This is a genomic window from Methylocystis rosea SV97, assembly GCF_000372845.1.
GTDB classification, from domain to species: Bacteria; Pseudomonadota; Alphaproteobacteria; order Rhizobiales; family Beijerinckiaceae; genus Methylocystis; species Methylocystis rosea.
Genome location: NZ_KB889963.1, coordinates 501497 through 555178, shown reverse-complemented (window position 1 = coordinate 555178; position 53682 = coordinate 501497). Strand labels below are relative to the sequence as shown.

62 protein-coding genes (2 of these 62 only partly in view) are annotated in these 53682 nt (G+C 63.6%); 37 read left to right on the top strand and 25 right to left on the bottom strand.

What is annotated here, in order from left to right; translation table 11 throughout:
- Nucleotides 1-399, bottom strand: the beginning of a protein-coding gene (locus A3OO_RS0103030; RefSeq protein WP_018406356.1) for an efflux RND transporter periplasmic adaptor subunit. Its footprint begins 579 nt before the window's first position; the window shows 399 of its 978 coding nt (coding positions 1-399); the start codon lies at nt 397-399; its stop codon lies off the left edge, out of view.
- 107 nt (nt 400-506) lie between these two features.
- Nucleotides 507-743, bottom strand: coding sequence for a high-potential iron-sulfur protein (locus A3OO_RS0103025; RefSeq protein WP_018406355.1), 237 nt, complete (start codon nt 741-743; stop codon nt 507-509).
- 160 nt (nt 744-903) lie between these two features.
- Between A3OO_RS0103025 and A3OO_RS0103020 the strand changes: the two genes are divergently transcribed.
- The 12 genes from A3OO_RS0103020 to xth all read left to right on the top strand — a co-directional run bounded on the left by A3OO_RS0103020 (nt 904) and on the right by xth (nt 10243).
- The gene (locus tag A3OO_RS0103020; protein ID WP_018406354.1) at nt 904-1263 is read left to right on the top strand and encodes an ArsR/SmtB family transcription factor; all 360 of its coding nucleotides are present in this window, start codon (nt 904-906) and stop codon (nt 1261-1263) included.
- Nucleotides 1260-1460: a YgaP family membrane protein gene (locus A3OO_RS0103015; RefSeq protein WP_018406353.1), complete on the top strand. Its 201-nt coding sequence runs from the start codon at nt 1260-1262 to the stop codon at nt 1458-1460. The genes A3OO_RS0103020 and A3OO_RS0103015 overlap by 4 nt, the downstream gene beginning before the upstream one ends.
- Nucleotides 1461-1547: 87 nt before the next feature.
- Nucleotides 1548-2216, top strand: a complete 669-nt coding sequence (locus A3OO_RS0103010; RefSeq protein ID WP_040573584.1) for a Crp/Fnr family transcriptional regulator — start codon at nt 1548-1550, stop codon at nt 2214-2216.
- Between the two features lie 98 nt (nt 2217-2314).
- The gene (locus A3OO_RS0103005; protein ID WP_026222645.1) at nt 2315-3598 is read left to right on the top strand and encodes an NAD(P)/FAD-dependent oxidoreductase; all 1284 of its coding nucleotides are present in this window, start codon (nt 2315-2317) and stop codon (nt 3596-3598) included.
- 38 nt (nt 3599-3636) lie between these two features.
- Nucleotides 3637-3795, top strand: coding sequence for a cytochrome oxidase putative small subunit CydP (gene cydP / locus A3OO_RS0103000; RefSeq protein WP_026222644.1), 159 nt, complete (start codon nt 3637-3639; stop codon nt 3793-3795).
- A gap of 19 nt (nt 3796-3814) precedes the next feature.
- Nucleotides 3815-5389: a cytochrome ubiquinol oxidase subunit I gene (locus A3OO_RS0102995; RefSeq protein WP_018406349.1), complete on the top strand. Its 1575-nt coding sequence runs from the start codon at nt 3815-3817 to the stop codon at nt 5387-5389.
- Nucleotides 5390-5403: 14 nt separating this feature from the next.
- Nucleotides 5404-6543, top strand: a complete 1140-nt coding sequence (gene cydB / locus A3OO_RS0102990) for a cytochrome d ubiquinol oxidase subunit II (RefSeq protein ID WP_018406348.1) — start codon at nt 5404-5406, stop codon at nt 6541-6543.
- A gap of 17 nt (nt 6544-6560) precedes the next feature.
- A complete protein-coding gene (gene cydX / locus A3OO_RS22820) occupies nt 6561-6662 on the top strand; it encodes a cytochrome bd-I oxidase subunit CydX (protein ID WP_018406347.1) in 102 nt (33 codons plus the stop codon).
- Between the two features lie 93 nt (nt 6663-6755).
- Complete coding sequence (locus A3OO_RS0102980; protein WP_018406346.1) at nt 6756-6941, top strand: YgaP family membrane protein; 186 nt, start codon at nt 6756-6758, stop codon at nt 6939-6941.
- A gap of 140 nt (nt 6942-7081) precedes the next feature.
- On the top strand, nt 7082-8698 hold the full coding sequence (locus A3OO_RS0102975) for an urease accessory protein UreH domain-containing protein (protein WP_018406345.1): 1617 nt from the start codon (nt 7082-7084) through the stop codon (nt 8696-8698).
- Between the two features lie 70 nt (nt 8699-8768).
- The gene (locus A3OO_RS22500) at nt 8769-9317 is read left to right on the top strand and encodes a cytochrome c (protein WP_018406344.1); all 549 of its coding nucleotides are present in this window, start codon (nt 8769-8771) and stop codon (nt 9315-9317) included.
- 140 nt (nt 9318-9457) lie between these two features.
- On the top strand, nt 9458-10243 hold the full coding sequence (xth, locus tag A3OO_RS0102965) for an exodeoxyribonuclease III (RefSeq protein WP_026222643.1): 786 nt from the start codon (nt 9458-9460) through the stop codon (nt 10241-10243).
- Here xth and A3OO_RS0102960 read toward each other — a convergent pair.
- A complete protein-coding gene (locus A3OO_RS0102960; protein ID WP_018406342.1) occupies nt 10222-11037 on the bottom strand; it encodes a sulfite exporter TauE/SafE family protein in 816 nt (271 codons plus the stop codon). The two genes, xth and A3OO_RS0102960, sit on opposite strands and share 22 nt — an antisense overlap.
- 131 nt (nt 11038-11168) lie before the next feature.
- Between A3OO_RS0102960 and A3OO_RS0102955 the strand changes: the two genes are divergently transcribed.
- A complete protein-coding gene (locus tag A3OO_RS0102955) occupies nt 11169-12056 on the top strand; it encodes an MBL fold metallo-hydrolase (RefSeq protein WP_026222642.1) in 888 nt (295 codons plus the stop codon).
- Nucleotides 12057-12066: 10 nt separating this feature from the next.
- Here the strand turns inward: A3OO_RS0102955 and A3OO_RS0102950 are convergent, their stop codons facing one another.
- Complete coding sequence (locus tag A3OO_RS0102950; protein ID WP_018406340.1) at nt 12067-12954, bottom strand: tetratricopeptide repeat protein; 888 nt, start codon at nt 12952-12954, stop codon at nt 12067-12069.
- 394 nt (nt 12955-13348) lie between these two features.
- Here A3OO_RS0102950 and A3OO_RS0102945 point away from each other — a divergent pair, with 394 nt between their 5' ends.
- The 10 genes from A3OO_RS0102945 (at nt 13349) to A3OO_RS0102890 (ending at nt 26159) form a co-directional block, all read left to right on the top strand.
- Nucleotides 13349-13726, top strand: coding sequence for a c-type cytochrome (locus tag A3OO_RS0102945; protein WP_040573579.1), 378 nt, complete (start codon nt 13349-13351; stop codon nt 13724-13726).
- A 47-nt stretch (nt 13727-13773) separates the two neighbouring features.
- Nucleotides 13774-14406, top strand: coding sequence for a 7-carboxy-7-deazaguanine synthase (gene queE / locus A3OO_RS0102940; protein WP_018406338.1), 633 nt, complete (start codon nt 13774-13776; stop codon nt 14404-14406).
- A gap of 2 nt (nt 14407-14408) precedes the next feature.
- Nucleotides 14409-14783, top strand: a complete 375-nt coding sequence (locus A3OO_RS0102935) for a 6-pyruvoyl trahydropterin synthase family protein (protein WP_026222641.1) — start codon at nt 14409-14411, stop codon at nt 14781-14783.
- A gap of 291 nt (nt 14784-15074) precedes the next feature.
- Entirely contained in the window at nt 15075-17036 is a 1962-nt protein-coding gene (locus tag A3OO_RS0102925) for an acyl CoA:acetate/3-ketoacid CoA transferase (protein WP_018406336.1), read from the top strand.
- Nucleotides 17037-17609: 573 nt separating this feature from the next.
- Nucleotides 17610-18620, top strand: coding sequence for an ArsR/SmtB family transcription factor (locus A3OO_RS0102920; protein ID WP_018406335.1), 1011 nt, complete (start codon nt 17610-17612; stop codon nt 18618-18620).
- Nucleotides 18620-19519 carry a methylenetetrahydrofolate reductase [NAD(P)H] gene (gene metF / locus A3OO_RS0102915; RefSeq protein WP_018406334.1) on the top strand — a complete coding sequence of 300 codons (900 nt, stop codon included), beginning with the start codon at nt 18620-18622 and terminating at the stop codon, nt 19517-19519. Before A3OO_RS0102920 ends, metF begins: the two co-directional genes overlap by 1 nt.
- Nucleotides 19516-23238 (top strand): methionine synthase, encoded by a 3723-nt coding sequence (gene metH / locus A3OO_RS0102910; RefSeq protein WP_018406333.1) that lies wholly within the window; start codon nt 19516-19518, stop codon nt 23236-23238. Before metF ends, metH begins: the two co-directional genes overlap by 4 nt.
- Nucleotides 23239-23392: 154 nt before the next feature.
- A complete protein-coding gene (locus A3OO_RS0102900) occupies nt 23393-23824 on the top strand; it encodes a DUF1810 domain-containing protein (RefSeq protein ID WP_040573577.1) in 432 nt (143 codons plus the stop codon).
- A gap of 48 nt (nt 23825-23872) precedes the next feature.
- The gene (locus tag A3OO_RS0102895; RefSeq protein WP_018406330.1) at nt 23873-25966 is read left to right on the top strand and encodes a carbon starvation CstA family protein; all 2094 of its coding nucleotides are present in this window, start codon (nt 23873-23875) and stop codon (nt 25964-25966) included.
- Nucleotides 25932-26159 (top strand): YbdD/YjiX family protein, encoded by a 228-nt coding sequence (locus A3OO_RS0102890; protein WP_018406329.1) that lies wholly within the window; start codon nt 25932-25934, stop codon nt 26157-26159. Before A3OO_RS0102895 ends, A3OO_RS0102890 begins: the two co-directional genes overlap by 35 nt.
- 11 nt (nt 26160-26170) lie before the next feature.
- On the opposite strand, the gene A3OO_RS0102885 is transcribed toward A3OO_RS0102890, so the two are convergent.
- A complete protein-coding gene (locus tag A3OO_RS0102885; protein ID WP_156824735.1) occupies nt 26171-26896 on the bottom strand; it encodes a hypothetical protein in 726 nt (241 codons plus the stop codon).
- A gap of 159 nt (nt 26897-27055) precedes the next feature.
- On the opposite strand from A3OO_RS0102885, the gene A3OO_RS0102880 reads away from it, so the two are divergent.
- Nucleotides 27056-27889, top strand: a complete 834-nt coding sequence (locus A3OO_RS0102880) for a uracil-DNA glycosylase (RefSeq protein WP_018406327.1) — start codon at nt 27056-27058, stop codon at nt 27887-27889.
- Between the two features lie 143 nt (nt 27890-28032).
- Here A3OO_RS0102880 and ispG read toward each other — a convergent pair whose 3' ends face one another.
- The 7 genes from ispG to A3OO_RS0102845 form a co-directional block, all read right to left on the bottom strand.
- On the bottom strand, nt 28033-29331 hold the full coding sequence (gene ispG / locus A3OO_RS0102875) for a flavodoxin-dependent (E)-4-hydroxy-3-methylbut-2-enyl-diphosphate synthase (RefSeq protein ID WP_018406326.1): 1299 nt from the start codon (nt 29329-29331) through the stop codon (nt 28033-28035).
- A gap of 156 nt (nt 29332-29487) precedes the next feature.
- Nucleotides 29488-29898, bottom strand: coding sequence for a VOC family protein (locus A3OO_RS0102870; protein WP_018406325.1), 411 nt, complete (start codon nt 29896-29898; stop codon nt 29488-29490).
- A 47-nt stretch (nt 29899-29945) separates the two neighbouring features.
- Nucleotides 29946-30797, bottom strand: coding sequence for an SDR family oxidoreductase (locus tag A3OO_RS0102865; protein WP_018406324.1), 852 nt, complete (start codon nt 30795-30797; stop codon nt 29946-29948).
- A complete protein-coding gene (locus A3OO_RS24665) occupies nt 30794-32164 on the bottom strand; it encodes a thiamine phosphate synthase (protein ID WP_018406323.1) in 1371 nt (456 codons plus the stop codon). Before A3OO_RS24665 ends, A3OO_RS0102865 begins: the two co-directional genes overlap by 4 nt.
- 3 nt (nt 32165-32167) lie before the next feature.
- The gene (locus tag A3OO_RS0102855; protein WP_018406322.1) at nt 32168-32959 is read right to left on the bottom strand and encodes a thiazole synthase; all 792 of its coding nucleotides are present in this window, start codon (nt 32957-32959) and stop codon (nt 32168-32170) included.
- A 9-nt stretch (nt 32960-32968) separates the two neighbouring features.
- Nucleotides 32969-33112 (bottom strand): sulfur carrier protein ThiS, encoded by a 144-nt coding sequence (gene thiS / locus A3OO_RS0102850; protein ID WP_018406321.1) that lies wholly within the window; start codon nt 33110-33112, stop codon nt 32969-32971.
- Nucleotides 33087-34145 (bottom strand): FAD-dependent oxidoreductase, encoded by a 1059-nt coding sequence (locus tag A3OO_RS0102845; RefSeq protein ID WP_018406320.1) that lies wholly within the window; start codon nt 34143-34145, stop codon nt 33087-33089. Before A3OO_RS0102845 ends, thiS begins: the two co-directional genes overlap by 26 nt.
- Before the next feature lie 312 nt (nt 34146-34457).
- Between A3OO_RS0102845 and A3OO_RS0102840 the strand changes: the two genes are divergently transcribed.
- Nucleotides 34458-35054: a hypothetical protein gene (locus tag A3OO_RS0102840; protein ID WP_018406319.1), complete on the top strand. Its 597-nt coding sequence runs from the start codon at nt 34458-34460 to the stop codon at nt 35052-35054.
- Between the two features lie 150 nt (nt 35055-35204).
- Nucleotides 35205-35792 carry a glutathione S-transferase family protein gene (locus A3OO_RS0102835; RefSeq protein WP_018406318.1) on the top strand — a complete coding sequence of 196 codons (588 nt, stop codon included), beginning with the start codon at nt 35205-35207 and terminating at the stop codon, nt 35790-35792.
- On the opposite strand, the gene A3OO_RS0102830 is transcribed toward A3OO_RS0102835, so the two are convergent.
- Together A3OO_RS0102830 and A3OO_RS21005 are read right to left on the bottom strand one after the other, a co-directional pair.
- Nucleotides 35789-36172, bottom strand: coding sequence for a cell division protein ZapA (locus A3OO_RS0102830; RefSeq protein ID WP_018406317.1), 384 nt, complete (start codon nt 36170-36172; stop codon nt 35789-35791). The two genes, A3OO_RS0102835 and A3OO_RS0102830, sit on opposite strands and share 4 nt — an antisense overlap.
- A 1-nt stretch (nt 36173) precedes the next feature.
- Nucleotides 36174-36497: a DUF4164 family protein gene (locus A3OO_RS21005; protein WP_040573574.1), complete on the bottom strand. Its 324-nt coding sequence runs from the start codon at nt 36495-36497 to the stop codon at nt 36174-36176.
- A gap of 225 nt (nt 36498-36722) precedes the next feature.
- On the opposite strand from A3OO_RS21005, the gene gap reads away from it, so the two are divergent.
- A complete protein-coding gene (gap, locus tag A3OO_RS0102820; protein WP_026222636.1) occupies nt 36723-37730 on the top strand; it encodes a type I glyceraldehyde-3-phosphate dehydrogenase in 1008 nt (335 codons plus the stop codon).
- Nucleotides 37731-37804: 74 nt separating this feature from the next.
- Entirely contained in the window at nt 37805-39010 is a 1206-nt protein-coding gene (locus A3OO_RS0102815) for a phosphoglycerate kinase (protein ID WP_026222635.1), read from the top strand.
- 40 nt (nt 39011-39050) lie between these two features.
- Here the strand turns inward: A3OO_RS0102815 and A3OO_RS0102810 are convergent, their stop codons facing one another.
- On the bottom strand, nt 39051-39536 hold the full coding sequence (locus A3OO_RS0102810; protein WP_018406313.1) for a peroxiredoxin: 486 nt from the start codon (nt 39534-39536) through the stop codon (nt 39051-39053).
- Between the two features lie 383 nt (nt 39537-39919).
- Between A3OO_RS0102810 and A3OO_RS0102805 the strand changes: the two genes are divergently transcribed.
- The gene (locus A3OO_RS0102805) at nt 39920-40219 is read left to right on the top strand and encodes a hypothetical protein (protein ID WP_018406312.1); all 300 of its coding nucleotides are present in this window, start codon (nt 39920-39922) and stop codon (nt 40217-40219) included.
- A 119-nt stretch (nt 40220-40338) separates the two neighbouring features.
- Here the strand turns inward: A3OO_RS0102805 and A3OO_RS0102800 are convergent, their stop codons facing one another.
- Nucleotides 40339-40773 (bottom strand): GlcG/HbpS family heme-binding protein, encoded by a 435-nt coding sequence (locus A3OO_RS0102800; protein WP_018406311.1) that lies wholly within the window; start codon nt 40771-40773, stop codon nt 40339-40341.
- Between the two features lie 91 nt (nt 40774-40864).
- Nucleotides 40865-41593: a thiol:disulfide interchange protein TlpA gene (gene tlpA, locus A3OO_RS0102795; RefSeq protein WP_026222634.1), complete on the bottom strand. Its 729-nt coding sequence runs from the start codon at nt 41591-41593 to the stop codon at nt 40865-40867.
- A 24-nt stretch (nt 41594-41617) separates the two neighbouring features.
- On the opposite strand from tlpA, the gene argH reads away from it, so the two are divergent.
- The 4 genes from argH to A3OO_RS0102775 all read left to right on the top strand — a co-directional run bounded on the left by argH (nt 41618) and on the right by A3OO_RS0102775 (nt 45496).
- A complete protein-coding gene (gene argH / locus A3OO_RS0102790; protein WP_018406309.1) occupies nt 41618-43003 on the top strand; it encodes an argininosuccinate lyase in 1386 nt (461 codons plus the stop codon).
- Nucleotides 43000-43611 (top strand): thiamine phosphate synthase, encoded by a 612-nt coding sequence (locus A3OO_RS0102785; RefSeq protein WP_018406308.1) that lies wholly within the window; start codon nt 43000-43002, stop codon nt 43609-43611. The genes argH and A3OO_RS0102785 overlap by 4 nt, the downstream gene beginning before the upstream one ends.
- 134 nt (nt 43612-43745) lie before the next feature.
- The gene (locus A3OO_RS0102780; RefSeq protein WP_245257089.1) at nt 43746-44600 is read left to right on the top strand and encodes a tetratricopeptide repeat protein; all 855 of its coding nucleotides are present in this window, start codon (nt 43746-43748) and stop codon (nt 44598-44600) included.
- Nucleotides 44597-45496, top strand: coding sequence for an alpha/beta hydrolase (locus A3OO_RS0102775; protein WP_018406306.1), 900 nt, complete (start codon nt 44597-44599; stop codon nt 45494-45496). Before A3OO_RS0102780 ends, A3OO_RS0102775 begins: the two co-directional genes overlap by 4 nt.
- Nucleotides 45497-45521: 25 nt before the next feature.
- On the opposite strand, the gene A3OO_RS0102770 is transcribed toward A3OO_RS0102775, so the two are convergent.
- The 4 genes from A3OO_RS0102770 to A3OO_RS0102755 all read right to left on the bottom strand — a co-directional run bounded on the left by A3OO_RS0102770 (nt 45522) and on the right by A3OO_RS0102755 (nt 48611).
- Nucleotides 45522-45956 carry a DUF2023 family protein gene (locus tag A3OO_RS0102770; protein WP_245257088.1) on the bottom strand — a complete coding sequence of 145 codons (435 nt, stop codon included), beginning with the start codon at nt 45954-45956 and terminating at the stop codon, nt 45522-45524.
- On the bottom strand, nt 45935-46417 hold the full coding sequence (gene fldA / locus A3OO_RS0102765; RefSeq protein WP_018406304.1) for a flavodoxin FldA: 483 nt from the start codon (nt 46415-46417) through the stop codon (nt 45935-45937). Before fldA ends, A3OO_RS0102770 begins: the two co-directional genes overlap by 22 nt.
- A 372-nt stretch (nt 46418-46789) precedes the next feature.
- Complete coding sequence (locus A3OO_RS0102760; RefSeq protein WP_018406303.1) at nt 46790-47908, bottom strand: M48 family metallopeptidase; 1119 nt, start codon at nt 47906-47908, stop codon at nt 46790-46792.
- Nucleotides 47909-48050: 142 nt separating this feature from the next.
- Entirely contained in the window at nt 48051-48611 is a 561-nt protein-coding gene (locus A3OO_RS0102755; protein WP_026222632.1) for a LemA family protein, read from the bottom strand.
- A gap of 164 nt (nt 48612-48775) precedes the next feature.
- On the opposite strand from A3OO_RS0102755, the gene def reads away from it, so the two are divergent.
- From def to truA, 3 genes are all read left to right on the top strand, one after another.
- The gene (gene def, locus A3OO_RS0102750; RefSeq protein WP_018406301.1) at nt 48776-49342 is read left to right on the top strand and encodes a peptide deformylase; all 567 of its coding nucleotides are present in this window, start codon (nt 48776-48778) and stop codon (nt 49340-49342) included.
- 15 nt (nt 49343-49357) lie between these two features.
- Nucleotides 49358-50284, top strand: coding sequence for a methionyl-tRNA formyltransferase (gene fmt, locus A3OO_RS0102745; protein WP_018406300.1), 927 nt, complete (start codon nt 49358-49360; stop codon nt 50282-50284).
- 178 nt (nt 50285-50462) lie between these two features.
- Entirely contained in the window at nt 50463-51203 is a 741-nt protein-coding gene (gene truA / locus A3OO_RS0102740; protein ID WP_018406299.1) for a tRNA pseudouridine(38-40) synthase TruA, read from the top strand.
- A gap of 21 nt (nt 51204-51224) precedes the next feature.
- On the opposite strand, the gene A3OO_RS0102735 is transcribed toward truA, so the two are convergent.
- The 4 genes from A3OO_RS0102735 to A3OO_RS0102720 all read right to left on the bottom strand — a co-directional run bounded on the left by A3OO_RS0102735 (nt 51225) and on the right by A3OO_RS0102720 (nt 53364).
- Nucleotides 51225-51440, bottom strand: coding sequence for a hypothetical protein (locus A3OO_RS0102735; protein WP_018406298.1), 216 nt, complete (start codon nt 51438-51440; stop codon nt 51225-51227).
- A 267-nt stretch (nt 51441-51707) separates the two neighbouring features.
- Nucleotides 51708-51896 (bottom strand): hypothetical protein, encoded by a 189-nt coding sequence (locus A3OO_RS0102730; RefSeq protein WP_018406297.1) that lies wholly within the window; start codon nt 51894-51896, stop codon nt 51708-51710.
- A 113-nt stretch (nt 51897-52009) separates the two neighbouring features.
- On the bottom strand, nt 52010-52750 hold the full coding sequence (locus A3OO_RS0102725) for a molybdopterin-dependent oxidoreductase (RefSeq protein ID WP_018406296.1): 741 nt from the start codon (nt 52748-52750) through the stop codon (nt 52010-52012).
- Nucleotides 52747-53364: a cytochrome b/b6 domain-containing protein gene (locus tag A3OO_RS0102720; RefSeq protein WP_018406295.1), complete on the bottom strand. Its 618-nt coding sequence runs from the start codon at nt 53362-53364 to the stop codon at nt 52747-52749. The genes A3OO_RS0102725 and A3OO_RS0102720 overlap by 4 nt, the downstream gene beginning before the upstream one ends.
- Before the next feature lie 130 nt (nt 53365-53494).
- On the opposite strand from A3OO_RS0102720, the gene A3OO_RS0102715 reads away from it, so the two are divergent.
- On the top strand, nt 53495-53682 hold the beginning of the coding sequence (locus tag A3OO_RS0102715; protein WP_018406294.1) for an NAD-dependent epimerase/dehydratase family protein. 823 nt of this gene lie beyond the right edge of the window; the window shows 188 of its 1011 coding nt (coding positions 1-188); it begins with the start codon at nt 53495-53497; its stop codon lies off the right edge, out of view.

The following is a 53682-nucleotide window of genomic DNA, read 5'->3' as shown; positions in this document are numbered from 1 at the left end:
GAGCGCCGTCTTCGCCTGATCAAACAGCGCCTTGGTATAGACGCCGCGCCGAAACAGTTCCTGCGCGCGATCGAAATCGCCCTGCGCCTTCTCGCGCTGCGCCTGCTGAGAGCGGATGCGCTGATCGAGCGCCTGCATTTGCAGAAAAAGTTTCTGATCGACGACCGAAGCGATCTCCGCGCCGCCGGCGACGTCATCGCCCTCTTTGATCTTGAGCGCGCTCACGGTGCCGCCGATGCGCGCCCGCGCCGTCAATTGATGCGCCGGCTCGACGGACGCCACGACGGCTTTAAGGTCCTCGACCGGGGCGACCCGAACCGTGACCTCTCCGGCCTTGACGCCCGAGGACAAGGCAAGCGCGGCGAGGAGCGCCGTCGGCGCAAAATGGAAGCGGCACATTGGTTTCATGCAGCCCAGTTATATGCGCAAAACTTAAATTAGCAATAGCGAATTTAAGCTCGCGGAAGAAGAGGGCGGCGCGCGGCCGCCGAATTCGCGCGGTCGCGTCAGCCCCAAAGATTGCACCAGCCACGTGCGCTGACGGGCCCGCTCACCACGCCGCAGCCCGATGGGGCGTTGAACCAGGAGCAGTTGGCGCAACTTTGCCGGCCGTTCGGCGCGCCGCGATAGGCGGCCGCCGATTTGCTCGACTTCGCTTGCGCGCTCGTTGTGCTCAGTCCAGCCGCAGCCGCGCCCAACAGCAACATCAAGGAGCGGCGCGTCGGCGCGAGAGATTCAGCCATTTCATTCTCCCTTCGCAATTTGTCCGTTCTCGGACGATTCCGGTAAATTAGAATTACGTAATATACCGGGTTATTGTCGGCTTGAATGCGACATAAACGCTCTTCAGGGGCGCCTCTGGCGCGCTTGACAATTATATTCGATAATCGTAATTTAGATATCATGAATGTAAATCTGCTCGCGCTCGCGCCGAAGGCTGCGGAGGCCGAAAGCTTTCTCAAAGCGCTCGCCAATCGCCATCGGTTGATGGTGCTCTGCCAGCTGCATGGGGGAGAACTCTCCGTAACGAAGCTGCAGGAGGCGATCGGGCTCAGCCAATCGTCGCTCTCGCAGCATCTTGCGCGGCTGCGCGAGGACAAGCTCGTCAAGACCCGCCGCGAATCGCAGACGATTTACTATTCACTGGCCGATGGAAACGTCTCGCGGATCATCGGACTGCTCTATGAAATGTTCTGCGCCGAGCAGTGCGGAAAGCCGGCCAAACCGCGCGCGCGCGCCAAATCGAAGGAACTCACCCGATGAGCATTGATCGCATCATCATGGCCTTCGCCGGGACCATGATCCTCCTGAGCCTGCTTTTGGCGCAGTTGTTCAGTCCGTGGTGGCTCTTGCTCACCGCTTTCGTCGGCGTCAACCTGTTGCAGGCGGCCTTCACGGGCCTCTGCCCATTAGCGATGGCGCTGAAGCGGTACGGCGCCAAATCGGGCGCCGCCTTCTAAACGTCATCGACGTTCAGCATGGGTGCGTTAATCGTTCGCAGCGCGCCTGAGTGAAGACTTTGGATCGTGAGCGAAGAAGGGCAGACGATGCCGTCTGATTGGATCGACGAAACGCCCTCCTTGCGCAGCCTCGACGCGGCGACGAAGACGCTTCTGCGGGACTCCGCCATGCGCAAGCAAATTCCGCGCGGCGCTGTGCTGTTCCGACCCGGCGATTATTGCGCGCATTTTCCGCTGATCGTGTCGGGCTCGGTGCGGGTGCAGCGGGTGACTGAATCGGGTCGTGAAATCGTGCTTTACCGGGTCGGCGCGAACGAAACCTGCGTTCTCACCACTGCCTCGCTGCTCTCGGATGACGCCTATGCGGCCGAGGGCGTCGCCGAAACCGACGTCACCGCCTATGTCGTGCCCGCCGAACGCTTCAACGCGCTGATGAACGCGTCGGAAGGTTTCCGCGCGCTGGTGTTCGACGGCTACGGCAAGCGACTTGCCTCGCTGATGTCGCGCATCGAGGAAATCGTCTGCACACGCATCAATGTTCGCTTGGCGGAACGTCTTCTCGCGCTGCGCGGCGCCGGCGACAAGATCGCGGCGACGCAGCAGGCGCTCGCCGCGGATCTCGGCACCGCGCGTGAAGTCGTCGGCCGTACGCTGAAAGCATTCGAGCGTTCGGGCTGGGTGAAATTGTCGCGCGGCGGCGCCGAGATCGTCAATCTGGCGGCGTTGCGTTCGCTCTGCGACGCGCAGCGTGACTAAGTCGCGGACATGCGCGCGACAAGCGCGCATGTCGTCTCAGACGTGCGCAACCGTCAGCGCGAAACTTAATGCGCGCAAAGCGCAAAGGGGAGACTGAAATGGCTCATATCGTCGTCATGGGCGCCGGGATCGGCGGCGTCGCCGCGGCGCTGGAAGTCCGCGAGGGACTTGCAAAGCAACATCAGGTTACGGTCGTTTCGGAACTCGAGAATTTTCAGTTCACGCCGTCCAACCCGTGGCTCGCCGTGCAATGGCGCAAGCCGGAAGAACTCAAGGTGCCGCTCGCGCCGGTCTTCAAGAAGAAGAAGATTAATTTCATTCCCGTGGGCGCGAAGCGCGTTCTGCCTGACGAAAACCGTCTCGAACTGCAGAATGGCGAGAGCATCGCGTACGACTATCTCGTCATTGCGACGGGTCCCAAGCTCGCCTTCGAGGAAGTGCCGGGACTTGGACCGCATGGCGGACATACGCATTCGGTCTGCACGTTGCAGCATGCCGAGACGGCGTCGAAGGCCTATGAGGACTTCTGCAAGAATCCTGGTCCGATCATCGTCGGCGCCGCGCCCGGCGTCTCATGTTTTGGTCCGGCGTATGAATACGCCATGATCCTTTCCACCGATCTGCGTCGGCGCGGCATCCGCGACAAGGTGCCGATGACGTATATCACGTCCGAGCCCTATGTCGGCCATCTGGGTTTGGGCGGCGTCGGCGATACGAAGGGAATGCTCGAATCGGCGTTCCGCGATCGCGACATCAAATGGATCGTCAACGCCAAGACGACCGCCATAGAGCCCGGCCTTCTCAAATGCGCCGAGCTTGACGATCAGGGGCAGGTCAAGAAAGAGCACGAAGTTCCGTTCAAATTCGCCATGGTGATGCCGGCCTTCAAAGGCGTCGACGCGCTGATGGGCGTCGAGGGACTGGTCAATCCGCGCGGCTTCGTCATCATCGACAAGAATCAGCGCAATCCCAAATACCGAAATGTCTTTGGCGTCGGCGTCTGCGTTGCGATCCCGCCTGTCGAGGCGACGCCGGTGCCGACGGGCACGCCAAAGACCGGCTACATGATCGAGTCGATGGTGACGGCGGCGGCGCATAATATCGCCGCGCTGATCGCTGGGCGCGAAGCAAAAGAAGAAGGCACGTGGAATGCGGTTTGCTTAGCGGATTTCGGCGACAAGGGCGTCGCCTTCGTGGCTAAGCCACAGATTCCGCCGCGCAATGTCAATTGGTCAAGCGAGGGGCGGTGGGTGCATCTTGCGAAGATCGCCTACGAAAAATACTTCCTGCGCAAGGTCCGCAAGGGACAGAGCGAGCCTGTCTATGAGCGCTACATCATGAAGTTGCTCGGCATCGAACGGCTGCGCCGCGCCCTGTCATAGGGCGGCGCCGCAGCCGTGCAACGCTAGGGAATGGGTCGATGCGCACAGGGCCATTGGGACGCGAGATCGCCATCGCGCTTGGATTCAAGCTGCTGGCGCTCATTGTGCTTTACATCGCGTTCTTCGGTCCCGCGCATCGCATCAAGGTGACGCCGGCGCAGATGGCGGAAGCGCTGTCCGCCAGCGCGCCGCGCTGACATCGCTCAGGAGCTCAAAATGTTCGAATTCGACGTCGTCACGCTCTCGCGCCTGCAATTTGCGCTGACGGCGATGTATCACTTCCTTTTTGTGCCGTTGACGCTGGGCCTCGCATTGCTGCTCGCGATCATGGAAAGCGTCTATGTGATGACCGGGCGAACCGTCTGGCGCGAAGCGACGCAATTCTGGGGCACGCTGTTTGGCATCAACTTCGCCATGGGCGTCGCCACCGGCGTCACGATGGAATTTCAGTTTGGCACCAACTGGGCCTATTACTCGCATTATGTCGGCGACATTTTTGGCGCGCCGCTCGCCATCGAAGGCCTGATGGCCTTCTTCCTTGAGGCGACCTTCGTCGGCCTGTTCTTCTTCGGCTGGAAGCGTCTGAGCAAGGTCCAGCATCTCGTCGTCACTTGGCTTGTGGCGCTCGGCGCCAATTTTTCTGCGCTGTGGATCCTTGTCGCCAACGCCTGGATGCAGAATCCGGTCGGCGCCGCGTTCAATCCGCAGACGATGCGCATGGAGCTCACGTCCTTCTCCGAGGTGTTGTTCAATCCCGTGGCGCAATCGAAATTCGTGCACACGGTCAGCGCCGGCTATGTGACGGGCGCGATGTTTGTCATGTCGATCGCCGCCTATTTCATTTTGAACCGTCGTCATGTCGATATCGCTCGCCGCTCGCTGACGGTGGCGGCGAGCTTCGGCCTCGCCTCCGCGCTTTCGGTCGTCGTGCTCGGCGATGAGAGCGGCTATACGGCGGGCGAGAACCAGAAGATGAAGATCGCCGCGATCGAGGCGATGTGGGAGACGGAGCCGCCGCCGGCGTCGTTCACCCTCTTCGGCATTCCCGATCTCAAGAGCGAAACGACGAAATACGAGATCAAAATTCCTTGGGTCTTGGGCCTGATCGCGACGCGTTCGCTCGATAAGCCCGTCGAAGGCGTCAAGGCGCTCGTCGAACGTTCCGAGGAGCGCATCCGCAACGGCATGGCCGGCTATCAGTGGCTGGCGAAAGAAGGCGGTCGTCCCAACGCCGCCGTTCCGCCGGAACTCGATGCGTCGATGCGCGACGTCGGGCATTCGCTGCTGGTTAAGCGCATCAGGCCCGATATCGAGAATGCGACCGACGCGCAGATTCATGAAGCGGCGCTGTCGACGATTCCCGACGTGCCGGTGCTGTTCTGGTCTTTCCGCATCATGGTGGCGCTGGGTTTCTATTTCATCGCGCTCTTCGCCGCCGCGTTCTATCTGTCGAGCCGGCGACGCTGCGGGAAGCGCTGGTTCCTGCGCATGACCATGTATAGTTTGCCCTTGCCATGGGTCGCCGCCGAGCTCGGCTGGATCGTCGCCGAATATGGCCGGCAGCCGTGGATCATCGACGGCACGATGCCGACGTTCCTCGGCGTCTCCAACATCCCCGCGTCGAATGTCGCGGCGAGCCTCGCAGCCTTCGTGCTGTTCTACAGCGCGCTCGCCATCATCGATGTCGCGCTCATCGTCAAATATGTCCGCATCGGCCCACGGGAGGAGGCCGACCCCCAAGCCTCCGGCGCGCCCGTGTTTCCCGCGCCGGCGCCGGCGCAGAACCAATAGGAAAGGCGAAAGCGATGTTCGACTATATGACGCTTCGTCTCATCTGGTGGGCGCTGCTTGGCGTCCTGCTCGCGGGCTTCGCCGTCCTCGACGGTTTCGATATCGGCGTCGCCATGCTGCATCCCTTCATCGCCCGCAACGACGCGCAGCGGCGTGTGACGCTGAACGCAATCGGACCCGTCTGGGAGGGCAATCAAGTCTGGTTCATTCTCGGAGGCGGCGCCGTTTTCGCCGCTTGGCCGCCGCTCTATGCGGTGTCCTTCTCCGGGTTTTATCTCGCGATGCTGCTTGTCCTCATCGGCTTCATCCTGCGGCCGGTCGCCATCGTCTTTCGCGGCAAGAGGGAAGAGCGCGGCTGGCGCGAGACCTGGGACTGGCTGTTCTTCGTTTCGGGATTTGTCCCCGCGCTGATCTTCGGCGTCGCCTTCGGCAATCTTCTGCAGGGCGTTCCCTTTCATTTCGATCAGACGCTGCGCGCGACCTATGAGGGCGGACTTCTCGGCCTCCTCAATCCCTTCGGTTTGCTCTGCGGACTCGTCAGCGTGACGATGCTTGCAATGCAGGGCGCCGCCTGGCTCAGCGTCAAGAGCGAGGGCGACGTCGCCGTCCGCGCCCGGCGATATGGCGCGCTCGCCGCGATCCTGCTTGTTCTGCTCATTTCGGCCGCTGGATTGTGGACGATGCTTGGCGTCGAAGGTTTTCGGATCGTCGGCGTCATCGACCACGCAGGGCCGTCCAATCCATTGTCGAAGACGGTGACGCGAGAAGCCGGCGCCTGGCTCGACAATTACCGCGCCTATTCCTGGATGATCGCGGCGCCCGCCGCCGCCTATGCGGGCGCGCTTGTCGCCGCCCTCGCCTTCGCCTTGTCGGCGAAAAGACTGGCGCTTCTCGCGAGCAGCCTGTCGGTTGCCGGCGTCGCGGCGATGGCGGGCTTCAGCATGTTCCCTTTCCTGCTGCCGTCATCGACTCACCCGAGCCAAAGCCTGACGGTTTGGGACGCGTCGTCGAGCAAAGGGACGCTCTCGCTCATGCTCATCGCGGTGATCGTCTTTCTACCGATCGTCCTAGCCTACACCAGTTGGGTCTACTACGTGCTGCGCGGCGCAGTGACCGAGGCGGCGATCCGTCGCGGCGACGACTATTATTATTGAGCGGGAGAAAGCGTGCGATGTGGTATTTTTCCTGGATATTGGGGCTTGGACTCGCCTGCGCCTTCGCCATTCTCAACGCCATGTGGCTCGAGCTCGACGACGACGACAGGCAGAAATAGCAGCCGCGCCTCAAGCGAGACTTAGTCGCTGTGCGATCTCATGCGAGGCGATAGCCTGACATTACGATCGCCGCGGGAAAAAGGAGATTAGTCATGGTAGCCAATATCGGAAGGACCGATCGGATCATCCGCATCGTCGCCGGACTCCTGTTGCTCAGCCTCGTCTTCATCGGTCCGCAGTCGCTATGGGGACTCGTCGGGCTCATTCCGCTGACCACGGCCTTCGTCAACTTCTGCCCCGCTTATAAGCTCCTGGGCATGGATACGCTCGGCAAGTAATTCGGCAAGTAACTCGGCAAGCAACTTTGTAAGGAATTCCGTCTCGCACAGGCCACGGCGCGGAGATGGAATGAGCAGTGCGGCCGACGCCGGAGCGTCGGTCGTGGTCCGATGCTGCGCGGCGAGGCGTTAAACCTTCGATGAATGAAACGGCGATCACCTTTCACGCCCGCGGCATGCATTGCCACGGCTGCGAGCATGTCATCGAAGCGGCGATCAGGAAGCTCGTCGGCGTGCGCAGGGTCTCTGCCAGCTATCCCACCGAGACGGTCGTCGTCGACTATGACGCTGATGCGACCAATTTCAGCGCGATTCGCAACAGCGTGGAGCAGAATGGCTATCGCGTCGTTCTGACGGAAGAGGCGCAGCGCCGGCGTTCGCCCTTCATCAGACTGGCGATCATCGTCGCCGCGCTTGCCGGACTCGCCGCCTTAATTCTGTTCGATACGCGCTGGATCAGCGCCGAGGGCGAGCCGGACATCGCTCAGCATATGAGTCTCGGCCTCTTGTTTCTGTTGGGGCTCCTGACAGGCTTCCACTGCGTGGGCATGTGCGGCGCTTTTGTCGTGAGTTATGCGGCGGCCGACGCGCGGGCGGGACGCTCATCCTTCGTCTCGCACCTCTCCTATGGCGCCGGAAAGACGCTGTCCTACACAACGATCGGCGCGGCCTTCGGCTGGCTCGGCGCCTTCATCGCTTTCACGCCGATGCTGCGTGGCGTCGCTGGAGTCGCGGCGGGCGCTTTCCTACTCATCTTCGGGCTCAATATGCTTGGCCTGTTCGCGCCGCTGCGCCGCTTTCGGCTCGGACTGCCTCGGCCGCTGCAGAACTGGGTGAACCGCGAGGCCGGCGGCGCGCGCCATCGACCGTTCGTGATCGGTCTTCTCAACGGTCTGATGATCGCCTGCGGACCGTTGCAGGCGATGTATGTCATGGCGGCCGGGACCGGCAGCCCCGTTGAAGGCGCGAAGACGCTCTTCGTCTTCGGCCTTGGAACTTTGCCGGTGATGCTCGCCTTCGGCGCGCTGACGACAGTGCTCTCGGGCGCCGTGACGCATCGTCTGCTGACCGCGTCGGGCGTGATCGTCGTCGCTCTCGGCGCGGTGATGATCAATCGCGGATTGATCCTCACAGGCTCGGGCGCCGATCTCGCGTCGCTGATGACGGGCTGGCGAAGCCCGGCGCCTGTTGAGTTCGCCCAACCGCTGCAGGATTCGGCCGCGCCGAAGACTCAGACCATCGAGATGGAGGCCAATGGCCTTGGCTTTGCGCCCACCCGCTTCACGCTGCTGCGCGGCGTTCCGGTCAAATGGGTGATCAACGCAACGCAAGTGACGACCTGCAATAATCGTATCCTGGTTCCATCCCTGAACCTCGAATTCGACGTCAAGCCGGGACGGCAGACGATCGAATTCACGCCAGAAAAAACGGGCGTCATTCCGTGGAGCTGCTGGATGGGCATGTTGCGCGGGGAGTTTGTCGTCGTCGATGCAACGCCGGCCGCGCCATCCCAGCCATCCACCCCTGTCGCCTCGGCGGTTCAGGGCGCGCCTGAAGCGACGCAAAGCGCTCCAGCCTCGGCCGCGGTGCAGAAGACCTATACGGTGCGCCGCGGCGACACGCTACGCGCGATGGCCAAGCGACTCTATGGCGACGAAAAACGCTGGCGCGACATCGCCGCCGCCAATCCGACGCTGAATCACAAGAAGTTGCGGCAGGGCCAAATCATCACTCTGCCCGCCGGCGCGCGGCCGTGACGATTCGTCCCGCGCGCGGCGGCGCCTGGCGCGCTACGCTCGCTGTTGTCACATGAAGGGGGAGGCCAGAATGGGACGATTTTTCTTTGCCGCGGCATGCGGGCTCTCGTTGTTCGCCGCCGCCGCTATCGCGGGCGACGACACAGACGATCACAGCGGGCATATGAAGCAGATGAACATGGAGCATATGAAAATGTCGCCGAAGATGAGCGACACGCGCCAGGAGGTCGACCTTCCGGCGCCGATGCGCGCGCATATGCTCGCCAATATGCGCGGACATGCCGAGTCGGTCGCTGAGATCCTGGCGGCCTTGGGCAAGGGCGACGGCGCGGGCGCGGCGAAAATCGCCGACACGCGCCTCGGCATGGCGTCGTCCGGCGCGGCGGCGTGCAAGCCGAACGCCAAGAGCGGCGAGCTCGGCGACATGCCGGCGATGATGGCGCATCACATGCCCGACGAAATGCGCGCGCTCGGTCTGACGATGCATGAGCAGGCGAGCAAATTCGCGCAGGAGGCGGCCAAGATCGGGCCCGGCGGCGACATGCGTCCGGCGCTTGCCGAACTGTCGCAAGTCGTGCAAGCCTGCAACGCCTGCCACGCCACTTATCGTCTCGACTAGCGCGCGTGCGGCGCTAGAGCGCGCTCGCGGAAAAGTGGACGCCGGTTTTTCTCGCCAAGCGCGCTCTAAATTTATGTGAGCGATCACGTCTCTGGATGTGGGCGAATGCGTTCGCACCCAGCGTGATCTGGGAGCCGACGGTGCGCATCGCAACTTGGAACGTCAATTCTGTCAGGCAGCGCCTCCCGCCGCTTCTCGCCTTTTTGCGCGAGGCCGCGCCGGACGCGCTGTGCCTGCAGGAAACGAAGTGCGAGGATCACGTTTTTCCGCGACTCGAAATCGAAGACGCCGGATATAACGTCGCTGTCCACGGGCAGAAGGGATTCAACGGCGTCGCAATCCTCTCCAAGTCCCCGCTTCAGGACGTCACTCTCGGTCTGCCGGGCTTCGACGGCGAGGCGCAGTCGCGCTACATTGAGGCGGTCATCGCCGACGGCGCCGGCGGCGTCATGCGCGTCGCCTCGATCTATGCGCCAAACGGCAATCCGCCGCACACGCAGAAATATCTCTACAAGCTCGCCTTCATGGAGACGCTGACGCGCCATGCGGAGGCGCTGCTTGGCCTCGAAGAGCCGACGGTGCTCGCCGGCGACTACAATGTCATCCCGGAACCGCGCGACGTCTATGAGGCGTCCGCGTGGCTCGGCGACGCATTATTCCTGCCGCAGACCCGCGCCGCCTATCAGCGCCTGGTCAATATCGGCTATGCCGACGCGCTTCGGGCGACGTCGGATGAAGGCGGGCTCTATACGTTCTGGGATTATCAGGCCGGCGCCTGGCAGAAGAACAAGGGGCTTCGCATCGATCATCTTCTGCTTTCGCCGCAAGCGGCTGATCGGCTGGCGCGGGTAGAGATCGTCAAGTCGCTGCGGGCCGGCGAGAAACCTTCCGATCACGTCGCGATCTACGCAGATTTCGGCGCGTAATCGAGGAGACCGAGCGCGCCGCCGCTGCGCCAGAGCACATAAACAGCCACCGCGAAGATGACCGTCGCGAAGACGGCGCTGAGCGCGCCGCGCATCTTCGACAGATGTCGCGCCGCCGCGGCGCCGATCAATCCGCCAAACGCGCCGCCAAGCACGAGCGTCCCGGCAAGCTCCCAGTCCACGAGGTCTGAAGAAGCGTAGTTCGCCGCAGTTGTCACCGCGAAGGCGGCGACGGCGACGAGCGACGAGCCGATGGCGTTTAAGATCGGCATGTCGGAAGCAAACATCAGCCCCGGCACGATCAGGAAGCCGCCGCCGATGCCGAAGAAGCCCGAAAGCGCGCCGGCCGTGGCGCCGGCGCCGACAAGCCGGGGGAAATTCTCGCGATTGAGCCTGACCGCTGGATAGCCCAGCGCGCCCCGGCGCCGCAGCATCAGATAGGATACGACGACCATCAGCAGCGCAAACAGCGCGAGCAGCTTCTCGCCGTCGATGATCTTGCCGAGCGTCGATCCGCCGAATGCGCCAGCAACCCCGAAAACTGCGAAGACAGAGGCGCAGCGCCATTTGATGGTCCGTGCGCGCGCATGATTGGCGAGACTCATCAGGGCGTTGACGGCGACGGCCGCGGCGCTTGAGCCGATCGCGATATGGGGATTGGGCACGCCGACAAGATAGACGAGAAGCGGCACGGCCAGCACCGAGCCGCCGCCGCCGACGAGCGCCAGCGTAAAGCCGACGAGTCCGCCGGAAACCAGACCCAGCACGGCGTCCAGAGGAAGAGCCGTCAGCATGTCGCTCCTTCGCGCGTATAATATTAGCTATTGCTTATTTAGCTATAACGCATATATCTGACGGCGCAAGCAGGAAAAGGCGAAAGCACGAACGAAGAGAGGTGCTTGAGCGCTGCAAGAAGGAGAGATCGATGCCGCAGGCGCCGTCCGTCAGGGCCTTCTTTGACGAGCCCACCAACACGATCACCTATATCGTCAGCGACCCCGCCACGAAGCGCGCGGCGATCATCGATCCCGTGCTCGATTATGATCCGGCGAGCGGCGTCGCCGATTCGCATTCAATCGACGCCATCCTCGCCGAGGCGGCGCGGGATGGATTAAAAATCGATTGGGTTCTCGAAACTCATGCGCACGCCGACCATCTGTCCGCCGCCCAAATCGTCAAGGCGGCGACGGGCGCGAAGATCGGCATCGGCGAACACATCGACAAGGTCCAGAAGATCTTCAAGCCGGTGTTCGGGGCTGAGGACGTCAAGGCTGACGGCGGCTGCTTCGACCACCTTTTCAAGGACGGCGAGCGGTTCAAGATCGGCGAACTCGAGGGCGAAACGATCTACACGCCCGGCCACACGCCAGCCGACGTCGCCTATAAGATCGGCGATGCGGTGTTTGTCGGCGACACGCTGTTCATGCCCGACTATGGGACGGCGCGCGCGGATTTCCCCGGCGGCGACGCGCATGCGCTTTACCGATCGATCCGCCGCATTCTTTCGCTGCCCCCGCAGACGCGGCTCTTCATGTGTCATGACTACAAGGCGCCAGGACGAGACGTCTACGCCTGGGAGACGACGGTCGCCGAGCAGCGCGCCAAGAATGTGCAGATCAAGGACGGCGTCAGCGAGGAAGACTTCGTGGCCGGACGACAGAAGCGCGATCAGGAGCTTGCCGCGCCGCGGCTGCTGCTCCCCTCGATTCAGGTGAACATTCGCGCCGGCAAGTTTCCGCCGCCGCGCGGCGATGGCGCGCGCTTCTTGAGCATTCCGGTGAAGTTCAAAGGCGCTGCGGCCCAAGCCGGTTGAAATCTGAACGTCAGTTGCGTTCGCGCAGATAGCCTTCGAGCATGGTGACGGCCGCGCTACGGTCGGCGTCGCTGGCGGAATTCAGCGCTTCGGCGTGTAAATCCGCGATCCATTGGTCGCGAGTGGCGCCGCCCGCGGCGTCGCGCGCCAGCGTCAGATACATCAACCCGCGCGCGCGTTCCGGCTCGCCGCTCGCCTCGCCGGTGAACATCATCCGCCCGAGCATCGCCTGCGCCTGCGGGTGGCCCTTGCGCGCCGCAAGCTCCAGCCAATTCACGCCCTGACGGACGTTCTTCTTCACGCCGGCCCCTTCGAGATACATGCGCGCCAGATTGTATTGCGCGTCGGCGTTGCGGAAATAGGTCGCCGCATAACGGAACAGATCAAAAGCGCGATCGAGATCGGGCTTGATCTTTGCGCTTGGAACGCCGTCACGCAGATAGACGCCCACGGCGACGAAGGCGCTCGCCGCCATCGACCGCTCGCGCGGATCCGGCTCGTCGTCGGCGTAGTGATCGACGATTTGCGCGAAATATTCATAAGCCTTGGCGTCGTCGCGAATGACGCCGTCGCCTTCGGCGTACATCCTGCCAAGCTTCCACTTCGCCAGCGGCTCGCCGCCTTCAGCGGCATAGCGTAGCGCCGTCACCGAGGTCGCGGCGTCGCCGGCATGGTAGCTTTCGACTCCGGCGCGCAGCGCCTCGCGCGGATCCTTGAACATCGGCAGAGGTTGCGCCTCGGCTCTCGCCGCCGTCCGAGGCGCGTCAAGCGCCGGCGCCGGCGCGACGAAAGCCGTCACCAGCATGCCAAGGCTCGTAGCGAAAAGGCAGACCGGCAATGCCGCGCGCTTCTTGCGCCTAAAGGCTGAAATCACGCCCGTATGAACGCTTCCGACCATAATGTTTCGACTTCCTTCAACCCTGAAGACGCCCGACGTCTTTTGAGGCCATACGCCAGCCGTCACCGCTGATCAGCGAGAGGGAAAGAAGGAACCTGCGGCCGAAAGGGAAATCTTTCGGCGCCTGTCTCCGCATCTCGAATGAGCTTGTGACCCGATCACCTTAGCTCAGCTTTTGTGTCTGAAAAGGGGCTGCCGCAGCGACAATCGTGGGCAAGATGCTAATCCGCCGTACTGTTGCAATCAGAACACATGTCTGTTGCAAAAATGCAGCAGCGCCTCGCGGACACGCGTCGTCCTGACGCAAGCTTGCATGAGAGGCGCCGATACCCAGCGAGCCGCGCTTGTGCTTTCATGCGAAGCGAATCGACGGCTCACGCTTAAGGAAAACCACATGCAGCTTCGACGCCTTACGCTCGCTATGGCTCTCGTCGGCGGGAGCGCCGCTTTCGCAACTTCGGCGCTTGCCGCGGGCGACGCCCAGCGCGGCGCGATCGTCGCGAAGCGATGGTGCGCGTCCTGCCATGTGGTGACGTCGGATCAGACCAGCGCCTCGGCCGACGCGCCGTCCTTCTTCGATATCGCCCAGCGCCGAACCGACAGGAAGAAGCTTGGCCATTTCCTGATGGATCCACATCCGCCGATGCCCGACATGCATCTGTCGCGCAAGGAGATCGATGACATCGTCTCCTATATCCGCAGCCTCGACCCGCGCCCGCAGCCAGCGCCCGAACCTGACGGTAAGGACAAGGAGCTTCCCAAGAACGGGTAAGAGGCGGCCTCGCTTTACGCCGCGCGGCGTCCGCGCTAGAGCGGGCAATGGCCTACATCGTCAAGGAAGCCTTCAAAACGCTGCAGGGCGAGGGCGTCAACGCGGGCCGCGCCGCGGTCTTTTGCCGCTTCGCCGGCTGCAACCTGTGGAGCGGGCGCGAGGAGGATCGCGCCGCCGCCCAATGCCAATTCTGCGACACGGATTTCGTCGGCTTCGAGGGCGAGGGCGGGGGAAAGTTCGCCGACGCCACGGCGCTTGCGGGCCATTTGGCGACGCTGTGGGGGGAGGCCCGCGCGCAACGCTTCGCGGTGCTGACCGGCGGCGAGCCGATGTTGCAGATCGACGAGGCCTTGGTCGCGGCGCTGCATGGGCAAGGCTTTGAAATCGCCATAGAGACGAACGGCACGCTGCCCGTCATCTTCGGGATCGACTGGATCTGCGTGTCGCCCAAGGGCGGCGCGCCGCTGACCCAGACGAGCGGCGCGGAATTGAAGCTGGTCTTCCCCCAGCAGGGAGTTGACCCGGCCGCTTATGAGCGGCTCGACTTCGCGCATTTTCTGCTGCAGCCCATGGACGGGCCGGATGTTTCGCGCAATACGGAGGCCGCGGTCAGCTACTGTCTGGCGCATCCGCGCTGGCGTCTGTCTTTGCAAACCCACAAGGCGATCGGGGTGAAGTGACGGTGTCGAGTTTCGAGGTTTTTCGGGAGTTTTATTTTGAGGCGGCGCACGCGCTCTACGATCCCGAGGCTCCAGAGGGCGGAAAATACCGCAATCTGCACGGCCATTCCTTTCGCGTGCGCGTCACCCTGCGCGGCGCGCCCAGCGTCGAAGAGCAATGGGTGATGGACCTCGGCAAGCTTGGCCGTAGGCTCGCGGGGCTGCGCGAGCGCCTCGATCACTCGTTTCTCAACGACCTCGAAGGCCTCGGAAAGCCGACGCTCGAAAATCTCTGCGCCTACATCTGGCGCGACCTTGCGCCGACATTGCCGGGTCTTGCCGAAGTCGGCGTCTTTCGTGACAGCTGTTTCGAGGGCTGCGTCTACCGCGGCGACTAGAACAGGTTCCGAAAAAGTTGACAGACTTTTTCGATGAGAACCTGCTCCAATACTTTGATCTTGAGCGGTTCCTTATCGATCACATGATTTCATGTGATCGGGAAGCGCTCTAAGGGCCAATCTCCCGCGCATTGGCCAGCTTGCCGCCGAACTGCGGCGCATCGCCGCTATTGCGCAAGAGCGGCCCGGTCTCTACGGTTGAGCGCTCAATTTGAGCAAAACGCCCACCAGAGCGGCGACGTCAACAGTCCGCAACAAATAAAGAGTGGGGAGCGAGGGAACCCTGAGGACATGGCGAACAACAAAGTCATTACCGCCGACGAGGCGATTGCGCTCATTCGCGACAATGACGTCGTAACCACCACCGGCTTCGTCCAGAGCTGCATTCCCGAGGCTTTGCACGCCGCTTTGGAAAAGCGCTTCGTCGAGAGCCAGCATCCGCGCGACCTCACGCTGATCATGACCGCGGGCGCCGGCGACTCCAAGGGCCTGGGCACAGGGCGCTTTCATCACGAAGGATTGCTGCGCAGGGTCATCGCCGCCAATTTCGGCCGCATGCCGAAGGTCGCCCAGGCGGCGCAGGAGAACAAGATCTGCGGATACAATCTTCCGCAGGGCGTCATCTCACAGCTCTACCGCGCCTGCGCCTCCGGCCAGCCGGGCCTCTTCTCCAAAGTCGGACTCTACACCTATGTCGACCCGCGCTTTGGCGGCGGCAAGGTGAATGACCGCACCAAGGAGGATATGGTCAAATACCATAACATCATGGGCGAGGAGTGGCTGTTCTATATCGCCACCAAGATCGACGTTGCCTTCATTCGCGGCACTTCGGCCGACCCTTCCGGCAATATTTCGATGGAGCGCGAGGCGCTCGTTCTCGACAATCTCGCGCAGGCCATGGCCGCCCATAACAATGGCGGGCTCGTCATCGCGCAGGTCGAGCGCATCGTCGAACAGGGCTCGATCAAGCCGAAAGACGTGCATATACCGGGCATTCTCGTCTCGGCCGTCGTCGTCGCCGATCCGCCGGAAATGCACCGCATGAATTACGGCGTGATCCACAATCCGGCGCTTTCCGGCGAAATCCGCGTGCCGGTCGAAAAGTTCGCCAAGATGCCGCTCGACGAACGCAAGGTCATCGCGCGTCGCGCCAGTTTCGAGCTGCCGCCGAACGGCGTCGTCAATCTTGGGGTCGGCGCGCCGGAGGGCATCGCCGCTGTCGCCAACGAAGAAAAGATGACGCCCTACATCACGCTGACCACGGAAGCCGGCGCGATCGGCGGCGTGCTTGCGTCCGGTTCGAGCTTCGGCGCGGCGACCAACGCCGACGCCATCATCCAGCAGAACCAGCAGTTCGATTTCTATGACGGCGGCGGTCTCGACATGACCTGTCTCGGCATGGCCGAGTGCGATCTTCAGGGCAACGTCAACACGTCGAAGTTCGGCGGCCGCCTCAACGGCTGCGGCGGCTTCATCAACATCAGCCAGAACGCGCGCCTCGTCGTTTACGCCGGCACCTTCACCAATGGCGGACTGCGCGTCGAAATCGCCGACGGCAAGGTGAACATTCTGCAGGAAGGCAGGAACAAGAAGTTCCTCAACGCCGTCGAGCAGATCACCTTCTCCGGCAAATTCGCGCAAAAGCGCAAGCAGCCGGTCTATTACGTGACCGAGCGCTGCGTGTTCAAACTCGTCGACAAGGGGCTTGAACTGATCGAAGTCGCGCCGGGGATCGATATCGACAAGGACATCCTGGCGCATATGGACTTCAAGCCCATCATCGAACACGCGGAAGTGATGGACAAGCGCATCTTCATCGATGAGCCGATGGGGCTGCTCGCCGACCTGATCAATCTCAACATGTCCGATCGCGTCACCTACGACGCGGACCGCAACATCCTTTTCGTCAATCTCGAAGGCTGGCACGCGCGAACCAAGAAGGACATCGACGATCTGCGCAAGACGCTGATCGAGGCGTCGGACAAGGTCGGCAAGCGCGTCAACTCGGTCGTCAATCACGACGGCTGGAAGATCAATGAGGCGCTCTACGACGATTACGCCGAAATGATCGACTATATGAGCCAGCGCTATTATCTGACGACGACTCGCTATGCGACGAGCGCCTTCGCGCGGCTCAAAATGAAAGAGGCGCTCTCCAAGCGCGGTCTGCAGCCGCATGTCTTCGAGCGGCGCGAGGCGGCGGAGACCTTCCTGGAGGTCGTCAGCAAGGAAGAAGAGAAGGCGCCGGCATAGCCGCCCAGCGGCTGGTTCCTAGCCTCCAAAGGCGAACGCGCCGAACGTTGCGTTCGGCTTTCGCCCGGTACCCTGATTTTTAGCTGATGGAAAATAAAACAGGCCCCGTGGCGTAGAGCTCACGGGGCCGTTTGCTTCTCTTGGAAGCTAGTCTGGATTGTCCAGTCTGTGAACGGGCGTCCGATGCTTGGCCTTTGCCTTCGGCCGCCCGGAAGATTGTCGATTGTCTCGGAGGATGGACGGATCAGGCAGCTGCTCCTGACCGCCCAGTGACCGGAACCAAACGCCGGTCAAATGGTCTGACCCGGTGGCGTCATGCTCCTCTCGCAACACTGTTGCTCGGTTCGGCCCATCAACAGGGGGTGTCTGAGCCTATCCTGGATCGCATTCGCATCGAGGTCCCGCCCGAGCGAGCCTGCCGACCATGCTGTCGGATCGACAGGTGCGATGTAACGAAAAGATGAACCCGGTTTGGGATTCGGTCAAGACCATTCCGCCGTCAAAAAACGGCGACCATGGTTGCGCTCAGCAAATTTGACGTATATAGATATCTTTATGTCTAACGGAGCGCTCATGAAGTCCGTCGCCAAACTGGCCCTCGACCCGACGCTTGCGGCGCTGAACGCCGCCGGAGAGGAGACGCGCCTGCGTCTTCTGGCGTTGCTCGCCCAGTCGGAGCTGACGGTCAGCGAGGTCGTGGCGATCCTGGGCCAGTCGCAGCCGCGCGTCTCGCGCCACCTCAAGCTCCTCGTCGAGGCCGGCCTCATCGAACGCCGGCGCGAAGGGGCCTGGGCGTTCTTCCGGCTGTCGCCGGCCGGGCCAGCAGGCGCTCTTGCGCGCGCCATCGTCGGCTGGCTCGAGGCTGACGACGCCCTTCTCGCCGGCGACCGCGCCAGGCTCGCCCAAGTGCGTCACGCGCGCGCCGAGAACGCCGCCCGCTATTTCGCCGCGCATGCCGAGGAGTGGGATCGCATCCGCGCGTTGCACGTTTCCGAGGAGCGCGTCGAAGAAGCGATGCGTCAGGTCGTCGGCGACAGACCGGTGCGCAACCTACTTGATCTTGGGGCCGGCGCCGGCCGGATGCTCGAGCTGTTCGCGCCCCAGGCGGAACGCGCCGTCGGCGTCGATCTTTCTTCCGCCATGCTCGGCGTCGCGCGCGGCCGCCTCGAAGAGAGCGGCTTCGACAATGTGCAACTGCGCCAGGGCGACATCTATGCGCTGCCGACCGAGCGCAACTCCGTCGACCTCGCGATCATGCATCAGGTTCTGCATTTTCTCGACGATCCGGGCCGCGCTTTGCGCGAGGCGGCGCGGGTGCTCGCGCCCGGCGGCCGTCTGCTTGTCGTCGACTTTGCCCCGCATCAGGAAGAGGCGCTGCGCGACAAGCACGCACACCGCCGTCTTGGCTTTTCCGACGCCGAAATCACCGGGCTGCTGGCGCAGGCCGGGCTTGACGTCGTTCAGCGCCGCGAATTGGCGCCCGACGCGAACGAGGGGGCTAAGCTCACCGTGTCCTTGTGGCTGGCGCGCGATCCGCGCGTCATCGCCGATCCCATTCCCACTGCATCTTATGAGACAGCCTGATGTTTAACGCTCTTCATCCCACGGCCTCGCCCAATCAGTTTTCGATCTCCTATGAATTCTTCCCGCCCAAGACGCCGGAGATGGAGACGCAGCTCTGGCAGACGATCAATCGACTTGCGGCGCTGAGGCCGCATTTCGTTTCCGTGACCTATGGCGCCGGCGGCACGACGCGCGAGCGCACCCACTCGATCGTCGCGCGCATCGTGCGCGAGACCGAAATGAAGCCAGCCGCGCATCTCACCTGCGTTTCCGCCGCGCGCGAAGACATCGACGCAATCCTGCGCGATTATTGGGACGCCGGCGTTCGCCATATCGTGGCGCTGCGCGGCGATCCTCCGACCGGCGTCGGCTCGCGATTTGAGGCGCATCCGAAGGGCTACGCCCATTCGACCGATCTCGTGAGCGGCATTCGTCGGATTGGCGACTTTGAGATTTCGGTCTCGACCTATCCTGAAGGCCATCCGGAAAGCGCCTCGATCGAACAGGATCTCGACGCGCTTCAGGCGAAGGTCGACGCTGGCGCGACGCGCGCCATCACGCAGTTCTTCTTCGACAATGACGTCTACTTCAAATTCCTCGACAAAGCGCGCGGGCGGGGGATCACCATTCCGATTGTGCCCGGCATCATGCCGATCCGCAATTTCAAACAGGTCGCGGGCTTCGCGCAAAAGGCCGGAGCGAGCGTGCCGCGCTGGCTCGCCGAGCGCTTCGACGGACTGGACGAAGATCCGGAGACGCGCGCGCTCATCGCCGCGACGACCGCCGTCGAACAGGTGATGAGCCTGGCGCGCGCCGGCGTCAATGAATTCCACTTTTATACAAATAATCGCGCCGACCTCGTCTTCGCCATTTGCCATCTGCTCGGCGTTCGTCCTCTTCGCGAAAAGGCTCTTGCATGACCTTCGAGACATCTCACGGCCCAAATATTTTGAAGGCTCTGGACGAGGCGGCGTCGCGCCGGATCCTCATTCTCGACGGCGCCATGGGCACGATGATCCAGCGCCACAAGTTCGAGGAGGCCGATTTTCGCGGCGGGCGCTTCGCAGATCACGCCAAGGATCTGCGCGGCAACAATGACCTGCTGACGCTGACGCAGCCCGACGCGATCAAGGCGATCCATGTCGCCTATCTCGAAGCCGGCGCCGACATCATCGAGACCAACACGTTTTCGTCGACGACAATTGCTCAGGCCGATTACGGGCTCGAGCATCTCGCGTTCGAACTCAATTGCGAGGGCGCCCGGCTGGCGCGTGCGGCGGCCGACGAAGTCGCGGCGAAGACCGGCGTGCGCCGTTTCGTCGCCGGTTCGCTTGGCCCGACCAATCGTACCGCGTCGATCTCGCCCGACGTATCCAATCCCGGCTTTCGCGCCGTCACCTTCGACGAACTGCGCGCCGCCTATAAGGAAGCCGCGCTCGGCCTTATCAAAGGCGGCGCCGACATTCTGCTCGTCGAAACCGTCTTCGATACGCTGAACGCCAAGGCGGCGCTCTATGCGCTCGAGGATGCGTTCGACGAGGTCGGAACCCGTTTTCCGATCATGATTTCCGGCACCATCACCGATCTTTCGGGCAGGACGCTCTCGGGTCAGACGGCGGTCGCCTTCTGGAATTCGCTCGCCCACGCCAAGCCGTTTTCGATCGGCTTCAACTGTGCGCTCGGCGCCCGCGAGATGCGTCAGCATATCGCCGAGATCGGCCGCATCGCCGATACGCGCGTCTGCGCCTTCCCCAACGCCGGCCTCCCCAATGAATTCGGGCTCTATGACGAAAGCCCCGAATACATGGCCGAACTCGTCGGCGAATTCGCGACCGCCGGTCTCGTCAATGTGCTTGGCGGCTGCTGCGGCACGACGCCGGACCATATCGCCGCGATCGCCGGCGCCGTGAAAGGCGTCGCTCCGCGCGTGATCCCGATCATCGAGCCGATGCTGCGTCTTTCTGGATTGGAGCCCTTCACGCTCACGAAGGACATTCCCTTCGTCAACGTCGGCGAGCGCACCAATGTCACGGGTTCGGCGAAGTTCCGCAAGCTCATCACCAATGGCGACTATGCCGCGGCGCTCGACGTCGCGCGCGATCAGGTGGCGAACGGCGCGCAGGTCATCGACATCAATATGGACGAAGGCCTGCTCGATTCCGAACGCGCCATGGTGGAATTCCTTAACCTCGTCGCCGCCGAGCCCGACATCGCCCGCGTGCCGGTGATGGTCGATTCCTCCAAATTCGCCGTGATTGAAGCCGGCCTCAAGTGTCTGCAGGGCAAGGGCGTCGTCAATTCGATCTCGATGAAGGAAGGCGAAGAGAAATTCATCGCCGACGCGCAAAAGGTGCGCCGCTATGGCGCCGCCGTCGTCGTCATGGCCTTTGACGAAAAGGGCCAGGCCGACACATTCGCGCGCAAGACCGAGATTTGCACGCGGGCCTATAAAATCTTGACCGACATCGTCGGCTTTCCGCCCCAGGACATCATCTTCGATCCCAATATTTTCGCGGTCGCGACCGGCATTGAAGAGCATGAGAATTACGGCGTCGATTTCATCGAAGCCACGCGCGTCATCAAGCGCGATCTGCCGCATGTGCATGTGTCGGGCGGCGTGTCGAACCTGTCCTTCTCATTCCGCGGCAATGAGCCCGTGCGCGAGGCGATGCATTCGGTCTTCCTCTATCACGCCATTCAGGCGGGGATGGATATGGGCATCGTCAACGCCGGCCAGCTTGCGGTCTATGGCGAGATTGATCCCGAACTGCGCGAGCTGTGCGAAGACGTGGTCTTGAATCGCCGCAAGGATTCCACCGAGCGCCTCGTCGAACTGGCTGAAAAATTCAAGGGGACGGCGGGCAAGACACAGGAAAAGGACGCCGCCTGGCGCGAGAACACCGTCGAGAAGCGTCTCGAATATGCGCTGGTCAACGGCGTTACCGATTACGTCGAAGTGGACGTGGAAGAAGCGCGTCAGCGCTCCACGCGGCCGCTTGACGTGATCGAAGGCCCGTTGATGACCGGCATGAATGTCGTCGGCGATCTCTTTGGCTCGGGCAAAATGTTCCTGCCGCAGGTCGTCAAATCGGCGCGCGTGATGAAGCAGGCGGTGGCCTATCTCATGCCGTTCATGGAGGCTGACAAGAGCGAACGCTCCACTGCCGGCAAAATCCTGCTGGCGACGGTGAAGGGCGACGTTCACGACATCGGCAAGAATATCGTTGGCGTTGTGCTCGGCTGTAACAATTTCGAGGTGATCGACCTTGGCGTGATGACGCCCTGCGCGAAGATTCTCGAAGTCGCCAAGAAGGAAAAGGTCGATCTCATCGGTCTTTCCGGCCTCATCACGCCCTCGCTCGACGAGATGTGCTTCGTCGCCTCGGAGCTCGAGCGCGAAGGTCTCGACACGCCGCTTCTCATCGGCGGCGCGACGACAAGCCGCGTGCACACGGCGGTGAAGATCAGTCCCAATTATCGTCGCGGCCAGGCGGTCTATGTCACCGACGCGAGCCGCGCCGTTGGCGTCGCGCAGGCGCTCGTCTCTGAGAAGACGCGCCCCGATTATGTCGCGCAGACCCGCCTTGAATATGAGCGCCTCGCCGACGCCCACGCGCGCGCGCAAGCCGATAAGCTGCGGGTGCCGCTCACGCAGGCGCGCGCCAACGCTTATAAAATCGACTGGGCCGCGTATGAAGCGCCGAAGCCCTCCTTCAGCGGCGCGCGCGCTTTTGCGAGCTATGACGTCGGCGAGCTTGTTCCCTACATCGATTGGACGCCGTTCTTCCAGACCTGGGAATTCAAGGGGCGCTATCCGTCGCTGCTCGACGATCCGGAGCGCGGCGAGGCGGCGCGCACGCTGTACGACGACGCCCGCGCCATGCTGAAGCGGATTGTCGAGGAGCGCTGGTTCACGCCCAAAGCCGTCATCGGCTTCTGGCCGGCGAATTCCATCGGCGATGACATCGCGCTCTACAATGGCGAGTCGCGCAATGAGCGGATCGCGACGCTGCACATGTTGCGCCAGCAATTGCCCAAACGCGACGGCAAGGCCAATCTTGCGCTCGCCGACTTCGTCGCGCCCAAGGACAGCGGCAAGGCCGATTATGTCGGCGCCTTCGTCGTCACCGCTGGCGCGGAAGAAGAAAAGATCGCCGCGCGCTACGCCCGCGCCAATGACGACTATGGCTCGATCATGGTCAAAGCGCTCGCCGACCGTATCGCGGAAGCTTTCGCCGAGCGCATGCATGAGCGTGTGCGCAAAGAGTTTTGGGGCTATGCGCGTGAAGAGAATTTCGCGCCCGAAGCGCTGACGACCGAACCCTACGCCGGCATCCGTCCGGCGCCCGGCTATCCGGCGCAGCCCGATCACACCGAAAAGGCGACGATCTTCGATCTGCTCAACGTCGAAAGGCGCACCGGCGTGAAGCTGACCGAAAGTTACGCCATGACGCCGGCCGCTTCCGTCAGCGGGCTCTATCTGGCGCATCCGAGCGCGCATTATTTCGGCGTCGCCAAGATCGAACGCGATCAGGTCGAAGATTACGCCCGCCGTAAGGGCATGGAGGCGCGCGAGGTCGAACGGTGGCTCGCGCCGATCTTGAACTATGCGCCCGTCGCCGCGGAAGCGGCGGAGTGAGACGGACTTCGATTGGTCTGTCATTCCCGGCCGGTCCGGAAGTCCGACCGGGAATCCAGGGCCAATTCAAGAATGTTGGTCTTGCTCTGGTTTTCCCGATCGGGCGCGTAGCGCGCGTCGGGAATGACAGCGGAGTTGATCAACGGATTTGGTCATGACCGGCGCCTCGGACGATCCTTACGATCTCGCCCGCTTTGTCGCGGCGCAGGATCCGATCTATGCGGCCGCGACGGCGGAACTCGCCGCCGGCCGCAAGCGCAGCCACTGGATGTGGTTCGTTTTTCCGCAGCCCGAAGGCCTGGGCGCAAGCGCCATGGCGCAGCGCTACGCCATTCATTCTCTCGCCGAGGCGGCGGCCTATCTCGATCATCCCCTATTGGGCGCGCGGCTCAAAGAATGCGTCGGACTCGTCAACAAAGTCGAGGGCCGCAGCGCGCATGATATCTTAGGCTCTCCCGATGATTTGAAGTTTCATTCGTCGATGACGTTGTTTGCGGCGGCGGCGCCGCAAGAGCCGCTTTTCGGCGAGGCTCTGGACAAATATTTTGCCGGCCGCCGCGATCCCTTGACCCTCGCAAAATTATAAGTTTCGTTGAACTCGATGCGCCGAGAGCGCGCGCTAATCGGGGTCCTAATGTCGATCATCAACATCTCCGACAGCCGTCAGACGTTGAAGCTGTTTCCCTGGGCGCTCGTGTTCGCCCTCGTGCTGTTCTCGCTTTACACGCTCGCGGTCTCACGCGGCGAGAACGTCAACGCCATGTGGCTCGTCACGGCGGCGATCGGAACCTACGCCATCGGCTATCGCTTCTATTCGCGCTTCATCGCCGAGCGGGTGCTGGGGCTCGATGCGCGCCGCCGCACCCCCGCGCATCGGCGCAACGACGGGCTCGACTATGTGCCGACCGACAAATGGGTGCTGTTTGGCCACCATTTCGCGGCCATCGCCGGCGCCGGCCCCCTGGTGGGGCCGGTGCTCGCGGCGCAAATGGGCTATCTGCCTGGAACCTTGTGGCTGTTGACCGGCGTCATCTTCGCCGGCGCCGTGCAGGATTTTCTCGTCCTGTTCATCTCGACGCGCCGCGACGGGCGTTCGCTCGGCGATCTCATCAAGACCGAGATGGGGCGCGTGCCGGGCGTCATCGCCATGGTCGGCATTCTCACGATCATGATCATCCTGCTGGCGGTGCTGGCGCTCGTCGTCGTCAAGGCGCTCGCGGATAGTCCCTGGGGCGCCTTCACCGTTCTCGCGACGCTGCCGATCGCCGTGTTCATGGGCGTCTACGGCCGCTATCTGCGGCCCGGGCGCATCGGCGAAATGTCGGCGATCGGCTTCGTTCTGCTGCTCTTGAGCATCGCGCTCGGCCGCACCGTCTCGGAGAGCGCGCTGCTCGCGCCGCTCTTCTCCTTCAAGGCCGAGACCCTCGCCTTCATGCTCATCGGCTATGGCTTCGTCGCTTCAGTGTTGCCGGTCTGGCTGTTGCTCGCGCCGCGCGACTATCTGTCGACCTTCCTGAAGGTCGGCACGATTCTGTCGCTCGCGGTCGGCATTTTCATCGTCTGGCCCGATCTCCAGATGCCGGCGATCAGCCGCTTCATCGACGGCACGGGCCCGGTCTTCGCCGGCAGCGTCTTCCCGTTTCTGTTCATCACCATCGCCTGCGGCGCGGTGTCGGGCTTTCATGCGCTTGTGTCCTCCGGCACGACGCCGAAGATGATCGGCGACGAAACGCAGACGCGCTTCATCGGCTATGGCGCAATGCTGATGGAGTCCTTCGTCGCGGTCATGGCGCTCATCGCCGCAAGCGTGCTGGAGCCCGGCGTCTATTTCGCCATGAACAGCGCGCCGGCGCTGATCGGCGCGACGCCCGATTCCGCCGCGGCGGCGATCTCCTCATGGGGGTTCGCGGTCACCCCGGAGACGCTTTCCGGCGTCGCCGCCGAAGTCGGCGAGAAGACAATTCTGTCGCGCACCGGCGGCGCGCCGACCCTCGCCGTCGGCATGGCGCATATTCTCTCTTCCGCCGTCGGCGGCTCGGCCGCGAAAGCCTTCTGGTATCATTTCGCGATTCTTTTCGAAGCGCTCTTCATCCTCACCACGATCGACGCCGGCACGCGCGTCGCGCGCTTCATGATCCAGGATCTCTTCGGCGCTTTCTTTCCCGCCTTCGGCAATACGCGCGCCTGGGCGCCGAACCTCGCCGCCACCGCCATCGCCGTGAGCGGCTGGGGCTATTTCCTCTATCAGGGGGTGATCGATCCGCTCGGCGGCATTAACACGCTGTGGCCGCTGTTCGGCATCGCCAATCAGATGCTCGCGGCGATCGCGCTGACGCTGTGCGTCGTCGTGCTCTATCGGATGAAGCGCGAGCGCTACGCCTTTGTCGCCATTGCGCCGACGGCGTGGCTCTATATCTGCACGCTGACGGCGGCATTCGAGAAAATCTTCCATGAGGATCCGCGCATCGGCTTTCTGGCGCATGCGAGAAAATTCGCAGCGGCCGCCGATAAGGATCAGCTGCTGGCGCCGGCGAAGACTCTCGCCGAGATGCAGCGCGTCATCTTCAACGACTATGTCGACGCGACGCTTTGCGCGATTTACGTCATGCTGGTTCTGGCGATGCTCGGCTTCGCGATCCGAGCCATTCGCGCCGCGCGGGCTGCGCAACATGTCACCACGCGGGAGACCGAGGATGAATTGCACGATCTGCAGCCTGCCGGGGCTTGATCTCAATCGTCTCGCGCGCAAGCTGCGCGACGGCGCGAAGTTGATGGTCGGCCAAGGCGATTACGACGCCTATGTCACGCATGTCCGCGCGCTCCACGACGGCGAGGCGATCATGACGCGCGACGAATTTTTCCGTGCGCGGGAGAATGCGCGCTTCGGCGCCGGCGGCGAGCGCGCGTTTCGCTGCTGTTGAAAATTGCCGCGCTATATTGGTTGGCCGTATTGGGCGGCGTTGAGACTGATTCCGCCACGCTCAAAAAAATATATGCCACCACTTGGGTTACTCCAGCGCCAAGAGGCGGTAACTACTCGCGTTTGATTGAGAAAATCCCTGTACTTAAATTGGGCAGACACCCAGAGGAATTGGTTTTTTGTCCTCAACGCATCGCGTTGAGATTCCGTAAGTTCGATAGTGTAGTGGAGATCAACATCGAGCTCGCCTTTTGGCTCAATTATATTGCCTGCATCCAGCGGAACGACGAGATCGAAGGAGGGCTTCTGGGGCTGCACCTGGGCAATGCACCATCCTATAGCAAAATCAGTTGCGAATGCTGGCGTTCGCCCTGCATTTCGCAAATGCATCCAGGAGATGACGGAGTAACGATCCGGTAGTCCCTCAAGATTTGCACTCCCGTAAGGGCCGTCCTTTGGTACGGGCGCGTCGATCCGGTTCAGGTCTGGTGCATCGATTCCTAGGATTGGCAATTCCACGCCAATTGCCGCTTTGGCGGAGAGCTCAGCAGCGTCAGCGGCGATTTTGGTAACGATCCACATCTTTTCGCTTGACTGCCAAAGTGTCCAAGTAAAGACGGCAACGGCAATGGACGCTATGGCGGTGATCGCGCCGTTATGAGATTCAACGAAGCTACCGAGCGCTAGCGTCATTTTGTAAAGGGAAAAAAGAATAGCGGATAATGCGATGAAACCCACTAAGCCAACCGCGATTAGCTCCCAATACCGGCGCACAACATCCTCTTTCGTTTAGCGGCTTCCGTTCAGCATCAACTGTTGGTGATCCAAGAACGGTGTGAATATATTGGGAGTCTTGGCAAAATTGAAATTGCTCGGAGCGCTGGGTAACCTTGCCTCATGTCTTCCACGCCTGAAACCCGCGCCGCGCTCCGCGCGCTTCTCGACTGGTATGTCGAGAGCGGCGTCGATCTTGGGATCGATGAGGCGCCGCATGACCGCTACGCGGACAGCGCGCGCGCGGCCGTGGCGCAGCGTCCCCAGGCGATGGACACAAGAGCGCCGCCGATCCCGTTACAGCCACAGGGCGCCGAACGCCCGCGCCGCGCCGCAGCGCCGATCGCTGCGCCGGATGAGGCCATTCGCGCCGCGGAGCAGGAGGCCTCCAGCGCGCGCGATCTTGACGAACTCGCCGCGCGTCTCGCCGACTTTCCGCACGCGCCCTTTCGCGACATGGCGCAGCATTTTCTGTTCGGCGCCGGCGCGCCTGCAGCGCGTCTCATCGCCTTCGACGCCGCGCCGGGCGTGACGGAAGAAACAAGCGGCGAGGCGTTCAGCGGGCTTTCGGCGAAACTCCTCGACAATATGCTGGCGGCGATCGGCTTTGATCGCTCCAGCGCTGCTCTCGCCTATGTCTCGCCCTGGCGCCCGCCTGGCGATCGCGCGCTATCCCCGCATGAAGCGGCGATCTTTGCGCCGTTCGCGCGACGCCGGGTCGAATTGGCGCGGCCGGACGTTTTGCTGATTTTTGGCGAAGCGCCGGCGCGGATCATGCTGACGACCAACGAGCCGGTGGGAAAGCTGCGCGGCAAGGCGTTTGAATCGCGCTGCGGCGCGCATGTCGCGCGCGCCTTCGTTTTTTCCAGCCTCGAGGCGATGCTGAAGAGCGCGGCGCTGAAGCCCGCCGCCTGGCGCGATTTGCGAAGGGCGGCGGAGGCGCTGCAGAATTGCTAGTTCCGGAGAAAAGTAGCCCCTCCCTGTCCCTCCCCCGCTTCGCGGGAGAGGGACCCAAACGATCAGCATTCGCGTCGTTTTAATGAGGGCGGACTCTGCTCCCTCTCCCGCGAAGCGGGGGAGGGTTGGGGTGGGGGCGTAGCTTACTCCGCCGCTTCGCCCTTCGCGCCGCCGCCAAAGCGGCGCACGATGTAATCGTCGACGATGCGGGTGAATTCCTCGGCGATACCCTCGCCGCGCAGCGTCATCGCCTTCTTGCCGTCGATGAAGATCGGCGCAGCCGGAGTCTCCCCCGTGCCGGGCAGAGAAATGCCGATGTCGGCGTGTTTCGACTCGCCGGGACCGTTCACGATGCAGCCCATCACCGCCACATTGAGCGTCTCAACGCCTGGATATTGCGCGCGCCAGGCCGCCATCCGCTCGCGGATATGCGCCTGGATGTCGCGCGCCAGTTCCTGAAACACGGTCGAGGTGGTGCGCCCGCACCCCGGGCAGGCCGCGACGAGCGGCACGAAGGTGCGAAAGCCCATGGTCTGCAGAATTTCCTGCGCGACGCGCACTTCGAGCGCGCGGTCGCCGCCGGGTTCGGGCGTCAGCGACACGCGGATCGTATCGCCGATGCCGTCCTGCAGCAGCACGCCGAGCGCGGCCGATGAGGCGACGACGCCTTTCGAGCCCATGCCGGCCTCGGTGAGGCCAAGATGCAGCGCATAGTCGCTGCGCGCCGCCAGCATGCGATAGACGGCGATGAGGTCCTGCACCGCCGAGACCTTCGCCGAAATAACGATGCGGTTTTTCGGCAGGCCGATCTCCTCGGCGCGGCGCGCCGACATCAGCGCCGAGCGGACCAGCGCCTCGCGGGTCACGGCGCGCGCGTCGAGCGGCCGGTCCGAGGCGTGGTTCAAATCCATGAGATAGGTCAAGAGCTCCTGGTCCAGCGAGCCCCAATTGGCGCCGATCCGCACCGCCTTGCCATGCTTGGCGGCAAGTTCGACGATCGAGGCGAACTGCTTGTCCTTCTTTTCCTTGAAGCCGACATTGCCCGGATTGATGCGGTATTTGGCGAGCGCCTCGCCGCAGGCGGGATGATCGGCGAGCAGCTTGTGGCCGATGTAATGGAAATCGCCGACGAGCGGGACGTGGCATCCCTTCTGCGCGAGCTTATCGAAAATATGCGGCACGGCCGCCGCCGCCTCGTCGCGGTCGACGGTGATGCGCACCAGCTCCGACCCCTGCTGCGCCAGCGCCAGAACCTGGGTCACGGTCGACTCGACATCCGCCGTGTCGGTGTTGGTCATGGACTGGACGACGACGGGCGCGCCGCCGCCGACGATCACCGCGGCAGGGCCAGCGCCAATAGCCACCGCGCACGTGCGCCGGCGGGGCGCCGGTTCGGCGACGACCGGGTCGGGCAGACGGGTCTCTGATGCGGCTTCGTTCATGGCGGTCGTTTCGGCGGTCGTTGCGGACGCCGATAGGTCGCCCGTAACGGCCGCAAGGTCAAGCGCTCCGGAAATAGACGACGGCGGCGATGACGACGCTTTCTGATCTGCGCGCGGCGAGCATGCCCTAGACGGCGATGAGGTCAGACCTTCCGCCTAGGCGCTCGGCGGTTTTGGCGTCATCCAGGCGACGAAGGCGCCGCCCGGCTGTTGCAGCACCGCCATGCGGCCGACGCCGGGGATCTCCAAGGCGTCCTTGCAGATTATGGCGCCGGCGGCCTTGGCCTTCTCCAGGCGGGCGTCCACGTCATCGACGCCGATATAGGTCAGCCAATGTTCTGGAACACCCGCCAGTTCCGGGCCTTTCATCTCGAACATGCCGCCGACCCGTGCGCCCTGCGAACTGATGATCCAGTATGTGAAGCCCTCCATCGGGACGCCCTCGAAGTCCCAGCCGAGAGTTTGGCTGTAGAATTTCTTCGCGCGCTCGACGTCGCGGACATTGAGCTCGTTCCAGCAGACCGCGCCATGTTTCGGCGGCGCGCCACAGTCGTTGGCGTTGGACATAGCCCCTCCTCTTTCAGCTCAACATCGATCCGTTCCAAAGCGATTGCCTACTTCGGCAGCAGGCCGAGCCGGCGCGCCGTCAGCCAGTCGACGAGCCGCCCCGGCAATAGGCTGCGTAGCGTGTAGTCCGTAAAGCGATTTCTTACGATCGGAATGCGGATGGGCGGGCGCGGCGCCGTCAGCGCCCGCAACACGGCGCGCGCGACGACCTCGGGACCGGGCGCGCGGCGGCCCGCCTCGACAAGCCATTTCAGCATCCTCTGGCCTGGCGCGGCATAGGCGGTGCCCTCGAACATAGCAAGATCAGTCTCTTCGGCCTTGTCCCAGATCGGCGTCGCGATCATCCCCGGCTCGATCAGGACGACATCGACGCCATAGACGATCAGCTCGCGCCGCAGCGCGTCCGACATGCCCTCTAGCCCGAATTTCGAGGCGGCGTAGGCGCCAAGAAAAGGCGCGGCGAAGCGACCCGCGACCGAACTCATATTGACGATGCGGCCGGGCGCGCCGCGCCGCTGCGCGCCAGCGCCGAGCAGGGGAGTAAATGCCTGGATGATTCGAAGCTGACCGATCAGATTGACCTCGATCTGGCGCCGAAAATCGTCGATCGGCAGATGCAGCAGCGGGCCCGGTACGGCGACGCCGGCGTTGTTGACGAGTCCGGCGAGCGTTGCGCCATCGAGCCGCGCCTCGACCACGCGCGCGGCGAACGCGATGGATTCGGCGTCGGTCACGTCGAAGAGGAGCGGAATGACGGACGCGCCATGTCGAGCCGTGAGCGTGGCCGCGTCAGAGTCCTTGCGAACCGAGGCGAAAACCAGAAACCCGTTCTCAATCAATAAATCGACGCAGGCGGCGCCGATCCCGGTCGAGGCGCCGGTCACGACGACGGCCTTCATACGCGTTCTCCCAATGCCGCGAGGAGGTTTGCGAGCGCCACGCGCGTTTCGCCGTCGGCCCGGCCATCGACGTTCGCAGGGCGGAAGTGACGCTGGAACGCTTCGACCGCCAGAACGGTCTCGGCGTCATAGACGCCAGTTTGCTCGACGCGATAGCCGTAAGCTGCAAGGTCGCGCTGGAGCGAGGCGACCTTGGCGCCCGCGTCGCCGAGCGAAACTGTGGCCGCGCCAGCGCCGAGATTCTCATCGGAGACCCGCCCGACGCCGAGGCGGGCGAGTTCCTCCCAGGGAAAGAACTCGCCGGGGTCCCGCTTGCGCCCAGGCGCGATGTCGGAATGCGCCAGCACGCGTTCGGGCGGTATCGCATGGCGCCGGCAGATGTCCTTGGCGAGCGCCGCCGTCGCCTCAATTTGCGCCGCCGGATAGGGATGCGGGTCGTCGTGGCCCGGGTGAACGATTTCGATTCCGATCGAGGCGGAGTTCATGTCGGTCTCGCCGGCCCAGAAGCTTATCCCGGCATGCCAGGCGCGGCGCGACTCCGGCACGAGCTGCAGCACGCGCCCATCCTCCTCGACGACATAATGCGCCGAGACCTCCGAACGCGGATTGCAGAGCAGGGCGAGAGCCGATTCCGCCGTCGGCATCCCCGTATAGTGAAGCACCAGCGACGAGATCGGCCGCAGCCGCGCGCCATGATTGGGGGAGGGGCATACGCGCGCATCGGCGTAGTCCGGCGCGAAGAAACCTTCGCCGTCGCGACATGGCTGCGTCGCAGACAGCCATTCCCGCGCGCGCGCCTCAGGTTCGGCGTTGCGCAAAATGTCGGTGACGACGCAGGCGCTGTCGGCTCCCGCGGCAAGCGCGGCGATGGCGCGTTCGGGGGTCAGTCCGCCGATGGCGACAAGAGGCGTCTCGCCGATCTGCGCCTTCCAGGCGCCTAGCCGGGCGAGGCCCTGCGGCGCAAAGGCCATTTGTTTCAAAAGCGTAGGATAGATCGGGCCGAGCGCGACATAGTCCGCACCGACGGACAGCGCCCGGTCGAGTTCGGCTGCATCATGGGTCGAAACGCCGATCCTGACGCCGGCGCGGCGCAGCGCCGGGATGTCCGCCGCGTCGAGATCGCCCTGGCCGAGGTGGACGAAGTCGCAGCCTTCCTCCAACGCGAGCCGCCAGTAGTCGTTGACGACGAGCTGCGCGCCATGTCGCGCACACATCTCCCGCGCGGTCACGATCTGCGCCCGCACGTCGGGCTCGGCGCGATCCTTCACGCGCAGCTGCACGAGCTTAACGCCCTGCGGCAGCAGTCGGGAAAGCCAGTCGGCGTCGTCGACGATGAGATAGAAAGGATCGAGCCTCAGCGCCGCCACCAGCTACGCCAGTCTGTCGAAGGGACGGCCGATGATCGGCGTCGAAGGTTCCGCCATGTCGCGCGGCGTCATCGGCTGCGCGCGGAAACCGGCGCGGCCGGCTTCGATCGCGAGGGCGAAGGCCCGCGCCATCAAGACGGGGTCGCCGGCGCGGGAAACGGCGGTGTTGAGCAGCACGGCGTCATAGCCCATCTCCATCACCAGCGCCGCGTGGGACGGCGCGCCAAGCCCGGCGTCGACGATGAGCGGCGTGTCGGGAAAATGCGCGCGCAGCGCCCGCAAGGCGAAAGCGTTGTTGACCCCGCGCCCGGAGCCGATCGGCGCCGCCCAGGGCATTAGGACGCGGCATCCGGCGTCGAGCAGTTTTTCCGCCACGACGAGATCGTCGGTCGTGTAGGGAAAGACCTTGAAACCGTCGTCCGAGAGCGCGCGTGCCGCGTCGACTAGCCCGAAGACGTCAGGCTGTAGCGTGTCCTCTTCCCCGATCACTTCCAGTTTGATCCAGTCGGTCGCAAAGACTTCGCGCGCCATTTGCGCCGTCGCGATCGCCTCCTTGGCGGTGCGACAGCCGGCGGTGTTGGGGAGCACGCGCACCCCGACGTCGCGGATCAGGCTCCAGAAGGCCTCGCCCGCGCGCGCCCCGCCAGCCTCCCGCCGCAGCGAGACGGTGACGATCTCGCATCCCGACGCGCGAATCGCTTCCGCCAGGATCGCCGGCGAGGGATAGCGGGCGGTGCCGAGCAGCAGCCGCGAGGACAGCGTGACGTCGTAAAGCGTCACCGTGTCATTATGCATCACACTCGCTCACCCGCCCTGTCTCGGCGTCACGATCTCGACGGCGTCGCCTTCGCGAAGAGGCGTCTCGGCGCGGTCCCTGGCGCGCACGAATTCCTGGTTCAAAGCGGTGCCGACGGTCTTTTCATCATACCCCAGTTCGTCCAGCAGCATTTGCAACGTCGTCGCGCTCACATCCTGCGGCCGCCCGTTGATTTGAATCAGCATCCATCACCTCTGGGAAATACGCGTCATTTACGACGACCTCAGCCGCGCGGCGCGCCAGCGCCGGCGCAAGCAGGAACCCGTGGCGGTAGAGCCCATTGATATAGAGTGTGTGACCCCGCTTCAAAAGACGGGGCAGATTGTTGGCGAAAGCGGGACGGAGGTCCGAGCCGGTCTCGACAATTTCGGCCTCGGCGAAGGCCGGGTGGACCGCAAAGGCAGAGTTGACGAGTTCGACGACCGACCGCGCGGTGACCCGCGCGCGCTCCTCATTCTCGATCATCGTCGCGCCGACCATGAACAGCCCCTCGCCGCGCGGAACGACATAAACCGGCCGGCGCGGATGCAGCATGCGCACCGGACGCGTCAGGGAAATCTCGTCGCTGCGCAGAATCAGCATTTCGCCTTTGACGCCGCGCAGGCCAGGAAGCGCGTCGCGCGCCGCAAAGCCGCGGCAGTCGATGATCCAGTCGGGGATCGTCGCCAGTGCGGCGGCGTCCTGGTGAAAATGCAGCGTCACATTCGGCGTTTGCGCGAGGCGCCCGGTCAGCGCGATGAGCGCCGCGCGGGGATCGAGATGCGCTTCTTGTCGAAAAAACAACGCCGCGTCGAAGCGCCCGGCGAGATCGGGCTCAAGCGCCGCGATATCCGTTGCGTCCAGCGAGTCGAAATTGCGCGTGCGCCGGGCGAAGTCGGCGAGTTCGGCGCGCTCGCGGGCGGGCGCCACGACAAGACTGCCGGCGATTGTCGCGATTCCAATCTCGCGCGACCAGAAATCGAGCGCCTCTTCGCCGAGCGTAGCGACCAGGGGCTCGGCGCTTTCCAGTTCGCACCAGGGCGCGATCATGCCGCCGGCGAAACGCGAGCAGCCGAGGCCCGGCGCACACTCGCGCTCGACGATCTCCACCTCCACGCCCTTCCGCGCGAGCGCATAGGCGGCGCAGAGTCCGGCGACGCCGGCGCCGATCACGCGCGCGAGCATGAGCGCGGCCTTTTGGGAAATCTCGCTGACACCATCCCTCCGCCAGTCTCAACTGGATCAGGTTCGAAGGGTCGCCGCCCCCGCATTCTCGCGCGTCTTGCGGCCTCTCAGCCCTGTGGCGGCGTCGTTGGAGCGCCGCCGGGCGGGCTCCCCCGGCAGACATAGGCTGGCGCGAAGCGCAGAGGCAGTCAAGCGCTGCGCCCCGGCTCCTTTATTCGCCCGCAGGCGCCGGGACTTGCCAGATGTCAACCGATGGCTCAGTTTGCGCAAAGAAAAGCGCGCTAAAAAAGCGCAGCATACCGGGAGAAAATCATGAGATTCATTAGCAAAACGGCCAGCGTCCGCAGGACGTTGGCCGGCGCCGTTCTCTGTGGCCTGCTCGCCTGCGCGATTTCAGCGGCGCCGGCTGACGCGGCGCAGCTCGGCGAAATTTTTCCCATTCCGAATTCGCTGAGCCTCAGCGGGGTTCCGCGCGACTCGCTCCTGAAGATTCAGTCGAAATGGCTGCGGAACGGCCTCGACAATCTCAAGAAGGCGCGCGCTGAAGCCGAAGCGGCGCTCGAAAAAGCGAAGGCAGACGCTCCGGACAAGGTCGCCGCGGCGGAGGAGAAGGTCAAGAAGCTCGATGCGATGACCGCCGAAACTCAAGAAGAACTCGCGCTGTCGGAGAACAATGATTCGTCGCATGACATTCAACAAGCGCGCAAACGCAACTTGCTGCTCGCGCTCAATCAGTGGATCAATGAGCTCAACCGCCTCGCCACAGAGCAGATGAAGATCGCGATTATGAAGGATGGCGCCGAGGCCATGGCGGCGCAAAACCAAAATTATCAATTGTCGGAACAGGCGGACAATCTCGAAAAGGCCAAGCGCGACCCGAGTTTCGAAGATTGGGGCGTGACCAAGTAATCTTAGCGGACAATCGGGGATCAGGCTCACTGACCGACTGCGCCGCCGATGAGTCGAGGAGAGTGACGGCTGTCCGTAGGGCTTTCCAATGACCCCACCATTACCGCCTTTGAACGGTCGCCCGATGGCGGCAAGGGACTGGCGCGGGACATGCGCGTTCGCTGGGCGCTCGAAGAAGTGGGCCAACCCTACGACGTTCGGCTTCTTTCATTCAAAGCGATGAAGGAGCCGGCGCATCTCGCGCTTCATCCTTTCGGGCAGATTCCGACCTATGAAGAAGGCGATCTCGCCCTATTCGAGTCGGGGGCGATCGTGTTCCACATCGCGGAGCGCCATGCAGGCCTGCTGCCAGACGATGCGAACGCCAGGGCCCGCGCGATCACATGGATGTTTGCGGCGCTCAGCACGATCGAGCCGCCAATCATTGATCTTGCATTCGCCAGGCTTCTTGAGCGCGACGAGGCCTGGTACGAGCAGCGTCTGCCTGTCGTCGAGGATCGCGTCCGTAACCGGCTGGGCCAACTTTCCCTTCGCCTTGGCGACGCCGAATGGCTCGATGGTCCATTCAGCGCCGGCGACCTGATGATCGCGTCGGTGCTGCTCAGGTTGAAAGCGTCGGGTCTACTGGACCAATATCCGAACCTCTCCGCCTATGTCGCCCGCGGCGAAGCGCGGCCCGCATACAGGCGTGCTTTCGAGGCTCAACGGGCGGTTTTCACCGCCACATCCCGGACCTAGAGACCATCGTCCGGCGACGCGGCGGGCGGCGACAGTTCGCCATTGAGCTTCACGATCCGACGCGTCGCGTCGCCAAGCGCCTTGGCGGCGAGCGCAGACGCCGCGTCGCTCGCCTTGCGTGCGGCGTCGAGCTCAGCGCGCAGCGCAGCGAACTCGGCTTCCGTCGCCTGCGCTTTGGCGCGTGCGTCCGTCGCCTCGTCGGCGATTGCGAGCGCGGCCATCACGATGATGCGCTGCTCGCCGATCTCGCCGAAGCTCTCGCGCATCGACTGGATCTTGCTTTCCACGTAACGCGCGAGTTCTTCGATCCGCTGCTCCTCGCCCTCTTCGCAAGACATGCGATAGGTGCGACCGGCGATGGCGACGACGACGGCGGCCATGTCAATCCTCTTGGGTCGAGGCGACGCCCGCCGCGCCGAGCGCCGCGGCGACGCCTTCGCTGGCGGCTTCGAGCCTGTGGAGCACCTCGTCGCGGCTCTTCTCCAGGGCGTTCTGCCGCGCAAGCGCGGCATCGAGATCGAGGGCGAGGCGCGACCGATCGTCTTGCATGACGGCGAGTTCTTCTTCGAGTTCGGCGCTGGACAGCTCGTCTTCGAGCTTTGCGGCGACAGTGCGCTCCAGCTGAGCGAGCGCCGCCTGCAGCTCTGCGACGGCGGCCTCGAGCCTCTTGGCGTTTTCTTCGTCGCGCTTATCTGATTGGTTCATCGCCGGTCGCAGAATGTGCATGGCTTTGCGGCGCGGCGAACGCGCCGAACGATTCGCTTGCCAGCCTGTTCCTAGCATGAATCGCGCAAATCGAAACCGCGCCAATTGGCGCGACCTCGGCGCGTTGACAGGGGGGCGCGAGGTGCTATCACACGCTCGCCTCCAGAGCCCACAGGCTCGATGGCGAGGGCCGCGGAGTTCCGGCGGCGCAAGGAGATTTTCCAAATGACCGTGAGAGTGGCGATCAACGGATTCGGGCGCATCGGCCGCAATATCCTGCGCTATATCATCGAGACCGGACGCACGGACCTCGAAGTCGTCGCCATCAATGATCTCGGCCCGGTCGAGACCAATGCGCATCTGTTGCGATATGATTCAGTGCACGGCCGCTTCCCGCATGAGGTGAAAGTCGCCGGAAGCACGATCGACGTCGGCCGCGGCCCCATCCAGGTGACCGCCATCAAAAATCCGGCCGAGCTTCCCTACAAGGACCTCAAGATCGACATCGCGCTGGAATGCACGGGGCTTTTCACCGCGCGCGACAAGGCGAAATTGCTGCTCGACGCGGGCGCGAAGCGCGTGCTGGTTTCAGCGCCCGCCGAAGGCGCCGACATTACGGTCGTCTATGGCGTCAATCACGACAAGATCACCAAGGATCATCTCGTGATCTCCAACGCGTCCTGCACGACGAACTGTCTCGCGCCGGTCGCCAAGGTGCTGCACGAGGCGATCGGCATCGAGAAGGGGATCATGACGACGATCCACTCCTATACGGGCGATCAGCCGACGCTCGACACGATGCATAAGGATCTCTACCGCGCTCGCGCGGCGGCGCTGTCGATGATCCCGACCTCGACGGGCGCGGCGAAGGCCGTCGGACTCGTGCTGCCGGAGCTGAACGGCAAGCTCGACGGCTACGCCATTCGCGTGCCGACGCCCAACGTCTCGGCGGTCGATCTGAAGTTTGTCGCCAACCGCCCGACGACGAAGGACGAGGTGCACGCCGCGATCAAGGCCGCCGCCGATGGTCCTCTCAAGGGCGTGCTCGGCTACACGGACGAAAAGCTTGTGTCGATAGACTTCAACCACAATCCGCTCTCGTCCTGCTTCCATCTCGACCAGACCAAGGTCCTCGACGGCAATCTCGTGTCGATCCTGTCCTGGTACGACAATGAATGGGGCTTCTCCGGCCGCATGACCGATGTGGCGAGCGCGATCGGCAAGCTTCTTTAAGCATTGTTCCACCACGCCGGCGCGGACCTTCGGGTCCGCGTTTGCCTTTTTCAAGCCGCGATTGGACGCCCGACATGACCGCTTTCCTCACTCTCGACGACGTCGACGTCAAAGGAAAGCGCGTGCTGGTGCGTGTCGATCTCAATGTGCCGATGGAGGATGGGCGCGTCACCGACGCGACGCGCATCGAGCGCGCGCTGCCGACCATCAACGAGATCGTGGAAAAAGGCGGCAGGGTCATTCTGCTTTCGCATTTTGGCCGACCGAAGGGCCAGCGCGTCGACGCGGAGTCGCTCCGCCAGGTCGTCCCGACGCTCGAACATTTTCTCAAACGCAAGATCGCCTTCGCCGACGACTGCGTCGGCGACGCTGCGGCGAAGATCGTCGACGGGCTCAAGGACGGCGACGTCGCCCTGCTTGAGAACACCCGCTTTCACAAGGGCGAAGAAAAGAACGCCGCCGACTTTGTCGACGCGCTCGCCAAGAGCGGCGATATCTTCGTCAGCGACGCTTTTTCGGCGGCGCACCGCGCGCACGCATCGACCGAAGGCATAGCCCACAGACTGCCGGCCTACGCCGGCCGCGCCATGCAGGCGGAACTCGAAGCGCTCGAATCGGCGCTCGCCAATCCGCAGCGGCCGGTCATGGCGATCGTCGGCGGCGCGAAAGTGTCGACGAAGCTCGAACTCCTGGGCAATCTCGTCGCGAAGGTCGAATATCTCGTCATCGGCGGCGGCATGGCGAACACCTTCCTTGCGGCGCAAGGCAAGCTTGTCGGCAAATCGCTGTGCGAACATGATCTCGCGGGGGCCGCGCGGGAGATCCTCGTCAAAGCAGAGAAAGCCGGCTGCGACGTCGTGCTGCCGATTGACGCGATTGTTGCGCAAAAATTCGAGGCGCATGCGCCGTCGCATATCGTCTCGGTCGATCATGTCGGCGAAAACGACATGATCCTCGACGTGGGGCCGAAATCGATCGCCCATATCGAGTCGCTGCTCGCTGCGTGCAAGACGCTAGTGTGGAACGGCCCGTTCGGCGCGTTCGAACTGCCGCCCTTCGACGAAGGCACCAACGCCGTCGCGCAGACCGCGGCGCGGCTCACCGTCGCGGGCAAGCTGCTGTCGATCGCCGGCGGCGGCGACACCGTGGCGGCGCTCAACCAGGCGCATGTCGCGCAGGAATTTTCCTATGTGTCGACGGCCGGCGGCGCCTTTCTCGAATGGCTCGAAGGAAAGACGCTGCCGGGCGTCGCGGCGCTGATGCAATCTTCACAGCGCTGAAACGGCGACCGCTTGGTCCGCGTTTCTTAAGAGGGAACGCCTAGAGATGGGCGAGCGTCGCTTCGGCCGTCGAGACCTTGGCTTCGCTCGAATTCTCCTCGACATTGATCCATTTCACGACGCCGTCGTCGATCAGCGCCGAATAGCGCTTGCCGCGCACGCCAAGCCCCGCGTCGGTCAGATCGAGTTCGACGCCGAGCGCTTTGGCGAAAGTCGCCGAGCCGTCGGCGAGCGCGTCGATCTTGTCGCCGCCGCCCGACTCCTTCACCCAGGCGTCGAGCGCGAAAATGTCATTGACCGCCGTGACCGCCACGGCGTCCACGCCTTTCGATTTGATTTCATCCGCCTTGGCGATGAAGCCCGGCAGATGTTTCTTGTGGCAGGTCGGCGTATAGGCGCCGGGAACGCTGAAGAGCGCCACCCTGCGTCCGGCAAAATAGTCCTTCGTGGCGACCGGCTCCGGTCCATTCTTGCCCATGACGGTCAGCTTCACGTCGGGGAGTCGGTCTCCAGCTTTAATGGTCATGCACGATCTCGCTTTTGATTTAGGGTAAGGCCCAGACTAGATAGCGCGCTTCCCGGCTTTGTGTCGCGTGCGCGGCGCGACTTGCTTGCAGCGCACTTGTGAGCTTTGCCGAGGCGAGTCAACATGCGCAAGTCGCCAGCGCAGACGATTCGCCTCTGGAGGACGGGCTAATGTCGGATTCTTCGAATGGAGGCGGCGGCGAGACCCCGCCTTCCGCATGGGTGTGGAGCCAGTATCGCGCCGTGTCTCCTGATTCGTCTGATTCACCTGCTCGACGCGCGCCGGTCCTCACAAAGAGGAGCGTGCAAACGCCGCCGCCGCGACCCGCATCCGATCCGCCGCCACGACGCTCCGGCGGGGGTGGGGGAGGGATCGCCTTCCTGGTGGCGCTCGCGATTTTAACGCTCGCCGCCGCGACATGGTGGTTCGCCGCCTCGCGGTCGCAGCCTCCGGCCGCTCCCGATGCGCAGCCCGTCGAAGAGAGCGGCGCGCCAGGCGCCCCGGCGCCCGAAGGGGAGGCCGCGCCGCCGCCTGAATCGGCTGCGCCGTCTTCACCGCAGGAGGCCGCCCCATCGGCGCCGCCGCCTGCGCCAGTTGCGACGCCGGTTGAGCAGAGGGCGGCGCCGAGCGCAACGACGGCGCCCGGCGCGAAGCGGAAGAAGCCGAAGAAAAAGCCTCGCTAGAGCGCTTCCCGATCACATGGATCATGTGATCGATAAGAAATCGCTCAATCAAAGTACTGGAGCAGGTTCTCATCGAAAAAGTCTGTCAACTTTTTCGGAACCTGCTCTAGGAGCGCGGCTCAGGTCCGCCAGGGATGCTCGGGAAGGTCGCAAACGCCAAGCGTGTCGACGCCCGCCTGCGCGACCGCATGATCATTCTCCACGGCCGAACCGCTGACACCGATGGCGCCGATCATCACGCCGTCAGCATCGACGATGGGGAGTCCGCCGGGAAAAGTGATGAGCCCGTCATTCGAATGCTCGATGCCGTAGAGCGGTCCGCCCGGTTGCGACAGCTTGCCGATCTGTCCGGTCGGCATGCCGAAGAAGACGGCGGTCTTCGCCTTTTTCATCGCAATGTCGATGCTGCCGACCCAGGCGTCGTCCATCCGCTCGAACGCCTTCAGAACGCCGCCGGAATCCACGACGGCGATGCACATCTGAGTGCCGAGCTCGATGGCCTTGCGGCGCGCCGCGGCAATCGCTTTGTCCGCCTGTTCAATCGAAACATGCATTCGCCGATCTCCTTTTTTAAAAAACAGCGGCCTCTGGGGTCGTCGATCGCGAAATTAGAGTGGTGGCGACCCGAGGGATGGCGGTGTGCGATTAATTCGAAGGCGTCTCGAGCGCGCGGGAGATCAGCGCCTTGGCGTCCGCGCTGTCCCAGGCGGCGGGACCATTCATCAGCCCGATCTGGCAGCCGTCAGCGCCGATCAGCGCCGTGGTGGGGAGACCCAGGGCTTTGCCTGACTGCTTCATCTCGTAGAAGATGTTGGCCTTTGGGTCGCCATAATAGGTCAGAGACTTGACGCCGGTCTCAGCGAGAAACGCCTTCGCCCTTTCAAGGCGGGTCGTATCGACATTGACGGCGACGACTTGAAAGTTCTGTCCGGCGAAGGCCTCTTGCAGCCTGTCGAGCGCCGGCATCTCGGCGCGGCAGGGCACGCACCAGGTCGCCCAAATATTGAGGAGCGTCGTCTTGCCCTTGAAAGAGGCGAGCGAAACCGGCGCGCCGTCGGGCCCGTCAAATGCGTAGTCCGGCATCGGCTCCGGCTTCGGCGCGATCATCATCGCCGCGACCTCGCCTTTCGCGAGATCTTTGAGCGTGGCGGCGATCTTGGCCGACGTCGCGCAGGCCGCGTTGACGTCGGGCGCCGGAGCGGCGCTCTGATCGGCCGTGCCTGCGGGAGCGCCTTCATCCACGGCGCGTTCAGGCGGTTTCTTGCCGCCCATGCTGCCGATCACGTATAGAAACGCCACGCTTGCCGCGATTGTTATCGAGGCCGCCTTCACGACAAGTAGGAAAGATCGCGGGGGCGGTGGCGGTTTGGCCATGAGGCGTGGGCTCCGAGGTTAAAAATGACGAGCAAGATATGGGGCGGACGCTTCAAAAGCGCAACCGACGCGGTTCTGGAGGCGATCAATGTCTCGATCGACTTCGACAAGCGCCTCGGTCTGCAGGACGTCCGCGGCTCGCTCGCCCATGTCGCCATGCTCGGCGAGACGGGGATCGTGTCGCGCGACGACGCGGCGAAGATCGCCGATGGATTGGAGCGGGTCAAAGCGGAAATCGAGAACGAGCGCTTCCATTTTTCGCGCGCGCTCGAAGACATTCACATGAACGTCGAGTCGCGCCTTGCCGAGCTGATCGGCCCGGCGGCGGGGCGGCTGCACACGGCGCGTTCGCGCAACGACCAGGTGGCGACCGATTTCCGCCTCTACATTCGCGATCAGATCGACGCGCTCGATGTCGAACTCGCCGATCTGCAGCTCGCGCTTGCGACCCGTGCGCGGGAAGAGGCGGCAAGCGTCATGCCCGGCTTCACGCATCTGCAATCGGCGCAGCCGGTGACGCTCGGCCATCATCTCCTCGCCTATGTCGAAATGATCGCCCGTGATCGCGGACGTCTTCGCGACGCGCGCGCGCGGCTCAACGAATGTCCGCTCGGCGCAGCGGCGCTGGCCGGGACGAGCTTTCCGATCGACCGCGCGATGACGGCGCGCGCGCTCGGCTTCGATCGGCCGACGGCGAATTCGCTCGACAGCGTTTCCGATCGCGATTTCGTTCTGGAGACGCTGAGCGCGGCGGCGATCTGCGCCACGCATCTGTCGCGCTTCGCCGAAGAGATCGTGCTTTGGACGACGCCGCAATTCGGCTTCATCGCGCTGTCCGATAAATTCACCACCGGCTCGTCGATCATGCCGCAAAAGCGCAATCCCGACGCCGCCGAGCTCGCGCGCGGCAAATCGGGCCGCGTCATCGGCGCGCTTGTCGCGCTGCTCGTCGTCATGAAGGGCCTGCCGCTCGCCTATTCGAAGGATATGCAGGAGGATAAGGAAGGCGCCTTCGACGCGCTCGACACCTTATCGCTCTGCATCGCCGCCATCGCCGGCATGGTCCGCGACATGCGCGTCGACCGCGCGCGGATGAAGACCGCCGCCGGCGCGGGCTATGCGACCGCGACCGACCTTGCCGACTGGCTGGTGCGGGCGCTGTCGCTGCCGTTTCGCGAAGCGCACCACGTCACCGGCCGCATCGTCGCGCTCGCCGAAGCGCGCGGCGTAGGTCTTGAGGAGTTGACGCTCGAGGAGATGCGGAGCGTCGAACCGCGCATCAACGCCGATGTTTGCGACGTGCTCGGCGTCGAGAAGTCGGTGCAAAGCCGCAAAAGCTTCGGAGGCACGGCGCCCGACAATGTGCGCGCCGCCGTGCAAGTCTGGCTCGACAGATTGAAGGACAAATGAACGACATTTCGCCGCGACTCTACCTCGCGACCCCGCCGCTTGCCGACGCGGCGGCTTTTGCGCCCGCGCTCAATGAGGCGCTGGCGGCGGGCGACGTCGCAAGCCTGCTCATTCGTTTCGCCGATGCCGACGAACGCGGCCAAGAAGCGATCGTGCGCGCTCTGGCGCCCGGCGCGCAGGATAAAGGCGTCGCGGTCCTTGTCCAGGCGGCGCCCAACGTCGCGCTGCGCGCCGGCGCCGACGGCGTCCATGTCTCGGGCTGCGGCGAGGATCTCGCCGACGCCATCAAGAAACTGTCGCCGCGCTACATCGTCGGCGCCGGAGATATCGAGACGCGCGACGACGCCATGCGCGCGGGCGAGTTAAGCGCCGACTATGTGATGTTTTCGGATCTTGATCGCGAAGCGCTCGTTGAGCGCGTCGCCTGGTGGGCGGAGCTTTTCAACACGCCCTGCGTCGCTCGCGCGGAATCGCTCGACGATGTCGCGCCCCTCGTTCAGGCGGGCGCCGACTTCGTGCGGCTCGACGACGCCGTCTGGAGCGACGCGCGCGGTCCGGCGGCGGCGGTGGCTGAGGCGCAGGCGAGGCTTAAGGGAGCAGGCGCATGACTCAAAGCCGTCCCCATCATCCGGAAAGGGACGCGTCATTGCGAGGCGCAAAGCGCCGAAGCAATCCAGGAGCCGAACGATGCTTGCTGGATTGCTTCGCTTCGCTCGCAATGACGGCGTTTATCGCAAGTTGCATGCTCTTTCTCGCGCCTGCCGCCCGCGCCGCCAATGATGCGCCGCCCGCGCCAGACTTCGCCTTCGGCGCCTATCAGCGCGGGGATTATCTGGTCGCGATGAAGGAAGCGAAGAAGCGCATCGCCGCCAATCCCAAGGACGCGGCCGCGCTCACCCTTATCGGTCAGCTTTACCTCGAGGGCGCCGGCGTGGGGCGAGACCTTTCGACCGCGATGGAGTGGTTCAAGCGGGGCGCGGACGCCGGCGATAAAGAAGCGGCCTATCTCTATGGCGCTGCGGCGCTCAATGGCGCCGGCGCGCCGAAGAACCGCGCGCTCGCCCGCGCCTATCTCGAAAAGGCCGCGGCGCAGGATCATCCCGCCGCTCTCCATCTGATCGGGGAGCTCGCCCTCGAAAATGAGGGCGCGCCATCCGACTTCGGCAGAGCGTCTGACTATTTCCGCCGCGCCGCGGCCAAGGGCGATCCCGACTCGCTCTACGCGCTTGGCCTTCTCTACAAGACCGGCAGAGGCGTTCCCAAGGACGAGCGCGAAGCCGCGGAATGGTTCAGGCGCGGGGCCGAGCTGGACTTCGCGCCGGCGATGGTCGAGTTCGCCGTTCTCCAGTTCAATGGCGTCGGCGTGCCGCGCGACCGCGCCGCCGCCGTGCAATGGTTTCGCAAAGCGGCGGCGAAAGGCAACGCCGTGGCGCAAAACCGTCTCGCGCATATTCTCGCCGAAGGCCTCGGGGTCGAGGCCAATTTCGCCGAGGCGCGCGAGTGGCGCGACAAGTCGCGCGAAGCCGGGTTGAACGATGCCTCGCTCGATTATCTCTCGAGCACGTCCGCGCCGGCGCAGCCGACCGCCGTAAAATGAGCGCCGGCGGCGCGAGCGCGGCGACGCGGCGGACCGTCGCCTTCCTTCGCCGTTTCGTTAAGCCGCGCATCTTGGCGTCGACGGCGCCTTTGCGCGGCCTCCAGCGGCTCGTCGAAACTCTGTCTCCCGAACGGCGCGCGCCTTTCGCGGCACAGATTCCTGGCGATTGGACTCCTGCTTCAGGCAGCGCGATTGCGACGCTGTTCTATCTTCACGGCGGCGCCTACCTCATCGGGTCGCCGCGGCTTTTTCGCTACGCTTCGCGCCTGTTCGCGCGCGCGGGCTTCGATGTCTTTGCGCCAGCCTATCGGCTCGCGCCGGAGCATATCTTTCCCGCCGCGCTGGAAGATGTCTTGCGGGCCTATCGGACCCTCATTGAGGCGCGGCCGGGGCCCTTCATCATTGTCGGCGATTCGGCTGGCGGCGGGCTTGCGGTCTCGCTGTTGCTGCGCATACGCGATGAGGGCTTACGACCGCCCGTCGCCGTGGCACTGTCCTCGCCCTGGGTCGATCTTGCCGCGACCGGCGCCTCGATGCGCGAGAATGAAGAACGCGACCCCCTGTTCACGCGCAAGGACATTCTGCTCGGCGCCCGCGCCGTGCTGGGACGCCAAAGCGGTAGAAATCCGCTCGCTTCGCCGATCTACGCCGATCTTTCCGGGCTGCCGCCGATGCTCGTTCATGTCGGCGCGGACGAAGTGCTGAGAGACGATTCGACGCGGCTCGTCGCGCGCGCAAGGCAGGCGGGGGTCGACGCGCAGCTCGAGATCTGGCCTTGCGTGCCGCACGCCTGGCAGCTGATGAGCTTTCTCCCCGAAGCGCGCGACTCGCGGGCGAAAGCGATCGAATTTTTGAAGGCGCGGGTCGCTCAGGCGCCCTCCAACGCGGCCGGCTGATAGGCGTGGCGCCCGTCCAATCCCATCATTCGGCCGCTAGAGGCAGGTCCTCCGGCATGCCGCGACCCGAACGCGTGAGAAAGCGGCGGCACTGCTGCTCGCGATCGTAGCCGAGCAGCGTGCCAAGCATGAAGTCCTCCTCCGCCGTGAGCGCGTTGAGCGGACGCGTGACGATGGAACGCGCCACGGCGACGTAGGCGGGCCGGCCAAAGAAGAGGTTCACCTTGAACTGATTGAGTTCCTGGACGAAGTGATGGATGCCTTGCCTTTCTAACTTGCCTAGCGTCACTTCCAGTTCCCGACGGCTAAGGGTCATCAGAAACAAGCCGCGGACGCCCCGCCCATATTCATAGATGTTGTGATGAAAGAGCCGCAGCACCGGCGCTGCATCGGCAGAGCGACAGCGCGTCGACGACAGGGGCTGAACGCTCTCGTCGATCAAAGTAACTGGCTCAGCCATGCGGTCACTCTTTTTTCGGTCATGCCGGACTGGGTGTCCTGGTCGAGGGCGAGGCCCACGAACTTGCCATCCCGATCGGCGGTGGAGCCAACATATTCATAGCCGGACGTCTGGGTGAAGCCGATCACCTGCGCCCCGAGCGCCGAGACCTCGTCATAGAGGATGCCCATCGCGTCCACGAAGGAGAGAGGATAGGTCTGCTGATCGCCGGTGCCGAACAAGGCGACCTTTTTGCCCTTCAGGTCGGCGCTGCGCAGCTTGTCGATGTTCTCTTCCCAATCCGTTTGCAGGGTGCCGTCCCCATAGGTCGGAGAACCCAGGATCAACAGATGGCAATTTTCGAAGTCGTCGGTCGTGGCGTCCTTGATGTCCACCGACCGCCCTTGGCATTTCCTGGAGATTTTTGAAGCAACCCCCTTCGTCGCGCCGCCGTCGGAACCGAAGATGACCGTGATGCTCATGCCCGCGCCTCTTCCGCGAATTGGACGATGAAGCCAGCGGTTAAGCCAAGAAAAGCTCAAAGAGCCGCTCTAAGTAAGCACACGCTGCTGATGACCCGTGTATAGCGCAAATCTATTGCTCATAAAATGACTATATATTGGAATGTGTGTAATTGTAGGTATTGTTACTTTGTATTTATTGTAATTACGAAGCACAGTCTTTCTTCGAAGAGACGAGCGATGCGGCCGCTTCGAGTTTGGCCGGCAAACGCCAAGGCTCTCCACACAGACGGGCGTCATTGGGCTGCTGGATTGGATGGGTGACGTCGAAGATCGGCGTCGCCGAAAAGACGGCGCTCTGAAGCTTCGCTTCGAGCCGAGGCCGCGCGCTGATCAGCGCCTGGCGCTGCCCCAGGGACCGCGCGGCGGCCAGAGCGGATGGCGTCCGTCCTTGGGCAGGAAGGCGGCCTCGTCCTCTCGGGGCGCGTCGATCGCTTCGCGTTCTTCTCCTAAAGCCGCGACCGACACATCCCGGCCGCCGCCGAATTCGACGAGCGCCGCGATACGCGCGTCGACGCTCGGATGGGTCGCAAGCCAGCCGAACTCCGGATGCAGCGCCGGCGATTCGATGAAGAAATACTGCATGCGTGAGGGCATGTTCGGAATCGCCGCATGCGCTTCGATCTTGCGCAGCGCCGAGATCATCGCGTCGGGGTTCTTTGTCAGTTCGACGCTGCCGGCGTCGGCGAGGAATTCGCGCGAGCGCGACAGCGCGAAGCGGATCAGCACGGAGGCGCCCCAGCTCAGCGCGATGATGAACAGGGCGATGAGAATGGCGAGCGCCGCGCCGCCATTGCCTCTTCGGCCATTGTCGCTTTCGGGGCGATGCGGCGAGAAGCCGAAAGGAAAATCCCAGCGGCGGATTGTGAGATCGGCGACGAAAGCGAAAATGCCGGCGAAAATCACGGCGATCACGAGAAGCTGAACGTCGCGGTTGCGAATATGGGTCAGTTCATGCGCGAGGACCGCCTCGAGCTCGGCGTCGGTCAGATACCGCGTCAGACCGCGGGTCACCGCGATCTTGTACTGTCCCTCTTTGAGCCCGGATGCGTAGGCGTTGAGCGCGTCGCTCTCAATCATCTGCAGGGCGGGAATCGGGACGCCCCGAGAGATGCAGAGATTTTCGAGCAGATTGTAGACGCGCGGCGATTCGGCGCGCGACAGGTTCGCGGCGCCGGTGGCGAAGTCGATCATCTTCTGATGGAAGAGATAGGCGATGACGAACCAGACGCCCGCCGCGACGACGCCGATCGGCCAGCCGCGTTTGAGATCATCCACCGCGAGCGCCAGGATGTAGTCGAAAGGCGCGCCAGGCCGCGCGCTCATCGCCTCGATCAGCAGCGCGAAGGAGAACATCAGCGCAAGAAGCAGAACGACGAAGCCGGCGAGCAGAAAGGCCGAGCGCAGTTCATTGGCGCGAATATAAGAATAAAGGCCGTAGGCTTTGAACATGGTGTTCCTGCTGCTGTCATTCCGACGCGCGTTCGTAACGCCTGATCGGGAATCCAGGCCTTAAAATTGCGCTTTGCGAGATCTGGATTCCCGATCAGGCCTTCGGCCTGTCGGGAATAACAACCTGCGCGGCGCCGCGCGCCTAGAACTCCACCTTCGGCGGGGTCTCGATCGCCTTCTGCTGAGCTTCGTCCAGCTCGAAATAGTCGAGCTGGACGAAGCCGAAGCGCTGCGCGATCAGAAAACCGGGAAAGCCCTCGCGCGTGGCGTTGTATTCGGCGACGGTATTGTTGAGGAAGCGCCGCGCCGCTGAAATCTTGTTTTCGATGTCAGACAGCTCGCTCTGCAGCTGCTGGAAATTCTGGTTCGCCTTCAGATCCGGATAGGCTTCCGACAGCGCGATCAGCCGCGAGAGCGCCCCGGTCAGCGCGCCCTCGGCCGCCCCTATCTGCGCCGGGCCTTGCGCGGTCACCGCGGCGTTGCGCGCCTTGACCACGTCATCCAGCGTGCTTTTCTCATGGGTGGCGTAGCCCTTCACCGTCTCGACCAGATTGGGCACGAGGTCGTGGCGCTGCTTGAGCTGCACATTGACGTCGGAAAAGGCCTGCTTGCCGCGCTGGCGCAACGACACGAGGCCGTTGTAAACGCTGACCAGCCAGAAGGCGACGGCGGCGACGAGGCCCAGAATAATCAGCAAAGACATGGCGCGCGCTCTCCAGGCGCCGCTCCGCGCGGCGGCGATCATTTTTTGCCCGTGCATGTTAGCCGCGTTTGGCGCTTAGGCAAGGACGCGGGCCCCCTTTCGATTTGACGGACGCGTCGGTCGCGCCTATCTCATGGAAACGCAAAGAGCCACGGCGAAACACAATGGCCATTCTGCCCATCATCACGCTTCCGGATCCGCTGCTGCGAAAGATTTCCGAACCTGTCGACCGTGTCGACGCGGAGGTGCGGCGTCTGCTCGACGACATGCTGGAGACCATGTACGAGGCGCCCGGCGTCGGCCTCGCGGCGATCCAGGTCGCCGTGGCCAAGCGCATCGTCGTCGTCGACACGGGCAAGACCGAGGAGACGCGCTCGCCGCTCTTCCTCATCAACCCGGAAATCATCTGGGCGTCGGAGGAACTGAGCGTCTATCAGGAAGGCTGCCTGTCCGTGCCCGACTATTTCGAGGACGTGAAACGGCCGGCGCGGGTGCGTTTGCGTCATCTCGACCGTGACGGCGCGGTCCAGGAATTCGACGCCGAAGGCCTGCTCGCGACCGTGGTGCAGCACGAACTGGATCACCTCGAAGGCGGGCTCTTCATCGACCATCTGTCGCGCTTAAAGCGCGAGCGCGTGGTCAAGAAGTTCAACAAGGCGGCGCGCCATGACGAGATCGCCGCCCAGCATCGCGCCGCCACGGAGCGTCAGTCGGAACAAGCCGGAGCCTGACGATTGCGCGACAGAATGCGCGTCGTCTTCATGGGCACGCCGGACTTCGCAGCCCATCTGCTCAAGGAAATCGTCTCTCGCGGCCATGAGATCGCGGCGGTTTACACGCAGCCGCCGCGACCGGCCGGACGCGGCATGGCGGAAAAGAAGTCCGCCGTCCACCTCTTGGCGGAGAGCCTCGGTCTTCCCGTTCGTTCGCCGAAAAGCCTGAAGAACGCAGACGCGCAGGCGGATTTCGCCGCGGTTGACGCTGACGTCGCCGTCGTCGCCGCCTACGGTCTGCTGCTGCCCCAGCCGATCCTCGATGCGCCGCGCTACGGCTGCCTCAACCTGCATGGCTCGCTGCTGCCGCGTTGGCGCGGCGCCGCGCCGATACAGCGCGCGATCATGGCGGGTGACGCCGAGAGCGGCGTCATGGTGATGAAGATGGAGGCCGGTCTCGACACCGGCCCTGTCGCTTTGACGGCGAAAACGCCAATCGGCGCCGAGATGACGGCGGGCGAGCTGCACGACCGACTGGCGGAGCTCGGCGCGCCGCTGATGGCGGACGCCCTCGATCTGCTCGCGAAGGGCGAACTGCGCTTCACGCCGCAGGCCGAAGACGGCGCCTGCTATGCGCAAAAGATCGAGAAGGCTGAAGCGCGGATCGATTGGCGCCGATCGGCGCAAGACCTTCATGATCTCGTGCGCGGCCTGTCGCCCTTTCCCGGCGCATTTTTCGAAGCCGATCTCGGCCATGGCATGGAGCGCGTGAAGGTTTTGCGCGCAAGCGTGGAGGAGAGGAAGGGAGCGCCGGGCGCCGCGCTCGACGACGCCGGGCTCATCGCCTGCGGCGCGGGCGCGCTGCGGCTGCTGCGCGTGCAACGCGCCGGCAAGGGCGAGATGGGGATTGAGGAGTTTCTGCGCGGCCGCAAGCTTGTGAGGGGCGTGACATTGGCATGAGTCTGATGCTCGACTTGCGCCTATCACCCTCCCCTCGAGGGGGAGGGTCGGCCCGCAAAGCGGGCCGGGGTGGGGTGATCTCCACGTTCATTCGGCCGTCACCTCCACCAGGGCGCCTTCGGCGCCCGACCTCCCCCTCGAGGGGGAGGTGAGGTCGCGCCATGTGCGAGCGCATTGAATGCCCCGCTTCGCGCTGACGATCGAATATGACGGTGCGCCTTACGTCGGCTGGCAGCGGCAGGCGAATGGCGTCTCGGTGCAGCAACGCCTCGAGGAGGCCGTGGCCGCAATCAATGGCGGCGTGCGCGCCGTCGTTCATGGCGCGGGCCGCACCGACGCCGGCGTGCATGCGCTGGGGCAGATTGCGCATATCGATCTTGCGCGCGACTGGGGGGGCGATCGGCTGCGCGACGCGATCAATGCGCATCTAAAGCCGAATCCGATCGCGGTTCTCGCGGCGCGCGCGGTCGGCGAGGATTTCGAAGCGCGCTTTTCCGCGATCCGCCGACATTATCTCTATATCATCGACAATCGCCGCGCGCCTTTGGCGCTGAACCTCGGCCGCGCCTGGCACGTCAAGCGGCCGCTCGATGCGCAAGCCATGCATGAAGCGGCGCAATCTCTCGTTGGCCGTCACGACTTTACGACCTTCCGCGCCTCGGAATGCCAAGCGAATTCACCGATGCGCACGCTGGAGCGTCTTGACGTGCGCCGTGAGGGCGAGCGCATCGAGATCGTCGCTTCGGCGCGCTCCTTCCTGCACAATCAGGTGCGCTCCATGGCCGGCTCGCTGGAGCATGTCGGCAGCGGCAAGTGGCGCGTCGAGGATCTGGCGCTGGCGCTCTTGGCGAAAGACCGTGCGCGCTGCGGACAAGTCGCGCCGCCGCACGGTCTTTACCTTGTTGCTGTCGATTATTAGCGATTTGCGCGAGGACGCCCGCTACTGCTTGTCGCCCGCGCCTCCCTGGTCGTCCGGCGTCGGTTTGCTCGCGTCCTGCTTCGGCGCTGGCGGCTTCGCCGGCTTCTTCGCGGCATGTTTCGCGGCGCCGGGCGCGTTCGCGGATCTGTCTTCCTTGGCAAGCGCGCCGTGAATGGGAAGGAAGCTCGCCGATAGCACGGCAGCCAATATGCCGTTCACGCAGGGTCGCTGATTCATCACTGGTTGGTCCCCTCGAAGTGAGAGCCCCCCGCCGAATCAACCGGCCCGCCCCACAGTCATCAGGCGGGCCAACCATGATGATGTTGCGTCCCGCCCAAGTCCGAGCTGCGATGATTTCATGACCAAAAACGCGCCGTTTAAGGTCGTTCGTCCGATTGGTAAATAATGTCTGAATCGAAAGCGCCGCCAAATTCGGCGGCGCAGATTGATCCCCTGCAATGGCGTCAGGTCCAGCGTGTCGATCAAATCGCCGTCGGGCGCTTCCTATTCTTCGCGCTCGATCGCCTCTTCAGGCGCGGGTTCAATCTTGACCGGCCAAATCCCAGGCAGCCTCGCGACAGGACTCGGCGCGGCAAGGGCCGTCTTTTGCGCGAGAGCGCCATGGATGGGGATGATGCTGCCCGACAGAACGGCGGCGAGAATGCCGTTCACGGAGGGTCGACGGTTGGTCATATATGCCTCGCTTGAAGCCTCGGCGCCGACTCATCTACCCGCCCGGGCGTGACTGACAGTCATATATAGTGGCGAGAAAGAGTCGAGACGAATCTTTCTTGCCGGGCGCCCGGTTAAGAGCCACTGAACCAATTGTAGCCTTTGTCCTCCCAATAGCCGCCTGGGTAGTCATTCGTCACAAAGATCTCGCCGATGAACTTCGGATTTTTGAATCCGAGTTTCGTCGGAAGGCGCAGGCGCAGCGGATAGCCGTATTTGGCGTCGGTGAAATCGAGCGCGAGCAGCGTTTGCGGATGCAGCGCGCTCGGCATGTCGATGCTTGAATAATATTTGTCGGCGCATTTGAAACCGACGTAACGCGCCGTGAGGTCGGCGCCGATCCGTTCGAGAAAATGGCGAAAGGCGACGCCGCGCCATTGGCCGATCGCGCTCCAACCCTCGACGCAGACGAGTCGCGTAATCTGGCTCGACTGCGGCAGCGCGCGCAATTCGTCGAGGCTCCACGGCCGTTTGTCGGCGACGAGGCCGGAGAGCTGCAGTCGATAGCTCTCGCCGTCGATGAGGGGAATATCCTTCTCTTCGTAATAGGCGTTGAAGGGGAAGGGCGTCGTGACGTCCACCTCAGAATAGGTCGGCGCGAGCTTCGCGGGATCGAAAAGCGCCGCCTGGATTTTATCGTTGAAGCGCGACATCGTCATAAGCAGCCGATCGACGGCGTCGTCGTCTTTCAGGGTGCAGCCCGAAAGGAGCGACAGCGCGCCAAGCGACAGGCCTTGCTTGAGAAAGAGACGGCGTTCGAGCCGCGCGATCTGCGGCCGAAAGGCGGAAAGACGTTCGCTGCGGGGCGGTTTCATCGCGGCGCCTCCGCCCGTCCGGTGAACATCGGCGCCAAAATGCCTTTGACGCTCACGGCGAGTCCGATGTGAACGACAAGGAAAGCGACGATCGTCGCCATCGCGAAGAAATGCACGCGGCGCGCCGCCTCATAGCCGCCCATCAACGCCGTCAGCGTTTGAAGCTGCACAGGCTTCCAAATGGCGAGTCCGGACAGAATGGCGACGATCACAGCGAGAATGACGCCGACGTAACATACGCGCTGAGCGGCGTTGTAGCGGCCGGGCGCATGATCCAGGAGGCCTCGCATCGCGAGCAATACGTCGTCGAACGCGCCGCGGAGCGAGATCGGCATGAAGCTTCTTCGGAAGTGGCCCGAAACCAGGCCGTAAGCGAGATAAGCCAATCCGTTGAGCGCCAGGAGCCACATTGCGGCAAAATGCCAAGCGAGCGCGCCCGCGAGCCAACCACCCAAAGTGAAATCCTTAGGAAACTCGAAGCCAAAGAGCGGCGAGGCGTTGTAGATGCGCCAGCCGCTCAGCACCATGACGAAGATCGCGAAAGCGTTCACCCAATGCGTCACCCGAACGAAGAGCGGGTGAATCGTCCTCGACTTATCGGCGCCGCCAACCATGACGGTTTCTCCTCTTTGCGCCAACATATGGCTTGAGGCGGCGAAAACGAAGGCCTCGCAGGCCCGTTGACAGGCCGGTCGCCTTCGCCCATGAGGGCGAAGCTTTCATCACGCGGGAATATGGCGGCTCATGCGCGTCTTCGTGACCGGCACGGCGGGCTTCATCGGCTTCCACTTGGCGAAGCGCCTGTTAGAGGCCGGGCATCTGGTGGACGGCTACGACGGCATGACGCCTTATTACGATCCGGGTCTGAAGGAGGCGCGCCGCGCCATTCTGCTGCGCACCAACGGCTATCGCGACACGATCGCGATGCTGGA

What these genes read in the sequence shown, in the direction of transcription:
- A3OO_RS0102720 (WP_018406295.1), bottom strand. Translation starts at nt 53,364, where the DNA reads ATGGTTGGCGGCGCCGATAAGTCGAGGACGATTCACCCGCTCTTCGTT.
- def (WP_018406301.1), top strand. Translation starts at nt 48,776, where the DNA reads ATGGCCATTCTGCCCATCATCACGCTTCCGGATCCGCTGCTGCGAAAG.
- A3OO_RS0102855 (WP_018406322.1), bottom strand. Translation starts at nt 32,959, where the DNA reads ATGCATAATGACACGGTGACGCTTTACGACGTCACGCTGTCCTCGCGG.
- cydB (WP_018406348.1), top strand. Translation starts at nt 5,404, where the DNA reads ATGTTCGACTATATGACGCTTCGTCTCATCTGGTGGGCGCTGCTTGGC.
- A3OO_RS0102780 (WP_245257089.1), top strand. Translation starts at nt 43,746, where the DNA reads ATGCTCTTTCTCGCGCCTGCCGCCCGCGCCGCCAATGATGCGCCGCCC.
- A3OO_RS0102840 (WP_018406319.1), top strand. Translation starts at nt 34,458, where the DNA reads ATGAGATTCATTAGCAAAACGGCCAGCGTCCGCAGGACGTTGGCCGGC.
- fldA (WP_018406304.1), bottom strand. Translation starts at nt 46,417, where the DNA reads ATGAGCATCACGGTCATCTTCGGTTCCGACGGCGGCGCGACGAAGGGG.
- A3OO_RS0102920 (WP_018406335.1), top strand. Translation starts at nt 17,610, where the DNA reads ATGAAGTCCGTCGCCAAACTGGCCCTCGACCCGACGCTTGCGGCGCTG.
- metH (WP_018406333.1), top strand. Translation starts at nt 19,516, where the DNA reads ATGACCTTCGAGACATCTCACGGCCCAAATATTTTGAAGGCTCTGGAC.
- A3OO_RS0102900 (WP_040573577.1), top strand. Translation starts at nt 23,393, where the DNA reads ATGACCGGCGCCTCGGACGATCCTTACGATCTCGCCCGCTTTGTCGCG.
- A3OO_RS21005 (WP_040573574.1), bottom strand. Translation starts at nt 36,497, where the DNA reads ATGAACCAATCAGATAAGCGCGACGAAGAAAACGCCAAGAGGCTCGAG.
- A3OO_RS0102925 (WP_018406336.1), top strand. Translation starts at nt 15,075, where the DNA reads ATGGCGAACAACAAAGTCATTACCGCCGACGAGGCGATTGCGCTCATT.
- A3OO_RS0102785 (WP_018406308.1), top strand. Translation starts at nt 43,000, where the DNA reads ATGAACGACATTTCGCCGCGACTCTACCTCGCGACCCCGCCGCTTGCC.
- A3OO_RS22500 (WP_018406344.1), top strand. Translation starts at nt 8,769, where the DNA reads ATGGGACGATTTTTCTTTGCCGCGGCATGCGGGCTCTCGTTGTTCGCC.
- A3OO_RS0102995 (WP_018406349.1), top strand. Translation starts at nt 3,815, where the DNA reads ATGTTCGAATTCGACGTCGTCACGCTCTCGCGCCTGCAATTTGCGCTG.
- A3OO_RS0102835 (WP_018406318.1), top strand. Translation starts at nt 35,205, where the DNA reads ATGCGCGTTCGCTGGGCGCTCGAAGAAGTGGGCCAACCCTACGACGTT.
- A3OO_RS0102730 (WP_018406297.1), bottom strand. Translation starts at nt 51,896, where the DNA reads ATGACCAACCGTCGACCCTCCGTGAACGGCATTCTCGCCGCCGTTCTG.
- A3OO_RS0102735 (WP_018406298.1), bottom strand. Translation starts at nt 51,440, where the DNA reads ATGAATCAGCGACCCTGCGTGAACGGCATATTGGCTGCCGTGCTATCG.
- gap (WP_026222636.1), top strand. Translation starts at nt 36,723, where the DNA reads ATGACCGTGAGAGTGGCGATCAACGGATTCGGGCGCATCGGCCGCAAT.
- A3OO_RS0102960 (WP_018406342.1), bottom strand. Translation starts at nt 11,037, where the DNA reads ATGCTGACGGCTCTTCCTCTGGACGCCGTGCTGGGTCTGGTTTCCGGC.
- metF (WP_018406334.1), top strand. Translation starts at nt 18,620, where the DNA reads ATGTTTAACGCTCTTCATCCCACGGCCTCGCCCAATCAGTTTTCGATC.
- A3OO_RS0102880 (WP_018406327.1), top strand. Translation starts at nt 27,056, where the DNA reads ATGTCTTCCACGCCTGAAACCCGCGCCGCGCTCCGCGCGCTTCTCGAC.
- A3OO_RS0102810 (WP_018406313.1), bottom strand. Translation starts at nt 39,536, where the DNA reads ATGACCATTAAAGCTGGAGACCGACTCCCCGACGTGAAGCTGACCGTC.
- A3OO_RS0103005 (WP_026222645.1), top strand. Translation starts at nt 2,315, where the DNA reads ATGGCTCATATCGTCGTCATGGGCGCCGGGATCGGCGGCGTCGCCGCG.
- A3OO_RS0102945 (WP_040573579.1), top strand. Translation starts at nt 13,349, where the DNA reads ATGCAGCTTCGACGCCTTACGCTCGCTATGGCTCTCGTCGGCGGGAGC.
- A3OO_RS0102955 (WP_026222642.1), top strand. Translation starts at nt 11,169, where the DNA reads ATGCCGCAGGCGCCGTCCGTCAGGGCCTTCTTTGACGAGCCCACCAAC.
- A3OO_RS0102865 (WP_018406324.1), bottom strand. Translation starts at nt 30,797, where the DNA reads ATGAAGGCCGTCGTCGTGACCGGCGCCTCGACCGGGATCGGCGCCGCC.
- A3OO_RS0102770 (WP_245257088.1), bottom strand. Translation starts at nt 45,956, where the DNA reads ATGGCTGAGCCAGTTACTTTGATCGACGAGAGCGTTCAGCCCCTGTCG.
- A3OO_RS0102950 (WP_018406340.1), bottom strand. Translation starts at nt 12,954, where the DNA reads ATGGTCGGAAGCGTTCATACGGGCGTGATTTCAGCCTTTAGGCGCAAG.
- A3OO_RS0102845 (WP_018406320.1), bottom strand. Translation starts at nt 34,145, where the DNA reads ATGCTCGCGCGCGTGATCGGCGCCGGCGTCGCCGGACTCTGCGCCGCC.
- A3OO_RS0102895 (WP_018406330.1), top strand. Translation starts at nt 23,873, where the DNA reads ATGTCGATCATCAACATCTCCGACAGCCGTCAGACGTTGAAGCTGTTT.
- A3OO_RS0102800 (WP_018406311.1), bottom strand. Translation starts at nt 40,773, where the DNA reads ATGCATGTTTCGATTGAACAGGCGGACAAAGCGATTGCCGCGGCGCGC.
- A3OO_RS0102870 (WP_018406325.1), bottom strand. Translation starts at nt 29,898, where the DNA reads ATGTCCAACGCCAACGACTGTGGCGCGCCGCCGAAACATGGCGCGGTC.
- A3OO_RS0102755 (WP_026222632.1), bottom strand. Translation starts at nt 48,611, where the DNA reads ATGTCTTTGCTGATTATTCTGGGCCTCGTCGCCGCCGTCGCCTTCTGG.
- tlpA (WP_026222634.1), bottom strand. Translation starts at nt 41,593, where the DNA reads ATGGCCAAACCGCCACCGCCCCCGCGATCTTTCCTACTTGTCGTGAAG.
- A3OO_RS0103020 (WP_018406354.1), top strand. Translation starts at nt 904, where the DNA reads ATGAATGTAAATCTGCTCGCGCTCGCGCCGAAGGCTGCGGAGGCCGAA.
- A3OO_RS0102980 (WP_018406346.1), top strand. Translation starts at nt 6,756, where the DNA reads ATGGTAGCCAATATCGGAAGGACCGATCGGATCATCCGCATCGTCGCC.
- cydP (WP_026222644.1), top strand. Translation starts at nt 3,637, where the DNA reads ATGCGCACAGGGCCATTGGGACGCGAGATCGCCATCGCGCTTGGATTC.
- A3OO_RS0103010 (WP_040573584.1), top strand. Translation starts at nt 1,548, where the DNA reads ATGCCGTCTGATTGGATCGACGAAACGCCCTCCTTGCGCAGCCTCGAC.
- queE (WP_018406338.1), top strand. Translation starts at nt 13,774, where the DNA reads ATGGCCTACATCGTCAAGGAAGCCTTCAAAACGCTGCAGGGCGAGGGC.
- A3OO_RS0102725 (WP_018406296.1), bottom strand. Translation starts at nt 52,750, where the DNA reads ATGAAACCGCCCCGCAGCGAACGTCTTTCCGCCTTTCGGCCGCAGATC.
- A3OO_RS0102775 (WP_018406306.1), top strand. Translation starts at nt 44,597, where the DNA reads ATGAGCGCCGGCGGCGCGAGCGCGGCGACGCGGCGGACCGTCGCCTTC.
- A3OO_RS0102975 (WP_018406345.1), top strand. Translation starts at nt 7,082, where the DNA reads ATGAATGAAACGGCGATCACCTTTCACGCCCGCGGCATGCATTGCCAC.
- ispG (WP_018406326.1), bottom strand. Translation starts at nt 29,331, where the DNA reads ATGAACGAAGCCGCATCAGAGACCCGTCTGCCCGACCCGGTCGTCGCC.
- A3OO_RS0103025 (WP_018406355.1), bottom strand. Translation starts at nt 743, where the DNA reads ATGGCTGAATCTCTCGCGCCGACGCGCCGCTCCTTGATGTTGCTGTTG.
- A3OO_RS0102815 (WP_026222635.1), top strand. Translation starts at nt 37,805, where the DNA reads ATGACCGCTTTCCTCACTCTCGACGACGTCGACGTCAAAGGAAAGCGC.
- cydX (WP_018406347.1), top strand. Translation starts at nt 6,561, where the DNA reads ATGTGGTATTTTTCCTGGATATTGGGGCTTGGACTCGCCTGCGCCTTC.
- thiS (WP_018406321.1), bottom strand. Translation starts at nt 33,112, where the DNA reads ATGCTGCTGGACGAACTGGGGTATGATGAAAAGACCGTCGGCACCGCT.
- truA (WP_018406299.1), top strand. Translation starts at nt 50,463, where the DNA reads ATGCCCCGCTTCGCGCTGACGATCGAATATGACGGTGCGCCTTACGTC.
- argH (WP_018406309.1), top strand. Translation starts at nt 41,618, where the DNA reads ATGACGAGCAAGATATGGGGCGGACGCTTCAAAAGCGCAACCGACGCG.
- A3OO_RS0102760 (WP_018406303.1), bottom strand. Translation starts at nt 47,908, where the DNA reads ATGTTCAAAGCCTACGGCCTTTATTCTTATATTCGCGCCAATGAACTG.
- A3OO_RS0102830 (WP_018406317.1), bottom strand. Translation starts at nt 36,172, where the DNA reads ATGGCCGCCGTCGTCGTCGCCATCGCCGGTCGCACCTATCGCATGTCT.
- A3OO_RS0102890 (WP_018406329.1), top strand. Translation starts at nt 25,932, where the DNA reads ATGAATTGCACGATCTGCAGCCTGCCGGGGCTTGATCTCAATCGTCTC.
- fmt (WP_018406300.1), top strand. Translation starts at nt 49,358, where the DNA reads ATGCGCGTCGTCTTCATGGGCACGCCGGACTTCGCAGCCCATCTGCTC.
- A3OO_RS0103015 (WP_018406353.1), top strand. Translation starts at nt 1,260, where the DNA reads ATGAGCATTGATCGCATCATCATGGCCTTCGCCGGGACCATGATCCTC.